The organism is Bradyrhizobium sp. LMTR 3, assembly GCF_001693485.1.
Lineage (GTDB): Bacteria > Pseudomonadota > Alphaproteobacteria > Rhizobiales > Xanthobacteraceae > Bradyrhizobium.
This window is the reverse complement of sequence record NZ_MAXC01000049.1, coordinates 337,796-395,466: the sequence shown is the minus strand read 5'-3', so window position 1 is coordinate 395,466 and position 57,671 is coordinate 337,796. Positions and strand designations below refer to the sequence as shown.

The following is a 57,671-nucleotide window of genomic DNA, read 5'->3' as shown; positions in this document are numbered from 1 at the left end:
TCGCCAAACTCAAACACCTGATGCGAGCCGCAGAGCCACGCGACGTTGAGGCAACATGGCGCAAGGTCGGCGAGCTCCTCGATCTCTTCTCCGAGCAAGAGTGCGCCAACTACTTCAAAAACTCAGGCTATGTTTCCGTATAAAAACGTCATGCTCTAACAGCGCATACGGAACGGACACGCCACGGTTTTGGACTTGGCGAGCGATGGCCCATGATCGACAACAACGCCACCGGGCGACTAGCGAAGGCAAATTGCCGTCGCGCCAGCGCGCCTTGGTCCCGGCGATTCGTTTTCGGTCGGCAGTCGCTGCCAGGGGAGGGCCATCATGCTGTTTCGCACAGCATATGGTTGCGGGGTAGCACTCGATTGCTTGATTGGTCCAAGGGCAATCTCACGGTTCGAGGGCCCTGCTCATCGGCCTAATGATTTGGCTACCGGCCTACGCGAAGGGATGGTGCTGGCTTCGCTCAATTCAGCATCCCCATCCCCATCATCGAGAGGCGCGCCCTCCTCGATCCAGACATTCATGGCCGAAATACTGCGGATCATCGCCCTTAGAAAAGCTTCTTAAAGGCTCCGATGGGATCCTTGACGATCTGTCCGGGGGTACTCCGCTCGAAGGACTCGACCGGCTTTTCTACCCATCCCTGTACTTTTTCCGGCGATGTCTCGTGCTGCAAGCGGTCAAGTTGACGCCCCGCCTCTCCCCGCTTGAATGAGTCTCCCGGGTTGTCGATCCATCCCTTGATCTTCTCAGGCGACACCTCACCGGGCAAACGCTTTGCCGCGTCCAAAGCAGCCTCGGGTAGCTTTCCAAGCACTACAAGCAGGCGCACGAGGTCGTTACTCTCGCCGAACTCGAGATCGCCCAAAAGGAGCGCGAATTCCGAAGATCCCGGGCAAGTTCCAGCTGCGACGACACCTTTCAGGGTCTTCGAGCTTGCAGCCGATATTTTGTCGGCCTGCTCACGCGTGCTTCGCTCGGCGGCAGAAAGCCGTTGGTCCTGATCCGAACCATCTCCTTGAAGCACGACAGGTGTCGTCTCGAGGCTGACGGCAAGTTCGAGACCTTCGGGGTTGCTACCGAACCGGCTCGGTCTCATGTTCATGACGAACGCCGGGTAACGCGGTGAGATCGACCAGTTTCCAATGGTTCGTGTTGGCGTCCGCACAAAAAATGGTCGCCGATCAAGTACGAGGACGGGCGGAAGTGGCCCGACCGGCGAAGAGATGCGGCCACCAACGGATGGCACTTTTGTCCAGCCAAAATCGGTCTTCAGGACGCCATCTGTACGTATATCTGCCCGCACAGTCGAACAGCTGTCGGTAAACTGGACGGCAGCGATACTCTGCTCGCCAGTGCCCAAAAGGACGGGCTTTGCTCCCGCCGTCAACGAACCATTTCCCTGACCGACCAACCCGACCGACGTACGCACCACCCCGCTGGCAATCACGTCTATATTCAGCTGCACTTTTGCTTCAGCGCTCATGGCCGCAGTAAGCGGGAGCTTTAAGCCGTTGTCGTCCCAGGATGCCTGGCCAAAGTTGAAGTCCACAGAGCCGGAACCGCTGTTGTTGTCGAGCAGACCCGCCTGCACTCCGATATTACCTAGCACGCCAAGGCTCTGGCGGCGCCCGGCCAGATGGCCGTTCTGGCCCGTAGTCACAAACGTGACGCGACGTTTCGACGGCTCAAGATTCCGGAGCTTTTCTGCCAACGATAAAAAACTGGACTTCCCGATGTAGAGCTCAGCGCCACCGCTCGGAAGCGACACTCGCTGGAGTTTTGTCGACACGGAAGTCTCAAGTTCGGCGATGGCCTTCGGTAGGTCTGTCGGAACGGCCGTCGCTTGCTTGGGTTCGGGCTCCAGCAGTTGCTTTTCGTCCATCCTCGCCAAGAGCCAAATGCCATCCTTCGTAAATACGAGGCCTGGATACGCCAGACGTTCCTCGACCGTCCCTCGTTCCATGCTTGCGGTGTACGACACACTGCCCTCACCTCCGTTCACCGGAACCGTTTGTTGCTTTTCGAAGCCCAAGGGAACACTGAGCTGGTCAGGCAACCGTAGACGGATCTCCAGCGAATGCGGATCCGCAAACAACACGAGAAGATCTGGTAGCAGCGTTGTCAGGAAGCTCCGCTCTGCATTGTCGGAGCGCGCGCTCGATGAGAACTCGATTGGCTCTATGCGCAACGACAGGACCGGTGACGCATTGGGTGCCGACTTTGCGACCCCCTGATACGTAACGTTAGCGGTCGCCTTGAGTGGTAGTGAGAAGCCTGAATGGGCGGCCACGAGATCGAGTTCCGCGCCCAGCGCGCCGTTTCTGGGCTTGAGACGAACGCTAGTCACCGTCACCGTGACGTTGGCCAGAACCCCTTGGCCACCATATCTTGCGGTCAGCCCGTTGACCTGATCGAGCACGGAGTTGAGCGTCTGAACATCAAGAAACAGACCTGCATTCCAAGCCGCCGGCACAGGTCCGGCCGAGAGCGTCTGAGACGTCAGGTCGAGTGACCGCCAGTAGGAAAGCATTCGCTCATGCTCGGCGATCCGGACAACGCCGGCCGAAGCGCCTTGCTCGGACCGGGTCATTAAGCCGGCGGCGCCAATGACCGCAGCTGCGAGCCCGACCACGAGAATTCGATGCTTCATGCTCGTGCGCCCTTCGCTTCGGACGGCTCGGTTGCCGTTCGGAGCAACCCGCCTATGATAGCAGGCGCAGACGATGATTGTTTGTGAGACAGTTCACAGTTCGAGGGAATTTCGCCTGGGGAAAACCCCGCAAGGACTTTCTTCTGGATGTTATAAACAGCATCTCGCATCAGGGAGTCCGACGTGCTTTCCTATCTTACGGCAGAGAGTAGCTTTATCCGATCCTTCGGCAACCGGAGCCTTCTCTTGCTGCTGCTTTGTGCCTTCACGCGAACTGGTGAAAGCGTCGCAAAGGCCTCGATCATCGGCGTATCCGTGGACATTAACCCCGCTGTGATCGCGGCATTCGGGCCGGTGTTGGCACTTCTTCTTGTGGCATCCCTAAAGCTGGAAGCCGACAGCCTTGTTGTCGCTCGGGAGGCCGTTCTGGAGGAAGTGAGCAAATCACGACGCGGCTTCAGGGCGAGCATTTGGCTGTACATCCTCATGCTGGTCCCTACCGGCTGCGCCGCATTTTTGGCTCTGCAGTTCGTTTTGAAGCTCGTCCCCGACGCGCCGGGATGTGACGGTTGGAATTGGTGGCGACAGCTCACCGACTTCACCTACGTGCACGGTACGCCCGGGGTGTACTGCATAGGCGATCTGAAGACGGGAGTGCCGTGGATCTATCCCCCGATAGAAGCCTATCTGTTGCTCGGATGCGTGTTCGGATGTGCGTATCTTACCTACGCCATCATCCTCAGTTGGCGGATGTACCGCGGCAGGTAAGGCGACAGCTTGGATCGTGCATTGCGGCAAACTCACCGTCACACGCGCCAACTGGCGCCTTGGCGCCCAAGCACTGTGGGCGATTCTGCGCCTCCGACAAAAGCCTGTAATGCGGTGTTCCGCGATTGGTGGCGTAGGCGTTTGCCGTCCGAAGGCGAAGGCCGCACGTTCGGATCGTGTCGGGCGCGCCATCGCTCTTGATGGCAATGCGCAAGGACCTTTTCTTCGAATCTTCGATGTGCGACGAAGGAATCATCGACGGCGTTTCGAGCAGGGTCGCCGAGCTCGGATTCGCACTCCGGGTGACGCATCATCCGGGCATTGCGCATGAGGTGGTACATACCGGCGAAATGATCTGCGTCCTGCCGCCGAACCACCCGCTGGCCGAACGGCCGGTCGTTTCCGCGCCCGACCTCATCGGACTGCCCTTCATCGGGCTGGAGCGCGGCACGCGGTTGGGCGAAGCCGTGCGCGAGAGCTTTGCGCAGGCCGGCGCGCCGTTCCAGCCGATCGTCGAGGTGCGATACTGCAATACGGCCTGCGTGCTTGCGGCCGCCGGCGTAGGCGCGGCAGTCGTCGATCCGTTTTCACCGCGCCAAAGCGGCGGCCAAGGCATTCGGCCTTTCACGCCCAAGACAGTGGCCGTGGCCTATATGCTGTGGTCTGAGGCGGAGCCGCTATCGCGCCTGGCCAAGGCGTTCCTGCATGAAGTCCGGCAGGCGAGCCGCTCCCTGGACCAGGATGTCTCTTGAGCGTTGCGCACGGCAATCGCCGACAAACGAGATCAGCTTCTTGGTCGCAGGTGGCTATTCCGCTCTTGTCAATTCGATCGTGTCGCGCCCCGACGTCCACGTCACGCCTTGAAGCGACTGCTCAGATTTGCCCTCGATGGATTTTCCTGGATCTCTCGGTGCACACGTCGTGCACACGCCGCCTACTAACGAATTGAAAAACCTGAACTCTCGCTCCAATCCATCATGGGTGCAATGCAAAATAGGTGCGATAACATATTGATGTTATTTCGCTTTATCATCTCAACCGGAATAGCTGATTTTTGGGCCGACAGAAATTCAAAGCTGACTATTGGGGCATTTTCCTTTCATTTCAAGTTCTTAAGTCGATCGCAGTTCGTCCCTCAATGACGCCGCGCCTTCTCGGTACAGCACTGCAGTACCGAATGAGCTCATGCAGTACCGCGCTAGTTCCGACCTCTTTACCAATCCCGTTGCAAAGTAACGTGGCTCGCTGGCTACGCCTAGGATCGAACACGTGCCATCGTAGTTTTGGCGGCGATAGAGCAAGGAAACCTGCGGGCGGCGATCCCGAGGTTGACGTTTGCTCGCAAATGCAGATCGGACGTCCGTCCACCGGCCTAAAGGACTTTCGCGAAGCTGGCGAAGAACTCGTCGGCCAATTTCTTGGCCGTGCCGTTGATCAGCCGCTGGCCGAGCTGCGCCAGTTTGCCGCCGATTTGCGCCTCGACCTGATAGCTCAGCAGCGTACCGCCTTCCTTTTCGGCCAGGTCGACTTTTGCCCCGCCCTTCGCGAAGCCCGCGACGCCGCCCTCGCCTTCCCCCGAGATCTTGTAGCCGTTGGGGGGATCGAGGTCGCTCAGCGTGACTTTGCCTTTGAACCGTGCCGACACCGGGCCGACCTTCATCTTGGCGATCGCACGAAAACCTTGGTCATCGGTCTTCTCGAGTTCCTCGCAACCAGGAATGCAGGCCTTGAGCACGGCCGGATCATTTAACTTGGCCCACACCGCCTCGCGGGGTGCAGCGAGTTGGATTTCGCCGGTCATCGTCATCGCCATAGGTGTCTCCGTAAGGTAGTTGGGGTGTGCCGCGATTCGAACGCAGCTGCTGATCTCGAACTCGCGGTCGCATCGGTGCGCGGGTCCGTCCTAGTGGTTTCGGACTGGTGCGAACACCCGCGCCATATAGGACGCAAGGTCGCCCGCGATCTCCTCGCGCGAGGCAGAATCGATGCCGGCGAGCGTCTTGGCCAATTCCTTCTTGAACTCGATCTGCATCGAGCGGGCGATCTGGATCCGCTGCGCTTGCGGCGACCCCGCTCCGTGCATGGACTCGGTCAGATATCCGACAGCGTTGCGTCCGAGCGTCATGTTCTCGACGAGGCGCAGAATGCGGATCCTGTGCTCCGTGGGGATTTCTGCTCGCCCTTTCAGGTATTTTTCGATCATTGGTCCGATCGTCTCGTGCCGCAGTTCGCGCTCCGACGGCAACGTCACCATCAGGCCGCCGGCAAGGTCCTGGGCCAGCCGTCCGATCTCATACGGCAATCGCGTGACATGGTGCTTGCACACATTGGCGAGCATCTCGTCGGGCAAGTAGGTGCCCGATTTCATCTCCATGCCTTGGTGGCTCGCGGCAATGCCTGTCCCGTAGATTGTTTCGTTGAGGTGGGTCATTTCGACGAGCTTGTCCCGCACATGGGAGGCACGCTCGACACCGTTGTAATCGGCAACGGTCGCCGCGGCGCCGATCAGGACGTCGCCGACGCCTGTTTTACACACGTAGCTGCGACGGTGGTAGCACGTGAAACGCTCGACCAAAGTGGATGCAAATTCCACCTCGCCGTCCATGAAGACGTGTTCGCTGGGAATGAATACGTTTTCAAATACGATCATCGCTTCCTGGCCTGCGAACCGTGCGTTGCCCGCATCGATCTCACCGCCTTCAGCGCTCCTGGTGTCGCACGATTGTCGGCCGTAGATGTAGGTAATGCCCTTGGCATCGACCGGCAGGACGCCGACGATGGCGTAGTCCTTGTCGGCGGCCTCCAGCCTCATAGTCGGCATCACGATGAGCCAGTGCGAATTCAGGCAGCCAGTCTGGTGAGCCTTCGCGCCGGTGATGTAGACCCCGTGCTGGGTGCGGCGCGTGACGCGCACGAAGAAGTCAGGGTCCGCCTGCTGGGAAGGAGACTTGCCGCGATCGCCCTTCACGTCGGTCATCGCGCCGCCGATCATCAGGTTCGCGCGCTGGATCCGGGCGAGGAAGTCCTTGAACCGGTCGTGGTAGTCGGTACCGTTCGTCCGATCCAGATCGAAAGTCACGGAATGGAGCGCATTCAGCGCATCCATGCCGACGCAGCGCTGGAAGCAAGTTCCCGTGAGCTGTCCGAGGCGGCGCTGCATCTTGTTCTGCATGACGAGATCGGCGGGGCTCGTCGCGATATGGAGGAAACGATTGATGCGCTCGCCGGTCAGGGGCGACATCGCGGAAGCAAGCTCAGGGTTGCTGTTCGCGAGATCGTATGTCTCTGCGACCGCGTTGATTGAAGGTCTGATGACCGGATGGTCGACCGGCTCGGCGACCAACTCGCCCATCAGGTAGACCTTCAGATTCCGGCCTCTCAAGCTCTCGATATATTCAGCCCCCGACCTGATCGGATGCGCCGACAGCGTGGCATTGCTGCTTGCAGCAAGTTCTTGATCCATCTTTGAATGCCTCCGCGCCCACCGTCCGGGGTGGGCGCAAATCACAGGGCTGCATGGCGAGGGCTCGGAGCCGCCCTCGAGGCCGATGTCAGTCCTTCTTGACCAACGGGCAGGCGCTGTCCTTGAGCGGACGGAACGCCTGGTCACCTGGGATTACCTCGCGAAGCTTGTAGTAATCCCATTCGCCCTTCGACTCCGACGGCTTCTTGACCTCGTAAACATACATGTCATGCACCATGCGGCCGTCTTCACGGATTCGGCCGTTCTTGGCAAAGAAGTCGTTGATCGGAAGCTCTCGCATCTTGCTCATGACGGCCTTAGCCTCGTCAGTTCCGGCTGCCTTGACGGCTGCGAGATAATGCATCGTCGAGGAATAATCGCCGGCATCTCCCATGTGCGGCACGCGTTTCATCCGCTCATAGAAACGCTTGGACCATGCGCGCGCCTCGTCGTCACGGTCCCAGTAGAATGCGTTCGTCAGCACCAATCCCTGCGCGAGATCAAGCCCCATACTCTTGATGTCGGTGATCCAGACCAGCAACCCCGCTAGTTCCTGCCCACCCTTCAGGATGCCGAACTCCTGAGCAGACTTCACCGCGTTCACCAGCACCGTTCCCGAGCCGGCAAGCGCGACGACCTTCGCTTTCGAGGCCTGGGCCTTCAGCAGAAACGACGACTGGTCGAAGGTTTCCGGCGGATAGCGCGTCGAACCGATGACCTCTCCGCCAAGCGACTTGACGACGGCGGTGGTATCGGCCTCGAGCGCATGTCCGAACGCGTAGTCGGCGGTGAGGAAGTACCAGCTCTTCAAGCCGGCCTTCAGCATCGCCGAGCCAGTTCCCTTGGCGAGGGCGTAAGTGTCATACGCGTAATGGATGCTGTTGGGGGTGCAGGCGTCGTTGGTCAAACGGGACGAGCCGGAGCCGTTGATGATGGCAATTCGGTTCTTTTCCTTTGCGAGCTGGGACACGCCAAGCGCGATCGAGGAATTGATCAGGTTCGCGATCATGTCGACCTTTTCGACATCATAAAACCTGCGCGCCAACGTCGAGGCCGTGTCCGGCTTGTTTTGGTGGTCTGCGACGACAACCTGGATCGGCTTGCCCAGCACCTTGCCGCCGAAATCCTCGACGGCCATCTTGATCGCCGTGACCGAACCTTCGCCGGACTCGTGAGAGAATTGCCCGGACATGTCGGTCAACACGCCGATCTTCACGACGTCGTCGGAGACAGCGGCGGTCTGTGCGCCCGCATGATTGACGAAGAGAGCCGCCGCAGCTGCGGCGATCAGAGTCTGATGTATTCCAGCTTTCATGGCTTCCCTCCCGGGAGGTTGGACGCGGTTCGATCCCGCCCTTGTTACATGCATAACTAGACTTTTGTTACATGCATAACTAGACTTATATTTTCTGGGAGTCAATTGCGATGATGTGTTAAACGAGCGCAACTTCGAAACGGCCTGCGACCAGGCCACGCAAAGAGACCGTCCGAGATGCCCGCCACCGCCAAGGTCCAGACAGCGAAGCCACCGGCCAGATCGGCTCCGAGGCCGGTCGTGACACAGTCGGGCGTGGTGCGACGCGAACGGAACTGCTCGGTCGCTCGGACGCTCGACATCGTTTCGGACGCGTGGGCATTCCTGATCATTCGCGAAGCGTTCTTCGGGACACAGACGTTCGAGGCCTTCCGTTCGGCGCTCGGCATTCCGCGGGCGACGCTTACGAATCGTCTGAAGAAGCTGACGCAGCTCGCCATCTTCCGTCAGGTCGCGACCGGCTCCTCGCAGCGCAAGGAATATCGACTGACCAAGATGGGGTTCGATCTCTACCCGAGCTTCATCGCCCTGATGCAGTTCGGCGACCGCTGGCTTGCCAGTGGGAAGCCGGCTCCCCTGACGCTGGTTCACATTCGTTGCGGCTGCGACAGCCACCCTTTCGTCGCGTGCTCCCACTGCGGTGAACGCGTCGGCGCCCGGGACGTGAAGTACCGGGACGGACCAGGTGCCGGTCGCCATTCCGCGAAGGCTGGCCGCAATACCCGACGGGCCTCCGACGGAAGCCGCTTCCTGTTGGGGCGTCCAAGTTCAGTCTCGCGCGCCCTGCAGATCATCGGTGACAAATGGAGTTTTATGGTCGTTCGCGAGGGCTTCTTCGGCAATCGGCGCTACGACAAGATCCTGACCGAGCTTGAGATTGCCCCGAACATCCTGACCGACCGGCTGTCCCGCCTCGTCGCGAACGGTGTGTTCAATCGGCGGCAATATCAGAGTTCACCTGACCGCTACGAATATCTCCTTACCGACATGGGACGTGATCTCTACGGTCCCTTCATCGCCATGCTGCGATGGGGTGATCGCTGGCTTTCCAAGGGAAAGCCCCCTCTCCTGCTCAAGCATCTCCCCTGCGGACACGATTTTCACGCGGAAGTCGTTTGCGACCGTTGCAAAGAGCCGATCGTCGCCGCCGACATGCGTTACAAGCTCGCCTACGATCCCAAGTCCTTCGGGGCCCTGGGCCCCCGCTCCGTCACCTAGGACGCTTGGTTCAACGCCTCGATCAGCTTGAAGCGCATGATCTTTCCCGACCCCGTGCGCGGGATTTCCGGAACGAAGTGGGTGGCCTCGGGAATCTTGTAAGACGACAGATTTGCCCTGCAGTGATCCATCAACGCGTTCAAGTCCAACTCGTCGCGCTTGGCCACGACGAAGAGGCACGGCACCTCGCCGAGCGTGGCGTGCCTGATGCCGACCACCGCGCAATCGCTCACGTGCGGGTGCCGGATGACGACTTCCTCGATCTCGGCGGGCGCGATGTTCTGGCCGCCGCGGATTATCAGCTCCTTGATGCGTCCGGTGATCGTCAGGTAGCCGGATGGGTCCGACTTCGCGAGATCGCCCGTGTGGTACCACCCCTTCCGCAGTGCCGCCGCGGTCTCCTGGGGCTTGTTGTGATAGCCCTTCATCAGGTTCGGCCCGCGCACGATCAGTTCCCCCTCTTCGCCGAAGGGAACGTCCTCCAGCGACGACGGATCGACGATACGCACGGCGAGGCCCGGCACCGGGAGACCACACGAACCGATCGGCCGCTCGCCGCGGAGCCAATTCATGGTGACCATCGTTGAGGTCTCGGTGATACCGTAACCGTCGAGCAGCGGCATCTTGAACCGCTCCTCGAACGCCCGATTCAAAGTCGCCGGCATGATCGCGCCGGCGGAGATGCATAGTCGGAGATTCCCGAGCCGCTCGATGCCGCTCTCCTGGGCCTTGTGCAGCAGGTAGTGGAACATGGTCGGCACGCCGGGGAAGACGGTGTACTTTCCGGACTGCAAGAGCTCCAGCGCCTGCTGCGGCGAGAACTTCTCCATGACGTGTTCGCTCGCACCGATGGCGAGAACGCTGAGTACCGAAAGGTTCAGGCCATAGGAGTGGAAGAGCGGCAGCGGCGAAAGAATGACATCCTTCGAACTCAACTCGCCGATCGGCGACCAGCAGGCTGCTGCGATCCACAACATACCGCGCAGCGACAGCAGGACGCCCTTGGCGCGACCGGTGGTTCCGGACGTGTAGATGATGAAAGAGGTGCTATCGATATCGTCCGGATCCAGCGGCGTGGCGCTGGCGCCGCTGGCTAGGTCGGCCATAGACAAGCCGTCATGCTGTGCTTCCCGGCCGGCATAGATCATCTCGGGCGAGATTCCGGCGCCGAGCGATATCTTTGCGATCAGATCCTTCCTGGCAGGCGTCGTGATCACGATCCCGCAGCATGCGTCAGTCAATCGGTAGCTGATCTCGCCGTCCGCCGCGTCGAAGCTGATGGGAACGATCACGGCGCCCGCCCGCAGGCCGGCGATGCACGCTTCGATCCAGTCCACTCCGTTCGGCAGATAGATGGCGATCCGGTCTCCCTCGCGGACGCCCGCCTTCGCCAGATTGGCGGCGATCGCGGCGGTATTCCCGGCGAGTTCGGCGTAGGTTATCGCGCGCGAGGCATCCCAATACGCAACTTGCTCCGGCCGTTCCTTCGCATGCCGATCAAGGAGCTTTCCGATCGGCGCAATCAAGTCTACGTGCAGCATCGCTGGCCTCCCGTCAGATCATGCTGAATCCGCCGCTGATGCTGATCGTCTGCCCGGTGATCCAGCTTCCAGCATCGGAGGCGAGCAGCGCCACCATCGGCGCGACGTCGGAGGGCTGGCCCAGACGCCGGATTGCGTAGGTCTTGACCAGCTTCTCGCGGTTGGTCTCGACCCAGGCCTTGTCGTGCGCGGTCTCGATCAGGCCGAGCGAAATCGAATTGGCTGTCACGCCCGAACGGCCCCATTCCCGCGCGAGCGACTTCATCAGCGCGATGGTGCCAGCGCGCGCCGCCGCGGCAAGCGCCAACCCGGATTCACCGACGCGCGAAGAGTCTCCCATGATCGAGATGATGCGGCCGCGGCCCGAGGCCTCCAGCAGTGGGCCGGCGCTGTGGCAGCAATTGAGGGCGCCGTACAGGCAGGTATCGATCTGCTTGCGCCAATCCTCCGTGCTGCTTTCGCTGAAGCGCTTCCGGAACACCAGGCCGGCGTTGTTGACGAGGATGTCGAGCCCGCCGAAGTCGCCCTGGACGTTCGCGACCAGTTGCTTGACGATTCCGGTATCCGAAATGTCGGCCTGATACGCTTTCGCCTTGCCTCCGGCCTTCTGGATCTCGGCGGCCACGGCTTCGGCCTCCGCCTTCGAGCCGTGATAGTTCACCGCCACCGTCGCGCCGGCGGCGGCGAGCGCTTTGGAGATAGCGGCGCCGACGTCCCGCCCACCACCCGTGACGAGGGCAACGCGTCCCTGAAGATCGATCATTCGGATTTTTCCTTTGCTTTGAGTTTGGCTTGCTCGATGAGCCTGAAGATGCGCTCCGGAGTCATCGGTAGAAGATTGACGTCGATGTCGAAGGGCGACAGCGCGTCCGCGATCGCGTTGGCGATCGCCGCCGGTGCGCCGATCGTGCCCCCCTCGCCCATGCCGCGGAAGCCACCAGCCACAGCGGATTCGCTCTCGATATGCACGACGTCCATGTCAGGGACTTCGGGAGCCGAGGGAATCACGTAGTCGACGAGACTTGCGCTCAGAAGCTGACCGTCCTCGTCGTAGACGAGTTCTTCGAAGAGCGCCGCGCCGATTCCCTGCGCCACGCCGCCATGGACCTGGCCATCGACGATCATGGGATTGATTATTTGGCCGCAGTCTTCGGCGACTACGTATTTTTGAATCTTCACGAAGCAGGTCGCCGGATCGACCTCCACTGCGGCGATGTGGGTAGCGGCAGCGGTGGTGCCGTTGATCGGGTCGTAGGTGTAGCTCGCGCTCAATTCCTCGCGGGCGTCGACCGGCAGCGTTTTCATGTCGGAATAGACCGCCTTCGCGACCTGCCTGAACGTAACGGCACGGTCCGTGCCGATGACGATCGCCTTCCCGCCGGAAACCTCGATGTCGTCGTGGCTCGCCTCCAAAAGGTGCGAGGCGACGCGCTTGATCTTGTCCCGCAGCAGCGCCGATGCGTGCTTCGCTGCGCCTCCGCCAAGCACCGCGCTGCGGCTCGCATAGGTACCGGTCGACATCGGTACCGCATCGCTGTCGCCCTGGATGACGCGGATGTCCGCGAAGTTTGCGCCGAGATCGTCGGCAATGATCTGGGCCAGCGTTGTTTCGAGCCCTTGGCCATGGGAGGCGACCCCGAAAGCCGCGGTGATGGCGCCGGTCGAGTCGATGAAGATTTTTGCCGTTTCCGAACCGGTATTGATCGGCATCCCCGGGGCGACTGCGATGCGCGACCCGATGCCGGTCAGTTCGGCGTAGCTCGCGATGCCGATCCCGAACAGCCGCCCGTCCGAGCGCGCTTCAGCCTGCCGGACGCGAAGCTGTTCGTAACCGCAGGCTGCGCCGGCCGTGTCGAGACACTCAACGAAGCCGGTCTTATCCCAGATGATCCCGGAGGCGATCCGATACGGGAATTCCTCTGCGCAAACGAGATTGCGACGGCGGATCTCCATGGGATCGAGACCGAGCGCCTTCGCTCCAAGATCCATCAATCGTTCCGCGACGAAAGTCGAGATCGGTCGGCCCACCCCGCGGTACGGCCCCGTGGGCGGCTTGCAGGTGGCGACGCCCCGCACGGCGCCGCGATAGGACCTGATCTTGTAGGGACCAGGAAGAAAGCTGACGACCTGGACCGGCTCGAGACCGCAGGTCCAGGGATAGATCGAATAGGCTCCAACATCTCCGAGGACGTCGGCCTGCAGGGCGACGGCGACGCCGTTCTCGTCGAATCCCATCTCGGCATCGACGATCTCGGCGAATGCCTGACTGCTGCTGCTGACGTCCTCCAGGCGGTCCGCGGTCCATTTGAGCGAGCGCCCGAGCTTGCGGGCCGCGATGCAGATCAGCAGTTCCTCTGGGTAGAGCGAGCCCTTCGATCCAAAACTGCCGCCCACGTCGGGCGCGACCACCCGCAAGCGGCTGCCGGGAAGGCCGAGGGACTCGGAAATCGCGTCGCGGACGATGCCGGGGATGTTCGAGGACGTGTATAGCGTGATGGCGCCACGTCTGACGTCGTACTCCGCGGTGTAGCTGCGGGGTTCCATCGCGAGCGGCGCCTTACGGGTCATCTCGAAGCGGCCGCTGACCCGGACAGCCGCGCTCTTCAGGTCCGCCTCGACGTCACCTTTCTTGAACTCGCGCGCAATCAGCACGTTTGTGCCCGCCTCTTCGTGCAGCAGCGGAGCGTCCTGCGCGACCGCCAGCTCGCTGCGCGACACAGTCCCGAGCGGCTCGAACTCGATCTCGATGAGCTCGAGCGCGTCTTCCGCGAGGTATCGCGAAGTGGCGACGACAGCGACGATGGCTTCGCCGACATAGCGAACCTTCCCGGAAGCCAGCGGCATGATCGGCGTCGCGTAATAATTGGCCATCCGCGAGAACGGAATCACCGGCTTAAAATCTTCGGCGATGTCCTCCGCCGTAAACACGGCGAAGACACCCGGCGCCGTCTGCGCCGCCGCCGTGTCGATGCGCGTCAGCCGCGCATGAGGCTGTTCGCTTCGGCGGAAGGCGATATGTAACGGCCGATCCGGCTTGCGGTCCGCGGCATATTCGCCGCTCCCGGTCAGAAGCCGCGGATCCTCCGTGCGCTTGATCGGGGCGCCGACGTGCCGAGGGCGCAGCACGTCCGCCGGCTGGGCGGAGCTATCCTTACTCATAGCCCTCGTTTCCCTTGCGCAGGCTCTGCCATTGCTGGTCGTCATGGCCGCAGATGATAGTCGCTCCGGACTTCTCTATCCGCCTCACCTCCTCGAACGACTTCAGCAGCGCGTCCACATTCCAGGTGTTGCGCGGCGCGATATCGGTATCGAGGCTTTGCCGGATGCTGATTGCGTCCGAAGCGAGCAGGAAGGGACCGTCGCGGTTAAGGCTGACCAGCGCGCCGAGCGAACCGGGTGTGTGACCCGGCAGCGGCACCAGGACGACGCTGGCATCGCCGAACAGGTCTTTCTCACCATGCACAGTTTCAATGGGCTGCCCGGTTTGCCAATCCGCGCGGAGGTAGCCAGCGGCTTCCGCGCCCGGAGCGTTCGCGGCCTCGACCTCCTTGGCGTGAGCCAGGATCGTCGCCTTCTTGAAGAACTGGTTGCAGCCGCAATGGTCTGGATGGAAATGGGAGTTCACGACGATATCGATGTCGTCGGGCCCAAGTCCCACGCAGGCCAGACTGGGCAGCAACGTCTCGTCCGCCCTCATGAGCGGCTTCATCACCTTCGCAAGCGGCCCCCAGCGCTCTTCGGCATGGTCGACGACCGAGGGGTGACAACCCGTATCGAACAGCACGTTGCCCTGCTTGTGCCTGATCAGGGCACTGCTCACCGGCAGGTCGATCGTCTCGCTGCGGTCCGCGCCCGGGATGTAGATGCTCTTCTTCATGCGAAGGCGCCCGCCGGCAAGGAAGTTGAGTTTCATCACACATTCTCCCGGAGGATGGCGGCGGCACTCCTGATCGCAGCCACGATGTTCTGATAGCCCGTGCAGCGGCAGAGATTTCCGGAGAGGCCTTCCCTGATCTCCTCGTCGGTCGCGAGCGGATACTTGCGGAGCAGATCCTCGCCCGTCATCAGCATGCCGGGCGTGCAAAACCCGCACTGGAGGCCGTGATGCTCGCGAAACTGAGTCTGAAGGGCGTTGAGCGCTTCCGGTGCTCCCAGTCCCTCGACCGTGGTGATCTCGCTGCCGTTGGCCTGGACGGCGAGCATGAGGCAGGACCGCACGCTGTGGCCATCCATCAGCACCGTGCACGCTCCGCAGACGCCATGTTCGCAGCCGACATGTGTCCCGGTCAGTCCGAGCGTCTCGCGCAGAAAATCGGACAACAGCAGACGCGGCTCGACGCCGGAAACGTCATGCCTCGTTCCATTCACCGTCACCGATACATTCACGGTCATCGGATCACCCTTTCGCTGCCAACGCTGTCCGCATGGCCCGCTTGGCCAGCTCGCCCAGCAGATGTTTCCTGTATTCGGCTGAGGCGTGCAGGTCGCTGTTGGGAGTGACGCTGGACGTCACCAGTTCGGAAAACCGATCAAGCATGCGGCTGTCGACCTCGATTTCACAGAGCTGTTTCTCGACGTTTTCGAGCCGCAGCGGCGTGTCGGCCACGCCCATGACCGCGACGCGCGCGTCCTCGATCCCGGATTTATCGCGTCGGATCGAAATGGCGATGCTCGCGAGCGCGAAATCGCCGAAGCGTCGCGCAACTTCTTCGAACGCCCACCCGTCGTGCTGCAGGATCGGAAATTCAATCTCCACGACGATATCCTCAGGCTCGAGGCAGTTCGTCAGAGCGTCGACGAAGAAGTCTTTCGCCATGAGCGTGCGCCGGCCTCCTGGTCCCTGCACCGTGAGACTGGCGCCGTAGAGCATGGCCATCATCGGTAGTTCGGCCGCCGGGTCGGCATGCGACAGGCTGCCGCCGATGGTCCCGCGGTTGCGAATCGCCAGATGCGCCACGTGGCGCATCGCCGCCGACATCACCGGCAGCCTGGACGCAATCAGCGGCGAGTGTTCGATCTCGCGATGCCGTGTCAGTGCGCCGATTGCCACGCTGTCGCCGCGCAATTCGATGAACGACAGGTCCTTGATGCCGTTCAGGTCGACCAGCACCGTGGGCCGCGCCATCCGGAAGTTCAGGAGCGGCAGCAGGCTTTGGCCTCCGGCGAGGACCTTTCCCTCGCCATTGGCCGCCGCGAGCGCTTCCACGGCGGCATCCAGCGTCGCCGGTGCGACATATTCAAATCTGGCAGGCTTCATCGATCTCGCCCTTCAAGGCCGTCTTCCTTCCCTGCTTGCCATTCTTATTTGCCACGAAATCGCGGCGGCCTTTTTTCCGCGAAGGCCTGTCGGCCTTCCCTGAAATCTTCGCTGTCCGAGGCTGCGTCGATCAGCCGCTGAGCAGTCGTCAGATCGAGCGCACCCGGCCCCATGGAGAGGCCGTTCAGCATGAACTTGGCGCCAGCTATCGAAAGCGGCGCATTGAGCGCCAGCCGCTCCACGAATTGCTCGGCCGCGAGTCTAGCGTCGTCGTGGATCTCGTCGATCAGGCCCATCGATTTCGCCTGCTCGGCGGAATAGCGGTCGCCCGAATACAGGATACGTTTGGCGTTGGCGATGCCGGCAAGCGCCGCCAACCGCTGGACGCTTCGAACGCCATAGACGATCGAAAGCTTGGCCGCCGGAATTCCGACGGTCGCTGCCCGATCGGCAAAACGGAAGTCGCATGCCAAAGCAAGATGGCAGCCTCCACCCAGACAATAGCCGGAAATCGCGGCAACGACCGGCTTTCCCAATTCGGCGATCGCCCCCGAGCAGGCATCGACGGCGACTTCGTATTCGGCACTCTGCTGCTTGTCGTTCCGGATCTCGTCGAATTCGGAGATGTCGGCGCCGACGCTGAAATCCTTTCCCTCGCCCGTCAGCACGACCGCACGCAGATCCCTGTCGGCGGCGAAGCGCGAGAAGACTTTCGCCAGTTCGCGCCACATCGCCAACGTGACCGCGTTCCTTACGGAGGGCCGGTTTAGGGCTACACGCGCGATGCCGTTCCGCCGCTTAATCTCGATCTCTTCCAAATGAATCCTCTCGCGCCCAACGCCCAATGGGCGAACGCTAGACATCCATCGACGCCGATGTCGGCGGGTTGCTTACCCGGCCGTTAGTCACTTGCATAAGTAGACTAATTTGACCAGGCCCGTCAAGTCGTCTCAGGATCGCGGAAGGCAGCAGGCCTAAGTCACGCTCTTCGGCCAGCCGCGCATCTCATTACGGAGCAAGCGGAAGAATCGCGAAGATCGCGAGGCGATTTGGCGAGATTATTCTCTGTTTAGGGGAAACCCGGTTTGTTCGCGGCTTCCATAACCGCTCCAATCCGCGAAACAAAACGGTAGGCCCATTCCGTGGCAATCTTGGGATCTGCAAGGTCTGGCTCCCGTTCGAAAAGTGCCAGAGGGCGAGTGGCCTACGACAGCACGGGTCAGATCGCCGAAGTTCAAGCTCCTCGGGCCAGCCGCGGTCACGGTCCCTGCGTATCGACTGGCGCAACCGTGAGCCCTTCGATGCCGCTGCGCGCGACGGAGTCCGCCAGCAAGCCGCTCGAGCGCATCTCGCCGAGTGCCGCGTTGACCAACTGAAGCCGGTCCTGGTGATCGAGTGGCACGGCCACGGCTTGCGGCACACCGTAAAAGTTGTCGTCGAGCATTCGCAGGCTAGGAACGCCGCGCGTCCCGCTGGAGAGCCGCTGTCGTCCACCCGCGAAGGCAATCACGTCCCCGTCCCGGAGCCACTGGACCGCATCTCGCAAGGTATAGTCGGGCGTCTCCCGCACCTTCGCTGCGGTCAGCCGCTGCTTCAGCCACACGCCGACGCTGTCATCGGTGTTCACCCCGATCACCTGACCGGGTCGGTCGAGCTCCTTCACGGACCGGAGCGGGGAATCGGCTCGCACAAGCGCACTCTGCTGCACCAGCATGTATGTCCGGGAGTAGAGCACGATGCCAGTGCGCTCCGGGTTCGGAGCGACAAATCCAATGTCGACCTGGCCGCTTCGGACCGCATCGAGCACGGCGGCGGCCGTCGGGAGGGGCGTGATGCTGACCGGCACATCAGCCCGGCGGCCCAACTCGCGCGCGATGTCGGCGATCGCACCCGAAATTATGCCGGTTGCCGAATCGAGGCGAGCCTGCGCGACGTTCGGACCGATATATGCAGCGCGCAGCGTGCCGCTCGGCGCCAACACTGGGTCGGCAGCCTTACCTGGACACGCGAGCAAGATCGCAATCAGCGAGAGCAAGGCGCAGCGCACGAGAAACCTCGAGCTCATCGTCGGGCACCGTGAGCGGTCTTCGTCCAGCCGCTGAGCTGCGCGAGTTCTGTGACCAGGGGCAAATTGATCATGAGTCCGGGATCTGTCTCGGGTCGGATCGATCTGCTGAAGCGACGTGATCCCAAACATTGCCATTCGAACTGCTGCTTCTAGTAGAAGCCAACATCGTCCGGTTGTGCCTTGGACATCACTTGACATTGTTCGCAATCCAATCAAGCACGAAGTCTGCCACCTGAAGGTTATTCCTGTCCTGCATCATCATGTGGGAGTTGCCCTTCATCCCCACATCAGGAAGCCGAACGAGTGTTGCCTTGTCTCCGCCCCGCTTCTTGATGCGCTCCACGACAGCCTTTCGTGCTTCGTAGCGCGGGCGACCGGTGAAGACGGGAGCGTCCAGGTGATCGCCGAACAGTTCGAGCACCGGGATGTCTCGGTAAGCTTCGATCTGAGGCTCGGTGGGGATAATTGCCTGCGCGCCTTCGATGTTGACCACAGCCTTGACCAGACGGGGCCGCATCTCGACGAGAGCATCGGCAAAGGGACCAGCGAGCGAATGCACGACGACCACGGCCGGACCGATCTTGTCGAGCAATGCTGCAAGGGCGCGCGGGGCGGTTGCCATCGCACCTCCCTCCAGCGTCGCTTCCCCGAACGGCACACCTTGCGAGCCGAAGGCGTTGAACGCCTCGGTCGAGAATTGAGTATCCGGAAACGCCGTTCCGGATGTCGGTCCGAAACGAAAGAGGGGCCACGCCAATTCGGCTGTTACCATCAGCATGTTGCCCGGCAGTGCAGCCACACTGGACTCGGCCTTTGCCTGGTTGATGGCCGTAGCGTTGAACCCCGCGCGTCCACGACCCGGCGTGTCCACGACGTAGACCGCATATCCCTTGCGCGTCAGATAGGTCGCCCAGCCCTCGCGGCCGTCCGGCGTGGTCTCGTAGCTCGCCCCCGTCAACCCGCCGCCGTGGACAAGCACGATCGGCATCGGACTGGTGAGCTGGGCCGGGATCCGATAGTGCACATACATCTGGTTGACCGTCACCGTACCGGGCCGCGAAGGACCCGCGGGAGAGGCACCCGGGTGATTGGACAGCAAGGACGTTCCGCTGACGAAGAACATGCCTTCGTCCGCCAGGTTGAGCGGGCCTCCCAGAGATTTCGCCGGCGCTCCCTGGCTCGCGGCGGAGACGGCCATGAGAACGACGCCAACCAAGAACAAAGCGCCCGATAGCTTATGCATGAACTGCCCTCCCCTTGTAATTTGATCGTCAGACGCGAGACAGCTCGATCACGCGGCCTCGCTCATCGCCGGCTCAGGCTTGGGCCTCGTGCGGAGCATCCCTCAGCAGATCCAGCGCCACGTCGATGATCATGTCCTCTTGTCCCCCGACCATCTTGCGCCTGCCCAGTTCGACCAGAATGTCGACGCTCTTCAGTCCGTATTTGTGCGCCGCAGCCTCCGCGTGCCGCAGGAAGCTCGAGTAAACGCCGGCGTAACCAAGGGCCAGAGTCTCTCGATCAACGCGCACCGGCCGGTCCTGCAGAGGCCGCACGAGCTCGTCCGCCGCATCCATCAGTGCGTAGAGGTCAGTGCCGTGATTCCAGCCCATGCGGTCAGCCACGGCGACAAATACCTCTAGCGGGGCGTTGCCCGCACCGGCGCCCATGCCGGCCAGGCTGGCATCGATGCGGTCGCAGCCTTCCTCCACGGCGACGATCGAGTTCGCGACGCCGAGACTAAGATTGTGATGGGCGTGCATGCCCGTCTGCGTCTCGGGTTTCAGCACGTCCTTGAAGGCCCGGAAGCGGTCCCGCACGTCGTTCATCTTGAGCGCTCCGCCCGAGTCGACGACGTAGACGCAATTTGCACCATAGCTCTCCATCAGCCTGGCCTGCTCGGCTAGCTTTCGAGGCGTCGCCATGTGGCTCATCATCAGGAAGCCAACCGGATCCATGCCCAGTTCGCGCGCGTATTCGAGATGCTGGCGCGAGACATCCGCTTCAGTGCAGTGCGTGGCCACGCGCACGACGCGAGCGCCCGCGCGATAGGCCTGGCGCAGATCGTGCGTGGTGCCGATGCCGGGCAGCAGCAGCGTGGCGACTTTCGCGCTCTTTACGGTCTCGGCGACGGCCGATATCCACTCCACGTCGGTGTGCGCACCGAATCCGTAGTTGAAGCTGGACCCTTCCAGACCGTCGCCATGCGCTACCTCGATGCTGTCGACGCCGGCTGCATCCAGCGCCGCCGAGATCGCCTTGACCTGGTCGATGCTGTACTGATGGCGAACCGCGTGGCTGCCATCGCGCAGCGTCACATCAGAGATGTATAGCTTTTTGCTCATGCCGATATTCCCTGATGGTTCGGAGAAAGTCACGCCGGCTGCTTCAGACCGCGCGCGATGCCCGCCTCGATACGCCGACGGGCCATCATGTCGCCGCAGGCCAGCGCCGCCGATGTCATGATGTCCAGGTTTCCGGCGTAGGAAGGCAGGTAGTGCGCCGCGCCCTCGACCTCGAGGAAGACCGAAGTCTTCAGGCCATGCCGGGGCCCAAGCTTCGGCACGTTGAGCGGCGCGGCCGGCGGAATGACGTCGAATTGCACCCGCTGCTTGAGCCGGTAGCCCGGCACATAAGCCTGCACACGCGCGACCATCTCCAAGATGCTGGCCTCGATCGCGGCTTGCTCTGCAAGTTCGGACAGCATGAACACGGTATCGCGCATGATGAGCGGCGGCTCGGCCGGGTTCAGCACGATGGCAGCCTTGCCCCGCTCAGCACCGCCGAGTTTTTCGATCGCCGCGCGCGTGGTCTCGGTGAATTCGTCGATGTTGGCCCGCGTGCCCGGCCCTGCCGACTTGCTCGAGATGGACGCCACGATCTCCGCGTAGTGAACTTTCGCGACACGAGATACGGCTGCGACGATGGGGATCGTCGCCTGCCCGCCGCACGTCACCATGTTCATGTTGGCGGCGTTCTCGGCCTCCAGGTTTATCGCCGGAATCACATAGGGACCGACAGCCGCGGGGGTGAGATCGATCATCTGGATGCCATCACGCTGCAGCACGTCGTTGTGATGTCGGTGAGCGCCCGCCGACGTGGCGTCGAAGACGACGTCGATCTCGGGGAATATTTCCAGCTTGAGCAGTCCGTCGATGCCTTCTGCGGTGGTCGCGACGTTGAGGCGCTTTGCCCGAGCGAGCCCGTCCGACTGGGGATCGACGCCTACCATCGCACCCATTTCGACGTGTCTGGCGTGGCGCATCACCTTGATCATGAGATCGGTGCCGATATTGCCGGAGCCCATGATCGCGGCCTTGACCTTGGGGATCGTTGTGTTGGGCATCGGTCAATTCTCCATGTGGAAACCGGCGCCGCCCAGCCGTTCCATCTCGATGGAGACATACTGGCCGGGCTTGACCCACTCGGCCGGCGTGGCGCCGCCTGCCATCACCACCCAGCCGGCCTGTAGCGGTTCGCCCGCCGCATCGGAAAGGCGCGCAGCGGCGACCAGCGACCGAAGCGGGTGACCGAGGATGGCGGCCGTCGATCCCACGTGCGCGACGCGGCCGTCGATGCTCATGGTGAGGCCGAGATTGCTGAAGTCTTCGCGCGGGTCGGTCCACGGCCCGACCACGATCCCGCTGGATGACGCGTTGTCGGCGATCACCTCGGGCAACGTGAACTTGAAGTCGCGATATCGGGAATCGATAACCTCGAGCGCAGGCGCGACCGCCTCCACGGCGGCGAGCGCTTCCGCGGCGGTGACATGGCCTGACAATGGCTTCTTCAGGAGAAATGCGATTTCCGGTTCTACACGCGGATGCACAAAGCGTACGAACGATGTGGCCATCCCTTCCTCGATCAGCATATCGCTGGTCAAACGCCCCCATATGACGTCGCTGAGGCCCATCTGAACCATCTTGGCGCGGCTCGTGAATCCCATCTTCACGCCTATTCGCCCAGCGCCACGGGACACGCGGCGCTCGATGGACGCACGCTGGATCGCGTACGCGTCCTGCAGTGACAAGTGCCCCTCAGGATCGATCTGCGTGACTTCGCGGGCGTCGCGCGCCGCGGCGTCGAGCTGCTCTGCCAATTCCTCGACACGGTTCATGTGAGTTGTCTTCCTGTCGGCTCAGTTTCGAATACGGCTTTGACGCTGCCCAAGCCGTTGATGCGAGTCTCGAAGATGTCGCCTGCGTTCACGGCAACCATCGGTCCAAGCGCGCCTGAAAGCACCAGGTGGCCGGCACGGAGCGGCTGCCCCACGGCGGCCATCGTGCGGGCAAGCCAGACCACCGCATTGAGCGGGTTGCCCAGGCACGCTGCACCGGCGCCGACGGAAACGGGTTCACCGCGCCGCGTCATCACCATGCCACAGAGCCGGAGGTCGACGTGGGACAATTTTTTCGGCGTGCTTCCAAGCACGTAAGCGCCGGAAGAGGCGTTGTCCGCAACTGTGTCGACGAAGCGGATGTTCCAGTCCGCGATGCGGCTGCCGACGATTTCGAGCGCGGGTAGCAAGTGATCGATCGCCTGGATGACGTCGGCATGCCCGGGCTTCTCCATGTCCAGGTCGCGCCCGAGAACGAAAGCCACCTCCGCCTCGATCTTCGGCTGCTGCAACCCTTCCATCGAAACCGGTTCGCCGTCGCCGAAACCCATGTCATCAAACAACATGCCAAAGTCGGGCTGATCGACACCGAGTTGCGCCTGCACCGCCTTCGCCGTCAGGCCGATCTTGCAGCCGACGATACGTCGGCCTTCCTCGCGCACCCGATGCTCTGTGTTTGTGCGCTGGATCGCGTAGGCGTCAGCCGCCGTTATCAGTGGGAACGTCTCACGCAGCGGAGCAATGAGATTTCCAGTGCGCGTGGCTTCGCGCAGTGAATGTGCCGCGCCGGCAATATCGATTGAGAATGTCGCCATGGTATTGACCTGCATGATCGTCACAAGGATTGGTCACCGAGACCCACCTTGGCGTAGATCTCGTTGACATGCTGCTTGACGCTCTCGGGAGTGGTGTCGTGCTCTGCGATATGGGCCCATCCCACCTTCGCACGCGCGTACCGGCCGATCTGTTCGTCCTGATCGCTGGTAGCGCCGCTGATCCCGTAAGCGCCGACCATCTCCGAGTCTTTGAAAACCGGCGCACAGCCGCCTGAGGCGGCGATCTGGCCATTGGTAAATACCGCGGCATTCATCAGCATCTGAGGATTGCGTTCCTTGAACCACTGCTGGATGACCAGCCCGTCCGGGAAGCGCGGACTCATCGATCGGAAGGCAGCAGCGGTGAATGCCTTGGCACGCGCCGTATCGGGCGTGATGAAGCCGGCATCGTCCATGCGCTCTAGCGCAATCAGATGTCCCTCGGGCCCGACGATCGCCACCGAGATGGGAACGCCCATCTCTGCAGCCTTTTCGGTGACGGCCTGGATGAACGCGCGGCACTCCGCGGCTCGAAGCTTGGCCATGTGCAATCTCCTTTATGTTGAACAGCTATTCGCGCTTGATGCCGGCGGACTGGATCACCTTGGCCCATTTGTCCGTTTCGCTGCGAATGAACTGAGCAAATTCGTCCGGGGTGGACTTGACCACCTCGATGCCTTGGGCACGAAACAGCTTCTGAATATCCGGCTGGTCAACCGCCGCATGCGTCGCCGCCTGTAGCTTCGCGACGACACTGGACGGTGTGCCTACGGGCATGAGGAATCCGAACCACACCGAGCTTTCGAAGTCCTTGAAGCCGAGCTCCTGGATCGTCGGCAGGTCAGGTGCCAGCTCAGTTCGCTTCGCGCCGGTCGTCGCCAGCGCCTTCAACGTGCCGGCCGCGATATGCGGCAACACGGTGGAGGCCGGCGAGAACATGACCCCTACTTGACCGCCGAGCAGGTCCGTCACAGCCGGCGTGCTGCCGCGGTACGGCACGTGCAGCATCTTGATGCCAGCCATCGCGGAGAAGAGTTCGCCGGACAAATGCGGCGACGTGCCGTAGCCGGAGGAAGCATAAGCGATCTGGCCCGGCTTCGCTTTCGCCGCATTGATCAGTTGGTCGACCGACGTAATCCCGAGCGATGGATTCACCACCAGTATGTTCGGCACGCTGCCAATCATCGTGACCGCGGAGAAATCCTTCGCCGGGTCGGGAGAGTTCGCGTCCGCGAATGCGACGTTGATCGTGTTCGCGACCGTTCCGACGAAGATCGTGTAACCGTCGGGAGGCGAGGTCGCCACCGCCTTGGCCGCGATGCTGCTCGCAGCGCCGGGCCGGTTGTCGACGATGAAAGGCTGACCCAGCCGTTTGGCCAACGCTTCCGCCACGGCGCGGGCTGCAACATCGGTGGCGCTTCCGGCCGGAAATCCGACGACGACCTTCACCACCCGGGAGGGATAGCTGTCTTGCGCCCAAGCTGCGGGCGGGATGGCTGCGGCCGCTGCAAGCAACATCGCCGCAAGGCACTGACGTCGATCCATGTCGTTCCCTCGTTCTGATTGTTGCGCTTGTTGTGCTCACTAGAGACGTGCGCCACGCATGATTCAAACGAATATTTTCAATCATTTAATTAGCTGAACTCATGAATGAGGCGCTAACCGGAGCGTTGACGCCGAATTTCGGGCGCCCCAGACCTGCCAGCATGCTTGTGGGCGGTAGCTTAGCTAGGGGGCTGTTCGCAACGTAGTTGCTGATGTCCGGGCGTCTCTCAAGAGTGGAGGGTTTTGGCATTGTGAGCGGCGGAGACTAGATCTATGATGAATTCGATCCCGTTAGCCAGATTTATGAATTTTACCAATGAATGTGACCGTCCGGCAGTTGCGCGCCTTCGTCTTCGTCGCTCAGCTCAAGAGCTTCACGAAGGCGGCAGAGCGCCTGTACCTGACGCAGTCCGCCTTAAGCCTGCTAATCCGTCAGCTGGAAGACAACCTGCAAGTCCAATTGATAGAGCGATCCACTCGCAAGATCGAATTGACTGCCGCCGGGCACGAGCTCATGGGCAGCGCCGAACGACTGTTGGATGATCTCGATGCAACGCTTGCCAACGTCGCGGAACTGGGCGCAAAACAGCGCGGCAAGGTCGTCGTCGCCGCTCCCTATATTCTCGCCACCACCTTCCTCGTCGAAGTAATCGCCGAATTCAGGGCTCGCTACCCCACGATTTCGGTGCATCTGAAGGATTCGTTGCCCGAACAGGTCCTGATGCTTGTCCGCAGCGGCGGAGCCGATCTCGGCATTGGCAGTTTCCGCGAGTGGGAGTCGGGACTGCAATGGACGCCGTTGTTTCAGGAGCCGCTTGTGGCGGTCTATCCGCGCGGCCACCCGATCGGAAAGTTACCGCAGCTCAACTGGAGTGACCTTGCTGGCCTGCCGGTGATCTCGCTTAACCGCGACAGCATCTTCCGCGATTTGGCCGATGATGGTTTTTCCCAGGCAGGCCTGACCTTGGCACCGGCCTATGAGGTCGCCTATGCAGGCACCGCTTTGGGCCTGGTCCGGGCTGGCCTTGGCATAGCCATCTTGCCTCAATGCGTTGGCATCCTGACCGACCCGACAATTCTCCTACGGGCGCTCGAAAACCCGCAGATTTTACGCTCCGTTGCAGTGATCACACGAAACGGCCGATCGCTCTCCCCTGCGGCCGAGGCGTTCGTCGACATGTTGCGCAAATCCGCGAGAGTATCGGCCAGTCTGGCGGCGCCGCAGCCGCAGCCACGCCTTTCTCGCCGCGCAGCGCGAGGCCGACGTTCCCTCGACGCGATTTCTGAAGAATCGTGAGGAGCTGCGGCCAGGTCGCTCTTCACATAGAGCCGCAGGAGCAGTGCCGATCCAACAGCACGATGGCGGAAGCCGTCATTGAGGCATGTAAGCATGCAGCCGTGCTTCATAGCTCAAGAGTTCTGACTGGCCGTCAGGCAGCCGTTGGCGCCAAGCCTGGCGCGCATTTTCGATAGAGCACAGCGCAGAACCTCCCGTTCTTTCAGGTTCAAGTCCTGCAGCATGTCCGCGCCGGCCTGTGCACGATGGCGAAGCAACAGCTTGGACGCTTGCTTTCCTTCGAGCGTCACGCTGAGGCTCTGTGCGCGCCAATCGCGCCGATGAGCCTGACGCGTGATGAGCCCCCTCGTCTCAAGCTCCTTTATCGCGCGTGCTACCTGCGCTTTGTCCCGCCCAGTCGACGTCGAAAGCGCCTGCTGCGAGCAGCCGGGGTAGCGGGCAATCAGGGACAGCGTTCGCGCCTGGAATGGGGCAAGGCCCAGCTCGTCAAGCACGGTGAGTCCCTGCAATCGCGCATGAAGGCCGTTCGCCACGGCACCGAAGAGATCAAGTAGCTCATCATCCATGCCGCGTCTTAGGTTGATAATATCAACTGACAAGTAGCGCTCCGAAGCCGCCATGCCACACACCTATCGCATCACTGTCCAGGAGCTGGGGACCTCTGCCTCCCCCAGCGCCGGTGCGCTGACGTTTGACGCCACCAATCACGACAATGTGCTGCAGGTCCTATCCCGCGTGCGTGAGCGGCGCGCTGTGCCGGATGAAGAAACAGCCGAGTTCACCATCGGTCTCAAGCTCTTTGCTGACGTCCTCCTGCGGCATCGCCGCGAGCCGCTGTTCGCAGAGCTGTTCCCGCACTTCAATGTCTTCATGAAAAAACTGAAGAAACTCGACGCTGCCCAAGACTGAGCCGAGGCATGCACTCCGGACATCATGCCGTGAACGTCAGACTCTGGGTGGCGTCCTCGTGGCCGCCCTGAACGCCGAGTTCAACGAACTCGTCATGGCATCGACCTGGTCGATGTGTGCGGGCGTTCGGCATCAGCCGTGACCCCGGGGCTAGGCGCGTTCAGCCCTCCAAAGTCAACGCACCAGTTTCGCACCAGAATCGAACGCGACAGAACGCAAGGAACGCGACCGAAATCAAGCAAAACTGCAGGAAAATCAACGAAGCTGATCGATATGCTGCCGCTCATAACGGTCTGGTTGCAGGTTCGAGTCCTGCCGGGCCCACCAACAAATCAATCACTTATCAGATTTTCAGTTCGTCGCCTTTGGGATACCGCACCAGGAATGCCCTGTTTTGGCACTGATTGCTCTGCTTCTGCGGTACCACAACTACCATTGCCCACTCGATTTGCCGAATGTCCTCCTTCTCAATCGTAGATTTGACGGCGTTGTCGCACAAACCGGCCAAATACCGCCTAGCCCTTCTTTCATCGAACGGCCCAGTAACGGTCGAAGCACCCCGGCAGGTCCAAGAGCGAACATCCACTGCGGTGCGCCGAAATGCTCTGACCTCCTACAATCGGGCTCGAGCCAAATCTCAAAAAGGAGCACGAGCGGCTCCGCAATAGCTTAACCCTGCCAAGGCAGCGAATACGTCCGCACGTTGGTGAACCCTTTCATGGCTTCCACAACCCCCTCCTTGTAGCCCTGCCCAGAGTCTTTGATGCCGCCAAACGGCGACATCTCGGTGCGATAGCCCGGCACCTCCCAAATGTTCACGGTGCCGACCTCGAGCTCGTTGACGAAGCGCGTAATGTAATCGAAGCGGTTTGTGCAAAGGCCGGAAGAAAGCCCATAGGCGGTCGAATTGGAAATGCGGATCACCTCTGCGATGTCGTTTGGACAGCGAATGATCGGGATCACCGGTCCGAACGTCTCCTCACGCACGAGTTCGCAATCGTACGGCACGCGGTCGACGACGGTTGGTGCATAGAGCGCGCCTTGGCGATCGTTGCCGTGCAACAGCTCGGCGCCCTTTGTCACCGCATCGTTGACTCGGCTTTCGAACAGCGCTGCGGATCGTTCATTGATGACCGTGCCGACGTCGGTTTCCGGGTCGGCAGGGTTCCCACATTTCAGCTTCTTGGCCTTTTCGAGCACATGCTTCGAGAATTCGTCGGCGACCTTCTCGACTACGAGAATGCGCTTTACCGCCGTGCAGCGCTGCCCTGAATTCTTCGTCGCACCCTGCACGGCGAGTTCGGCCGCTTTGTCGAGGTCGGCGTCCTCCATAACGATCAGTGGATCATTGCCGCCGAGTTCGAGCACTATCCGCTTATAACCGGCGGTGTGGGCTATGTGCTTGCCGACGCGCACAGACCCCGTGAAGGTAACTAGGTCCGCGTCTGGATCCGTGATCATCGCGTCGCCCATCGTGGAGGGATTACCCGTGACCACAGAGAGCATCTCAGGCGGCAGCCCCGCTTCATAGAGTACATCCGCAAGGGCGAGCGCGGTCAGCGGGGTCAGCTCAGTCGGTTTAAGGACAACGCGATTGTTTGTTGCGATCGCAGGCGCGAGCTTGTGGCTCACCATGTTTAGCGGATGGTTGAATGGCGTGATCGCCGAGATCGCGCCCAACAACGGCGTCCGCAGCGTGTGAATACGGCGCGGCTTGCCGTTCGGCGAGATGTCGCAGGCATATGATTCGCCATCATCCTTGACGGCAAGTTGCGCGGCGAACGACCAGACATCGTAGGCGCGCGTCGACTCGTAAATCGCATCCTTCCAGCAGAGACCGGACTCTGCAGAGATAATGCGCGCGAACGATGCGCGCCGCCCCCGCAGCAATTCAGCGGTCTTCTGCAAGATTTGCTGACGCTCGAAACGTGACAGTTTGGACTTGAACGCTTTCGCCCTGGCAAACGCGTCTCGTACGTGTTCGGGGCGCGCTGCCGGCACGGTACCGACCAGCGATCCGTCGTAGGGATTACGGACCTCGATCACGTCATCGGTCGTGATGTGTTTGCCGGCAATGCGCATGGCCTCTCGCTTTGCCGCGTAACTGAAAGGCACGTTCATGGGCTGGATCCTTAGGCGACGAGATTAAGCGCGACGTCGAAAACGTCGAAATTGCGCAGAGTGCGCCCCGGCGGAACCTCGATCTTACGATTCGCGATCATCGGCACGGTCTGCTCCGTGAGGCCGCCGTGCGAACGCAACGGTTCAGTGAGGCCCGAGAGATCGTGCTTGGCGGCGGCGGTGCCCAACACCTTGTGCCTGGAGGAGAGCACGACGACGTCTCCGATACGATCCGCCGGGAGCTCGAACCGCTCGCAAGCCTCTTCGGCCGATATCGCCACCTCGACGCCCGATATGGTCTTGATGAAATCAATCACGGGCTGCCGCTTGTCGCCGTCGACGTAGACAGTCGCAAAGGAGCCGAGCGCCCCGTGATGCGCGACGTACGGATCGGTGATCGGCAGGATGACGCGGGTCGACCCCGCGCCGAACTTCTTGTCCAAAATTTCCTGAAGATAGATCACGTCGGGTTGGCCGTCCGGCAGGTGCTTGTCATTCATGCCGTGGTCGGCGGTCATCACCAGCACGCAGCCCAGCGCATCGAGTTCGCCGACATAACGGTCGAACATCTTGTAGAAGCTGTCGGCAGCTTTCGAACCCGGTGCTGCCTTGTGCTGCACGTAGTCGGTGGTTGAGAGGTACATCACGTCCGGCCGGAACGTCTTCAACAGCTTCACACCGGCTGCGAACACGAATTCCGACAGATCCGCCGAATAGACCTCAGGCAGCTTCATGCCGACAAATTCGAGCACGTTCTCGATGCCGTTCTCGGCCATCGTCGCCTTGTCGGCTTTCTCCGAAGAGAAAGCTATAGCGGTGCCGGCGGTAAAGTCGAGACCCTTGCCAAGCAGCGTACGCAGCTTGTCCTTCGCCGTCACCATCGCAACCTTGCCGCCAGCTTTCTGAAACTCGGCCAAGATCGTCGGCGCGCGCAGGAAGCGCGCATCGTTCATCATCACCTCTTGTTTGGCCTCGCGGTCGTAGAAGAAGTTACCCGCTATGCCATGAACCGCTGGCGGCCGTCCGGTGATGATCGAAAGATTATTTGGGTTGGTGAAGCTCGGAATGACCGACAAGGCTGTGGTGTTCGATCCGGTCTGCATGATTCGATCGAGATTCGGACAAAGCCCCTTCTCAATTGCCGCCTCGATGTAGCCAGGCTCCGAGCCGTCGATGCAGATGACGACGGTCGGTGCATTTGGCAGGCGGTAGGTGCGGCCATTGGCGGTCACCGAAGCAGGGGTACGTGTAAGCATGGTTCTTCCTTTCCTGAATCCGCCGCACACTGGCGCTCCGAGGGGTGTCTCTTTTCTCGACAATGCCGAGAAGTTGATAGTGGCCGAACGTTCGGCCGCCGGCCAAGTCGCGTCAGCGGATCATCGAGCGGACGCGGGAGGAAAGGAGATCGGTGACCAACACCATCGCAAGAATGACCAAGATACAGGTCGCCGTGTCTTGATACTGGAACAGCTTCATTGAGGACACGAGTTCAAAGCCGATGCCGCCGGCGCCGACCATGCCGAGCACGGTGGATTGACGAACATTGGTCTCGAGACGGTAGAAGATGGTGCCGAGCCAGGCCGGTAGCACTTGCGGCAGCACACCGAAGAAAAAAGTCTTGAACGGGCCGGCGCCGGCCGAGCGGAATGCTTCGAGCGGTCCTTCGTCGATGTCTTCCATGGCTTCGGCAAAGAACTTGCCGAGCATGCCGGCGCCGTGGATGGCCAGGGCGAGCACGCCGGCGAACGGGCCGAGGCCGATGGCAGCGACGAAGATCAGCGCTAGGATGATTTCGTTGATGCCGCGCATGCAGTTCAGCACCTGGCGGGTGAAGTGATAGATCGCCGGATGCGGTGACAGGTTGCGGGCCGCGAAAAAGCTGATCGGCAGCGAGATTGCGACGCCGAGCAGCGTTCCCCAGATCGCGACCTGCAAGCTTTCCAGCGCGGGCCGCCAGAGCTTCTCAATGAAATTTGGATTCGGCGGCATCATGCGGACCAAAAAGTCCCACATATATGGTATACCGTTCCACAGATTGGTCGCGTTGATTTGCGATCCAACCGCAGCCCAATAGAGGAATCCTGCGATCATCAGACCGAAGACGCCGGTGCCCCACCAGCCGAAGCGGCCCTGAGGCGGACGAAGTACGAGTTGGTAGCTGGACATGGTCAGTCTCCTACCTCAGGCGGATGCCGCAAGGGCGACGGGATCGAGCGAATTCGACACCAGGCGTGGACCGGCGTTCGGTCGCAATACGCGGGCGACACCCGGGTCTTCCAGGCCCGGATAGATCTGGTGGACGACGTCGACCGTCAGGTGATCCGGCGTATCGTCGAAAACAACTTTGCCGCCCGAGAGACCAACGATGCGCTCGCCAAATTCGACGGCATAGTCGACCTGGTGCAGGTTGCAGATGACAGCGATGCCTTCTTCCTTACAGATCGCCTTGAGATAGCCGAGCACGACACGCGAGGTTTTCGGGTCGAGGCTCGCGACCGGCTCATCGCACAAGATGACAGCGGGGCGTTGTGCCAGCGCACGGGCAATGCCGATGCGCTGCTGCTCGCCGCCGGAGAGCTGGTCGGCGCGCGACATCGCCTTGTGCGTCAGCTCGACGCGCTGAAGGCAATTCATCGCGATCTCGACGTCCCTCGTCGGGAATATTTGAAGCGCGGAGAGAATCGACGACATCCCGGCCATGCGACCGACCAGGATGTTCTTGAGCACAGTGAGTCGCTTTACCAGATTGTGGTGCTGGAAGATCATCGCGACCGGGCGCAACCGCCCGCCCGCCGCCCGTTTGGAATCGAATACCGTGCCGTCGATGACGATCTGGCCGGCGTCCGGCGGCGTGAGGCCGTTAATGCAACGGAGCATGGTCGATTTTCCAGCGCCGCTCGGACCCAGGACGACGAGGAATTCGCCCGACTTCACCTCGAGGTCGATGCCCTGGAGCACCGGCTTCCCGCCGTAAGATTTCTTCAATCCTGCGATCTTGATCATCTGAGCAGTCCTATGCCGGAGGGTTGGTTACGGCGTGTTAGTGCTTTGGGCTCATTTCATCCTTTTCAGATCGAGATTGAGCGCTTTTGCAGTATCCCGGATTACATCGTACGCCGCGTCGTTGGTTTCGACGAAGCGATTGAGCTTGCCTTGGTCGGCCCAGGTGATGTCCTTGATGTTCAGGAACGCGGTCTTGATCTTCGCCTTGAGTTCCGGCGTCAGATTCTTGCGCCACACCGTCGGCGATTCCGGGATCGGGTCGGAGCTCCACACGACGTGGATGTCCTCGCGCTTGACGAGATTCTTCTGCACGGCGGCATCGAAGATGCGGTCGGCGATGGTGGCCGCGTCAACACGCTTGTTGGCAACCGCCAGCGCGTTGGCATCATGCGAACCGGTGAAGAGAACGCGACCGAAGAATTTCTCCGGGTCGATACCGAGTTTGATCAGGCCAGCCTTCGGGAAGAGGTGGCCGGAAGTCGAAGACGGATCGACGAACGCGAAGGTTTTACCCTTCAGATCGTTGACGTCCTTGATGCCGCTGTCTTTTCGCGTGATGATCTGGCTGTGATAGAAGGTGCGGCCGGACTTTGAGGTTTCGGCAGTCGCGAAAGCTTCGATGTCCGCGACGCTGGTGCCGAGCACGTAGGAGAACGGCCCCAGGTAAGCGACTTCGACGTGGTTCGAGCGCATCGCCTCGATGACGCCGTTGTAGTCGGCGGCGACAAACCCCTTCACTTTCATGCCGAGATTCTTTTCGAGCGCGTCGAGCAGTTGCTGGCTCGACGCCAGCATCGCGCGAGAATCTTCTGACGGAATGAGACCGACGCGGATCACACCTTCTGCACGTAACACGTTCGGCATGGCGATCAAAGCGCCTGCAGCCGCAACCGACCCAACGAGCATTTTTCGACGCGTGATTTGCATGTTTTCCTCCCTGGATTCCGTTGGTCTTTGTGACCGTTGCCGGTGATTTAGATTGGGCGAGTTCGCCTTAATGTCTGCTTCACTAAGCTGCCTTGACGATCGGCCTCCCAATAAAATTCCTGCCGCGCTCGCCCTCCAGCGCCTTCTCGACCAGACGTGTCCAATCGGCAGGCGAAACCCCGTAGGCGGCTGGATCAGTCTTGACGCCGATCCCCTCGAGGAAGGACCGCAGCTTGCGGATACCCTCGCTGAGGTCCGGGCCAAAGATGCGGCGCAGCGCGGCGTCGCAGTCAGCGCTGTTGCCTATTGCCCACCCCATCACGAGCGGCAGTGAGAACGAACAGGCGATGCCGTGGATCAGTCCAGTCTTCAGTGTGATGTCATATGAGATGTTGTGCGCCAAGGCCGTCTTGGTCTGCGAAAACGCGAAGCCAGCGAGCAGACTGCCGCGCGCCTGGCGGGTGCGCAGATCGAGATCGCCGAGATTATCGAGCAGGCGCGGCAGCGTTTCGATGATCTCGCGCGCAGCCTCGACCGCGAAGCTGGCCGAAACCGGGTTGGCGTTGACGTTCCAGATGCTCTCGAGCGCATGTGACAGAGAGTCGAGACCGGTCGCCAGGGTTAGCCCGCGCGGCGCCCCGAGGATGAGTTGTGGATCCAGCACGGCAGCTTCCGGGTATAGCAATGGATCCGCGAGAGAATATTTGCTGCCGTTCGCCGAATCCCACACGGTTGCCCAATGCGTGACTTCGCTGCCTGTTCCGGAGGTAGTTGGCACCGCGATGATCGGCACGATCGCCGACGTGTCGAGCGGCTCTTTATCAGTAAGATGGCGGCGGACATTCTCGAAGTCGCCTTGGCTTGCGGCCAGCACCTTGGCGGCATCCATCATCGAGCCGCCCCCGAGGGCAACGATGACTTCGGGCGCTTGCGTAGCGGCGCCGTAGACGCGGCAGGAATTCACCAGATCGGCGCAATCCGGGTTGGTCTCGATATTGTCGATGACAGCGACCGGCTCGCCCGCGACCTTCGTGAGGCGCGCGGCCAAGTCGTTGAAAATAGGCTGATTATAGGTAACGAGAGCGTAGCGTCGCTTGCCGATCAAGCTGGCGACTTCATCGAACGTTCCAGCGCCGAAGCGAAGCTTTACGGGATTCCAGTTGTTCCACCGCATGACTTCCACCCTTGATCGCGCATGGAGCGCTGCCACTTCCGCGCTTCTCTTGAGCGCTCGCTAGGATTGGACCATCACTGAAAGCCGATACATCGACAAATTGATTATTTCAGAGAAATAGATAGATTTATTCTATGCGATATACCCAGCTTCGCTCCTTCCATGCAGTTGCAACAGCAGGCGGCTTCAACGCCGCGTCGGATGCCGTCCATATCACGCAGCCGACGCTGACTGCGCAGGTCGGCGCCCTAGAGGAGGAGTACGGTGTCGACCTCTTCATCAAGAGAGGGCGTCGGCGCGAATTGACCGATACGGGACGGCAACTCTTGGCAATCACGTCACGCCTGTTTGCCGAGGAAGAAGAGGCGGTTGCATTCCTTGAGCAGTCGCGAGAGCTCAAGACCGGTCGGCTCTCGATCGGCGCGGTCGGCCCGTATCACGTGACCGAGATGCTTGCGGCCTTCAATCGCGCCTATCCGGGGATCGAGCTTGCCGTGAAGCTCGGCAACTCGCACGACGTGCTCGCCGATCTCTTGGACTACAAAAGCGACATCGCAGTGCTCGCGCACATAGACGAGGATGATCGTCTTCTCACCGTTCCATATCGGCGCCATCCAGTTGGCGTCTTTGTCCGGACAGATCATCCTCTCGCGAAGCGGAAGAACATAAAAATCGCCTCACTCGAGGGTGAGCCGCTGATCATCCGTGAAACCGGTTCTACGACGCGACGCGCGTTCGAACAGGCGCTCACCAAGGCTAAGATCAGACCGCGCATCGTCATGGAAATCGGAAGCCGCGAGGCGATCCGCGAAGCCGTCATTCGAGGGCTGGGAATAAGCTATGTCTCTGAAGCCGAGTTCGTTCCGGATCCTTCGCTTCGTCTCATTCCAATCGGCGATGCGGAAATCTTCACTTACGCACATGTTGTAATCCTACAAAAGCGCGAAACCAGCCGGATCATCCGCGCATTTCTCGAAGTCGTGCGAAAAACAAAGCTCTCCAATGCAAAGTAACGTCATTTGACGTAATTGGGTTGAGCGGAAGTGATTGCCTCGAGAGCAATATTGGCCCGGCAATGAACGCTTAGGGTCAGAAAAGGCTGAGCTTGAGCAGACGACTTGCGTCTGTGGTGCGATAGCGAAGGTTCCAACACTACGCATTGTTCGCCCACCCAAGATCCACAAACCCGAAGCGCACGGACCGCACCAGTTTCGCACCAGAAACGACCTCATCAAAGCGCAACGAACGTGATCGAAATCAAATGAAACCACAACAAAATCAACGAAGCTAATCGATATCCCGTCGCTCATAACGGTCTGGTTGCAGGTTCGAAGTCAAGACGGAGGGAGCAATCATCGAGTGGTCTCAGATCACCGCACCAGAAACGTCCCTGTTTGAGGATGCATCCTACCGCACGAGCCAAGCCTCCCTTTACTACGCTAGGGACGCCAAATTCCGCCTACGACGGAGAAGATCTCACAAGGTGGAAAGTCTTCAAGTTAGATACGGCTACCGAGCGGATGAGACCGACGCTCACATCGATTGCCGGCCCAAGGGACGTGGTGACTATTAAGCGCCGCTTGGCTAGGTCGAATTTGAAAGTGGCCCAATGAACACCGCGTTCCTTTTGATGGCGCAGTATGGGGGTAAGGCCATCGTCCCGATTGAGGACGTGTGTCGGGATTACTTTTCGCACCTGAATCCGACCAAGCTAGTGCAGAAGATCAACGCAGGCGAAATAGCGATCCCTCTGGTGCGAATGGAAGCAAGCCAGAAGTGCGCAAAAGGCATTCATATTCTGGATCTGGCCAAATATCTCGATGCGCGAGTTGAGGCCGCCAGAAAAGAGATGACGGCTCTCACGAGCTAACCGCGACTCCAGCTCCCCTCCCTCATCGCGTGCAGACAGAGTTGCCAGAAACATGCTACGCGCTCTGGTCGAGGTGCACACTATAGCTCCGAGCAACATTGCTTCAGCTCTAAGCTGCGTGCCGATAGAGGCGTGACTTCATGTCAATCTCGGCTCGGATGTATTCTTGCTGGCGGTGTGCACGCATCGCGTCAACGCATTGTGGGCCAAGTCTTCCACCAGCAACGAGCTACGTGTGACCGCCGTTTACCTTGTTTAGAGCGCGCAGTATCAATTTTGTGATTGTGGTGTACTATATATTTGTGCACGTCGAGGTCAACTTGCATTCAACCAACTTTGGGATCGTGGAGGGCACCATGGCTAAGAAAGCGAAGAAGGCAAAGAAGGCAAAGAAGGTCGGCAAGAAGAAAAAGAAGTAGCCTTCGCCGCCACAGTACCTTCGCTGAGACACATCAAGGTGCGTGCGCGCGTTTTGGCATCGCGATCCAATATGCCGCGACTTGATGTGGTTCAGTGGCTGCAAATCTAAGCCGGACCACGATGCACATATGTGCTGACCGGTCCGGCTTTTTCGTTCAGCGAGCGGCTGACTGTCATCGCTCGAAAGATCGGCCTCGAACTGCGGACGCCTTCCCCGATTCCTGAGCATTCAGCCTCGGTCGTCAGAGCACCTGTGTCACTGTCGTTAGCGGTGCGGCGGTGGCGGTCTGCGGCAATCGAGAAGACGCGGTGCGTGAAAGCAAGCCAAGCAGACACGAAAACTGAAAATGACTTGCTTGCAGCGACAAGAGCCAGCAGCAGCTGCCACTTTGGATACTACGTTGCGTTACGCTGCCGCCGCCCGATAAACGCAGAAGCGCGAAATCGTTTGCTCGTCGAGCTCCGAACCAGCGGCAGTACTACATTTGGTACGACATGACCGATCGAGCTGAGGCTTAAGTGCTGGCTTCGCTTCACTTTTCGAGAAGTCCCGGTCCAATCCATCATGGGTGCCACGGAGAAACGATAGTCTTGCGATTTCAATGATTTACCCTGCACTCTCAATGGGATGAAAGAAGAACGTGTCCGTTATACTATTTCTGCGAGAATAGTATAACCGCTTGAAATCAAGGGCGAACTGAAGGGCAGCACGTCCACCCATCCTCGACCCCAACCAAATGTGCCCTGGGGATCGAGACGCCACGTCCCCCACGCAAGTCGCGTCACGCCTCAGCGACGGTCAGGAGCGCATTATGCAGGGAGAAGCGCTGCGAGGAGGATGTCGATTGCCCCGGAGTCGAATTTCGACACCCGCAACAAACAGAGGCAATGTTCCTGCTGGGCTTGGCAAGCTCGCCCCAAATACTCTCAGTCTGGTCGAACCAGGGTGTGACCCGCCCTACTCCACGTCCGCTCTACCCCCGATACCGGAGGTAGTCCGCCCCAGCATCGACGTCCGTTAAGGGCGGCAGCCATTAACGGACATCCCGGATATTCTGGAAGCAAACCTGAGGCAATGCCCTACAGTGCGCCGCGGGATATGGGACCCAAGCAGGTGCGATGGTGAACCGGGAGATATTCTTCGGACCGTTCCGCTTTGACGCGGCTACCCATACGCTATGGGACGGAAGCGTCCCGGTTAGGCTTGGCGCTCGCGCGTTAGCGATCCTGCAAGTCCTCCTTGAAGCACCTGGCGTAACCGTCAGTCGGAGCACCCTGATCAAAAGCGCATGGCCAAGCTTGCACGTTGATCAAAGCAATTTGCGGGTGCAAATCTCAGGACTGAGAAAGGCTCTGCGTGACTACGGCGGCGCAATTCAAGCGGATCCGTCTCAGGGCTACCGTTTCGACGCCGATGTGGTTGTGAAAAAGCCGGCCCCTCCTCGCTCTGAAAACCAGCCTCGATTCGGCATCCCTGGAATTGTTGTGAAGCCGATCGGCCGCGAGGCGGCAGCGGACGGGATTCATGAGCTTTTCAATAGCCGACGACTCGTGACGATCCTCGGGTCGGGTGGCATCGGGAAGACAACGATTGCATTGCAGGTCGCAAATGACCGGGCGGCAAACTACCCCGATGGCGTCTGCTTTGTCGATCTTGGTAGAATATCCTCGATTGACCTCGTCTACACCGCATTGGCGAATGCGATCGGATTGAGAGTAACAGACTGGCCCGGCATCGAACAAATCGTGCTGGGCCTCCACGACAGGCGGATGCTTCTGATCCTGGACTGTTGCGAGCATGTGCTTGATCCAGTGGCGAGACTGGTTGACGCCTTGCTCGTCAACACGGCGTCCGTAGATGTTCTCGTTACGACGCGAGAGCCGCTGCAGCTTGATGACGAGGCCATCTGGCGACTCGCCCCCCTCACAGTTCCTCCAAAGGCTACCGAAACGCACGCGGACGACATCAAGACCTACTCGTCGGTCCAGTTATTCCTGAAGTGTCTCCATCAGCGGGCGGCGAAACTGCATTTCGATAATCGCAGCGCTGCTGCCGTCGCAGAGATTTGCCGGCGGCTCGACGGCATCCCGCTGGCAATTGAAATTGCCGCCTCGATTGCCGCGGTGCTTGGCTTCGAGGAAGCACTACGCAGCCTCAACGAAAAATCGTCGGTGATCAATATCGATCGAAGAAGCGTCGTTCCCCGTCAACGGTCGCTGTTCTCAACGATCGACTGGAGCTATAATCTGCTGTCCCAAGCAGAACAGTTCGCCCTTCGCCAAATCGCTTGCTTTGCCGGAACCTTCTCGCTTGACGCCGGCACCGCTGTGGCAAGCGGCGATCAGCTCAGCGCATCCGCTGCGCGCGACGCCATTACTGGCCTGTCGCGCCGCTCCCTTCTCTCCTTTGACCCGGAATCGACATATGCGGAGTATCGCCTGCTGGATACGACAAGAGCATATATAGCTCAGCTAGACTTTTCCGAAGGCGACATAGCGCATAGGCGTCACGCGGAATACTTCCTCCAGATGCTCGACGGCATCGACTGGGACCTTTATGACGACACAACCGAGAACGCGAAAATGCGGGGTTACCTGGACGAGGTTCGGGTGGCTCTGGATTGGACGTTTTCCTCAGATCCTCAACTCGGCGTAAAACTTGTAATCGCCGCGGAACGGCTTTGGCTCGCGCTCACCTCATTGGTTCAAGGGGTCCCTTATCTAACCAAGGCATTTCAGCTCGTCGACGGTAGTTCCGCATTTGATGCAGTCGTGCGGCCTCGCTTGCTGGTATCACTCGCCTCCGCCCAGGTATACCTTCCGGGGTTCGAGGGAGCGAGCTTGTATGAGCGCGCCTGGCAGGCGGCGCAGGCTGCAGAAGATGACTTCCTGGAGCTACGAGCCCTCTACGGAATTATTCAGAGTACGCTTCTAACCCGCCGCCAGGCGACACACTATCTCGAGGCCTTCGCCAAGGCAGCAGAGCAATCCAACAATCCTGATGTGCACTATCTTCTGCAACGGATATCCGCATTCAACGACTTCGAAACCTCTGCCATACGATCAGCCCATCAGCGGTTCGAGACGTTCCTGCAGGACTGCCCGTCGATTTCCAGAAGCGCATACTTGTATTTCGGAGGAATCGACTCGTTCATCTCCTGCAAGATCGGGTTGGCACTTGCCAAACACTACATGGGGTATTGTGAGCAGGCATTGTCGCTTTCGAACACGGCGATAGACGAAGCCGAGGCAAAAGGACATCTGACAACCACCTATTTTGTTCTTGCCCAAGGTGCCACATGGGTGAACATATCGTCGGGGGAATTTCAGCGTGCACGCAGATGCCTGCAAAAATTGGAGGAAGTGTCGCGACACTACCGGCCCTGGCATGCGGTTGCCGAGGCATTTCGAGCGCTTCTCCTCAGATATGCGGATGGAGACGCTCGATCCTCAGAGCGTATCCTGACTTCCTGCTTGGCCGATGAGTTCATAATCAAAACCGGCTCTCTTCATCCAATTTTGTGGGTCGAACTCGCGGACGCACGTCGAATCATTGGCGACCTGGACGGCGCGCAATCTGCGCTCACGAAGGCGATGAGCCAGTGCCTGGGCCCATCCGATGTTCGTCTCATCGGTAAGCACCACCCAATCCTCGCCAAGGTACTCATTGCTCGTAACCGACCTGGCGACGTCGATACGGCACGCGAGCTATTCAGCCAAGCAATCGAACTTAGCAAGCAGCACGATTTCTATCTCTATGAGTGCGAAGCTGCTGTCGGCCTCGCCGAGTTCGAGCTCGAGGTAGGGCGACCGCAGGCCGCTCGCAATGCACTTATCGATCTTCTATCCAATTTGCAGGACAGATCACGTGTACCGTTTCTTGTCCGCGCTCAAACGATCCTCGCCGGGATCGACGCACGTTGACGCTCATGAACTGTGAGCACCCGGGGGGCGGGTTCTCACGAGTCAGCAACTCTAGCACCCATCGAGTCGCTCCGTGGCATGTTCCCCTTCCCCACCGAGGCTCGCCGCGTACGCTCGCATGGTCTCGAAAAGGCGGTATTCTGGAGGGCTGATCTGATGATTTACGATCAGGAAGGATTTATTGGCGAGCGCGACGACCGCCTCGCGAACGACAGACGCATCCGTAATGTCATCAGCCGCAACCGCGACCGCAGCATCGAGGGTGAAAGCACCAGTGAGGAGCGCCAAGCGGCGCAGCACCACTCGCTCGTTGAACGGAAGAAGATCGCAGCGCCAGCGAAGGGTCGAGAAAAGAGAATCGTGCAGAGGGTTGGCGCCCTGGCGATCGAACTCCAATAAGGGCAAGCCCTGATCCAGGCGGCGGCGAAGCTCGCCAATGTCGAGGGTGGCGACCATGGAAGCCGCCATTTCGATCGCCCGGGGAATTCCGTCCAGACGCCGACAGACCTCGACGATGGTCGGCGCGATGTCGTCGTCCAACGTAAAGTCGTCCGAAACTTCGGCCGCCGTCCTCAGGAAGAGCTGAACCGCAGAGTATCGCGCAGTATTCGCCGCGTTACCAATCAGAGAGGGCGGCGGCACTTCGAGCGGCTCGAGCTGCCAGACGAATTCAGCTCCAACCCTCAAAGACTCTCGGGACGTTACCAGTATCCAGACTTCATTCGAGAAGCTTAGAACCTGCTCGACCAGTAACGCGATCGCATCGGCAACGTGTTCGCAGGAGTCGATCACCAGAAGAAGTCGTCTCGCGTGCAGCGCGGCCTGTATCTGCTCAAGAGCTGGCGACGCCTCCCCGACAGGAGAGCCCAGTGCGCGCGCAACCGCTTCACTGATCTGATCGTCGCGCGCAATCCTGCTGAGATCGACGAAGCAGGTTTCATCCGCAAAGGTATGGGCCAGTCGATGTGCAATCGCGAGCGCGACCGTTGTCTTCCCGATACCGCCGGGACCAAGGACGGTCACCAGCCGGCTTTCTTTGAGAAGGCCGACGATGTCCGCAACCACACCGTCGCGCCCGATAGGCTCGGTGAGAAGCTGCGGCACCAGGGAGCATCGCCGCCGTGCATCGGGATACGGATCTCCAGGTACCGCTTCTCCGAGAAAGCGATAGCCCAGGGAAGATTCCGCCCTGATCAATCCCTCACAGCCGCGAAGTGCCTTTCGCAAGGCGGAAATTTGTACCTTGAGATTTGCGTCGTCGACGCGGCCATCAGGCCATGCCCGCTCCAGCAGTTCGCGCTTCGCGACAAGACGCCCGGGCACTTCGGTGAGCGCGCTCAGAATTGCCAGCGCGCGAGTCCCAACCTGCAACAAGACGTCCCCTTCCCACAACATTCGCCGATCTCGATCGAACCGATATGGCCCGAACGAAATCTCCGCATCGGCCCGATGCGCAGGAGACTCGGTGTCCTTACCACTCGCTGATCTCGTTGAGACGATCGATTGAGACGCGACTTTCACCGGCATAACCCGGTCTGCGTCAGAGGCGAACCGCCAGAGGGTACGCTCGGCAGGTTCGCTTTATCAGCCAGCCCCTCTGAATGAGGACAATTCATCGTTCGGCCAACCGCGTGAGTCAAAATCGGGAAAAGCTATTCGAACAAGCTCATGACCCGAAATCTACACGCAGAATGGCTAAGGCGCATGGGAAAGCCGACTGCGGCGGGCATTTCGCCGCAGGAGCCCCGGACCGGTGAAATCTCCAAGCACGGCGGAAGCCGCAGATTGCTTCCTGACTATTCCGCTTATTTTTTGGGCATGGTGAGGATCGCCATCCGCATCACCTCGACGCCACCCTCGGCAAGCTCTGGAAGCTTGGCGAACCACTCCTGCACATAAGGCATGGCGTTATGTGCGTCGAAATCCGCCTGGCTGGCAAAAATCTTGTAAAAGATGAAATGTCCCGGCTTGGCGCGGTCTTCCTGGAGAAAGTAGACCAGGTTTTTGGGATCGGCGCGAACCAGCTCAATGAGAGGCAAGGTCGCGGCCCGCAGGGCGTCTTCCTTTCCAGGCTTGGCTCGCACCTGGGCAACGACTGAGTAGGCGCCTTCTCGAATGTCCTGGTAGCGCACATGCGCCGCCTGCTCGGCGAATGCCGCCGGCGCCACCAGGAACGGCGAAAAGGCCAACAGCGCCGTGGCGCGCGAACTGCGAAGGATCGTTTGCATCATGGGTCCCTTCAGAAGGAAGTCATAAACACCTGGCAAGAGCGAGCAGGCGACCGTTCGGTCGCCGGCCAAGCGGATCAGCGCGTGACGGTCTGCTGCCGCTTCGCGAGGGCTTCGCTGAAACGTTGCTTGACGGGTCCCAGTGCTTTGACGAACTCGAGCTGCTCGCCTTCCGGGCCCTTGCAGTAGATCAGTTCCCAGCCATCCGACGGGGCCTGGGTCACCCGGTTGGTGTTGGAGCTGCGGGGAGCGGCCTTGCGGTCCGCCTCGGTCATGACGCGGACCGTGCGGTTCGCCCTCACCTGCGTCATGCCACGGCGCGCCGATTCTGCCTCGAGGTCGGCGATGAACTTGTTGAAGTCGACATCGTCGCGAACATAGAAGCAGATGTGCATCATGCGCGGAAAGGCGGGGCTCATGTGCTGCACCGGCTCGGCGAAACTCTTCGAGCTCCCCATGGGCTGATCCGCATCGCGGTACTGAAGCAACTCGATCACGACATTGTCGAACTGGATGAAGCGAACATCGAGCCGCTGCGCCCCACCGCGCAGGTCGGGAACACCGATCGTCCGAGGATTGACCCCACGTGCGTTCGCCTCGATTTCCTGGTCGGCCAGCAGCGTGTTCTGCACCCCATCGCCCTGGAAATCACCGTGGCGGAAAACCTCGGTGCCGCCCAGCACCGCGGTATAGAATTCATAGGCCCGCTCCATATTCTGGACCGTGAGCCCGAAATGCTGGACGCCCTGGAGCCGTGCACCGAGCGGCGCCTCATTACGTTTGGCCGCCGACATGCCGTCGGCGTCCTGAGCAGCAGCCAATGCGACTGTCGGTGTGCCGACCGCCAGGGTTGTGATCACAGCCGCGCCGGCTGTTTGAAGCATCGCCCGGCGCCCCATGTCGGACGTGTTGTGTTTTTCGTCAGTCATTTCCATCTCCTTGGCAGTTGATTTGATTTCGTGTCGCCCGCCGATGAAGTTCAGTTCGCAGGGTTGAACTTGCCCCTCCCCCAAACCGATCAACCGGACGCGGGAAGAGGAGCGACGGGATTGACGAGACCCGCCGAACGAAGTTCGCGCCAGAAGTCGGCGGGTATGGCTTCTTCGAGGGCAGCGCGATCCTCAGCGATCCGGCCCGGACGGCTCGCTCCCGGAATCACGGCAGCAACCACCGGATTCGCGAGCGCGAACTGCAATCCCGCGCCCTTCATGCTGACACAGTAGCGGTCGGCGATCGCCTTGATCCGCGCCACCTTCTCGAGGATTTCCCGAGGCGCCGGCGCATATTCGAAGTTCGGGCCGCCGACGAGCGCGCCCGAGCTGTAGGGGCCGCCGACAATGATGGCGAGTTCATGCTCCGCAACCATCGGCATCACCCGTTCGAGCGCCCGGGCATGATCGAGAAGCGTGTAGCGGCCTGCGAGCAGGAAGCCGTCAGGGCGCGGACCTTCCAGCGCAAGCAGCAGTTCGATCGGCTCCACCCGGTTGACGCCGAGCCCCCAAGCCTTGATCACGCCCTCGTCGCGTAGCTGGTCAAGCGTCTTGAACGCGCCCTTGCGCGCACTCTCGAAGACCGTCAGCCACTCGTCGCCATAAAAATCCTGTGCCACATCATGCACGAAGGCGACATCGATATGGTCTGTACCCAGCCGCCTCAGGCTGTCCTCGATTGAGCGCAACGTCGCATCTTTCGAATAATCGTTTACGATCCTGTTCGGCCGCCCATACTTGAAGACATCGCTCTTCTCGCCGAGGTCGCGGGCGCTTACATCCTCGATCTCGTCCAGGATCAAGCGGCCGACCTTTGTACTGATGACATAATCGGGCCGCGGCCTGCCAGCGAGCGCAGCACCCATACGGATCTCCGCGAGCCCTGCGCCATAGAAGGGTGCATTGTCGAAGTAACGGATGCCGTCGTCCCACGCCGCATTCACCGTGGCGATCGCTTCTTTCTCCGGGATGTCGCGGAACATGTTGCCGAGCGGAGCCGCACCGAAACCCAGCTTACCGGGCAGAATATCCTTGAGCGCCATACCTCATCTCCTTCGTTATGGCAGGCGAAGCCATCGTGCGCGGGAAGCAATCGCAAGATCGTCGGCCTTGGCGTTTGATGCTCTGCCGCGATCTACGTCAGTCCGCAGCGGATGTGTCTGCGCTCTTGATGAACGCCGCGACCTCGTGAGGATGCGACAGCATCACTGCGTGGCTGCTCTTCAACTCCACCACTTTCGCGCCGGACCGTTGTGCCATCATGCGCTGCGCCGTCGGGGGGATCATACGATCCTCACTCGTCACCATGTAGTATGTCGGTTTCGTCTTCCAGGCCACACGATCGACCTTCGTCTGCACCGCTTGCAGTCCCCAGGGGAGTTGCGCGGCAGCCATGAATCCCGTCGTGGCGACGTCGACATCGGCCGCGAACGACGAGGGAAACTTGTCGCGGTCGACGAGGAGATACTTTCCTTCAGCGACAAGCGGAGCCTTTTGCTCGCCCGCCGGCGCAGGCGCTTCTGCGAGCATGCTCACCGACTCCCCGGCCTCGGGCGCAAATGCCGCGAGATAGACCAGGCTGCGAACCTTCGGATTGTCCCCCGCTTCCGTGATGACCATTCCACCGTAGGAATGCCCAACGAGAACCACCGGATGTCGCGCCTTCGCGATGACCCGCTCGGTCTCTGCGACATCATCACGAAGCGTGATCGTTGGCTGCTGGACGACGAGCACCTCATAACCGGCATTCGAAAGCATGTCGTACGTGGCTTTCCATCCCGCCCCATCGACGAAGGCACCATGGACGAGGACGATGGAAATGGTCTTCTCGGCCGAAGCCGCTGGAAGGGCTTGAGCAGTTGCGATCGATATTGCGGCAAGCGCTGTGATAATCGGCTTCATGACAAGCTCCAATCGTCGCGATGACGGGCATAGCCGTTCAATACGCCATCACTAGATCACGCGCGCGTCCTGGTATTTCCCATTCCTGCGCGATGAGAGACGAATCCTGCTCATCCCATGTTGGATAACCACTGCTTGCAAGGCTGGATCGGGCGAATAGCCAACCCATTGCTCCGTTTGCATTTTACCTCTTTTAACGGGCCCGGCTCTGGACTCTACCGCGGGTTCACCCAACAACTTCACACAGACCGGTAGATCGTTGTTTCCATCAGGGTACAGCGACCGCGAATCCGACTGCGCAACGGACGGGACCAACGTTCGCTCGCGATGCGGGGCCGTGTCCGCGCAATTCGAGGAGAGGTCACGATGACGCTCGCCACGCATGGAGATCAAAAATATCAGAACAGCGAGAAACTCGCGGAGGCCGCCGACTGGCCGGCATTGAGCATCGAGCATCGAAGGTTCGAGGCAGGGCGGCAGGCAACGCCCGTCCCGATTTGCACGGAGATCGTTATGCTGCTGTCCGGCGGCGGAATGGTCTGCCGAGCCGGCAACGGCGAAGTCCAGAAGAGCGTCGCCAGGCCGGGAATGAGCTATCTTGTGCCCGTGGGAACGCAGGAGAGCCATCTCGAACTTTCGGACCGGATGGAATGCCTTCACCTCTATCTCCCGCCGGCACTGCTGGACCACAGCGCCCTCGCCGACTTTGATGTCGATCCCGCCAAGGTGCAGATCGCCTATGCCGACGGCCTGGCGGACCAGGTGCTCTTCCACCTTTGCTCACCGCTTCGGGACTTGCTGCACCGTCCTCGCCAACCGACGGATGCGCTGTTCGTCGAGGGGATCCAGGTCGCGCTCGCCGCGCACCTCCTGGGGCACTATTCGATTGACCGCTGGCGCCCTCCCGAAAAGTCCCCGTCGCTCGACCCGCGAAGGCTCCAGCGCGTGTTGGACTATATCGAGGCTTCTCTCAAAGCTGACATCCGGCTCGAGGAACTGGCGGCCCAGGCCTGCCTCAGCCCGTTTCATTTTTCCCGGCTCTTTCGTGAGGCGACCGGACTGTCACCGCACCGCTACGTGATCGATCGCCGCGTGCAGGCGGCGCGGCACGAACTGGCACGCGCCAATTTGTCCCTCGTCGAAATTGCCTTCGAATTCGGCTTCGGCTCTCAAGCCAATTTCACACGTGTGTTTCGAAAAGCCACGAGTCTCACTCCGGGGCAATACCGCGAACTGTGCTGCGGCCGGGTCGATATCAGCCCGGTCTACCGCGATGCTGAATTCAGCAGGGATTGCACATGATCCCGCAGGATTCGCGAATACCGCCTGGCGCTGATCAGCCAGTGTCGTCGCGGCAGCGTACCCGATATCTCGGCCCGCATCAGCCGCTTGAAGGCTGGCTTGAACGACGGAGCACGTCGCTCCGATGATGACAGCAATGATCCGCGAAGGGACATCGATATGATCGAGCTCACGGTGAATGGCACCAAGCGCCAGGTTGACGTCGTTCCCGAGATGCCCTTGCTCTGGGTGTTGCGGGACGAGCTTGGCATCACAAGTCCCAAATACGGCTGCGGAGTAGCGCAATGCGGCGCCTGCACCGTTCAGATTGACGGAAAGGCCGTTCGTTCCTGTCAGTCGCATATCGGCGAGGTCGCCGGCAAGTCGGTCGTCACGATGGAAGGGCTGGGCAATAAGGACCAGCACCCGGTTGTGCAGGCGTGGATCGAACACCAGGTGCCACAGTGCGGCTACTGCCAGACCGGCCAGATCATCCAGGCCATTTCGCTTCTAGAGCTGATCCCGAAGCCGACGGACGACGATATCAATGTGGTGATGTCCGGAAACCTATGCCGCTGCGGAACCTATCCACGCATTCGCGCGGCGATCCATGCGGCCGCCGCAAAGATAGCGGGGAAGTGAGATGCGAGACGCACAAGACCTTTCCCGTCGCGCCTTCATCGTCGGTACCGCCGCCGTAGCGGGCGGCATCGCGTTCGGTTCCTACGGCTACGCTGAACAGGCTGCCAAGCCGGCCAGCAATCCATTGGCCGCCGGCCTCGGGCCCGACTCCGTGACGTTCAATCCCTGGATCGAGATAAGCCCGGAAAGAATAACGCTCATTGCACAGCATGCCGACATCGGTCAGGGCGTCGGTTCGGTGCAGCCGATCATGATTGCCGAAGAGATGGACCTCGATCCCGGCCAGTTCGAGATCCGGTTTGCAGGGCCCAGTCCCGCCTACTTCAACACCGGCTTCGCAGATGAACTTGCGCCGTTCATGGCGGCCGACCAAAGCCCGGCGGCCGAAGAAGCGCGCGCTGCCGTGCTCGAAAACCTCAGACAGTCCGGCCTGCAAATGACGGGCGGCTCAAGCACGGTTCCGGACACCTACGAAAAGTTGCGCGCCGCGGGCGCAGCCGCGCGCGAGACACTGAAGGCTGCGGCAGCAAAACGCTCGGGCGTCCCCGTGGCTGACATTCGCACCCAATCGGGCCACGTGATCCTGCCCGACGGAACCAGGATTCCCTATGTCCAGCTCTCGGCGGAAGCCGCGAAGATTCCGCCAGTTCTGGACGTCAAGCTGCGCGATCCCTCGAAGTGGCGGATGCTCGGCAAGCCGATGACGCGCCTCGATGTTCGATCGAAGGCCATGGGTGAGTTGAAGTTCGGCATCGATATGAAAATGGACGGCATGTTGTTCGCCGCCGTCAAGCTGAACCCTGCCAAGGGTCAACCGCTGAAATCGTACAACGCAACCAAGGCGCAGTCGATGCCGGGGGTCAAGAAGATCCTTGAAATCAACAATGGCGTGGCTGTCATCGCGACGAACAGCTGGTACGCGATGAAGGCGGTCGAAGCGATCGATTGCCAATGGGCGCCCTCGGCCTATCCCGCCGAGCAGGCCGACCACTGGAAGGTCCTGGGAGCGTCGTTCAAGCCTGAATTCCTCGGCAAGGAGTGGCGGAAGATCGGCAATGTCGATGCGGCGTTGAAGGGTGGCAAGCTGGTTCAGGCCGAGTATCGCGCGCCCTATGTGGCACATCAGCCCCTGGAGCCCCTGAACGGGATCGCCATCGTCTCCGACGCAGGCATGGAAATCTGGGTTAGCCATCAGAGTCCGCAAGCAGTGCAGCAGGTCGCCGCGACGGCGATCGGCCTCAAGCCGGAACAGGTGACCTTTCACAATCAATGGGCTGGTGGAAGCTTTGGGCATCGTCTCGAATTCGAGAACGTCCGCGTCCTCGCCGAGATCGCCAATCAGATGCGCGGAACGCCGATCAAGCTGGTGTTCTCGCGAGAGGAGGACTTTCTCCAGGACATTCCGCGACAGATTTCGATAGGCAGGTACAAAGGGAGCGTCGACAAGGGAAAGATTGTCGCGGCCGACCTGAAATTGGCGGCAACGGCGCCGTTGAAGGGACTGCTTGAGCGCATGGGCTCCCCCTCGAAGGATCCGGATGCCCAACTCGCTGCCGGCCTGTGGAATGTCTATTACGACATCCCGAATTTCCGGGCCACCAGCTATGAGGCGCAGGGACTATCGCCATGCACGACGTGGCGGTCGGTCGGAGCCTCCACGGCAGGCTTCTTCACCGAAAGCTTCATCGACGAGTTGATCCATGCCGCGGGCCTTGATCCCATGAAAGCCCGCATTGCGATGTGCGCCGTTCCAACCTATCGCAAGGTGCTGGAGACGGTCGCGGAGATGTCGAACTGGAAGGGACCGCTGGGTAAGGGCAGAGGTCGCGGCGTGGCATTCGTCGAGTCCTTCGGGACGCCAACGGCCGAAGTCGTCGAGGTGACCGCGACGGACATAGGCATCAGGATCGACAAGGTTTGGGTTGCGGTCGATGTCGGAAAGGTCGTCGACCCCGTCAACTTCGAAAATCAGGTGCAAGGCGGGGTCATCTGGGGGCTCGGCCACGCCATCAACTGCGAACTCACTTACGCAAAGGGCGCGGTGCAGCAAACCAACTTCAACCACCACGAAGCCATGCGGATCTACCAATGCCCCGTCATCGAAGTTCGCGGGCTCGAGAACGATCCCAAGGTGCGAGGTGTTGGCGAACCGCCCGTTCCTCCCGCCGCCCCCGCGCTCGCCAACGCGATATTTGCGGCGACCGGAAAGCGCATTCGCGAAATGCCCTTCAACAAGTTCATCGATTTCGTGTGAGGTGAGCCATGAAGAGAGTTCTCATCGCGCTCACGTTGGCCGCTACATCGATTGCGGCTGTCACGGGGATCGTCGTGGCCAAGGATCAGGTCAAGGATGCGCTGCCGCTCGGCAGCGTCAGCCGTGCCAAGGGACTGGAGGCCTGGACAAGGATTGAGGCCGTGGTGACACATCCCCGTTGTGCCAACTGTCATGTCGACGCCAGAGCCATTCCGATGTGGACGCCAGCGGGCGAAAGCAAGCCCCGGGTGCATGGCATGAATATCCACGGCGGAAAAAGCCGTATCGGGGCCGAGACGATCCGCTGCTCGACCTGCCATATGACCTCGACCCAGCCGAATGAGCCTGCACCGGCGCCGTTGCGCGCCGGCATCGACTGGCAGCTTGCCCCGGTCGAATTCATCTGGTTCGGCAAGAGCGGCGCCGAGATCTGTGCGCAACTGAAAGACCCCAAACGCAATGGCGGCCGCGACGCCATCGCACTGCTCGCGCATTTGCGGCACGATGCATCGCTCAACGGCTTCATCCCCCGGGCGTGGGAGCCCGGAGCAGGACGCACGACGCCACCGGGCAGCTTCGAGGATCACGTCAAGGACATGGCCCTGTGGGGAGCCGCCGGACAACCTTGCCCGAAATGATGGATCTCGTTGTTGCCGGAGGCAACCTTGGGTCGAAGATTCGTCTGATCTGGTTGGAGCCAATGTACCGATTACACGCTTGTTGTGCTTGCCGACTTAATGCGCAGACACCTGAACCGCTCATTCCGCGAATAGACCCGCGTGCAAGTCACTCGCGTCTACAGCCTGCGAATTTCAACTACACCTCATGCTCAAGCGGCAAGCGACACACGCTCGGCCGGCGCGTGCGCATGCTAGCCGTATTGAGATCTTCTTTGATCTCCCGGTGCACACGCAGCCTTCTAACTAATTGAAAAATATGAACTCTCGCTCCAATCCGTCATGGGGGCGACGGAAAATCGATGCGATAACATATTGAAGTTATTTCGCTTTATTGTCTCGTCTGGATAGCTGATTTTTGGGCCGACATAAATTCAAAGCTGACTGTTAAGGCATTTTCCTTTCACTTCGAGTGCTTACTCAGAGGACTTCTCAGTCCTCTAGAACACTGCATCTCTGCCCGGTACGACGTCGCAGTACCTGAAGAGCTCGCGCAGTACCGCTCTGGTTCGTGCCACCTCACCAATCCCGCTTGCTTCGGCCACAAAGTAATGTGCCGGTCCGGCCGCGCCTAGGATAGACCGAGTGCCATCGTAGTTTTGGCGGAGATAGCGAAAAAACCGGCGGGTTGCGGTCAGCAAGGTGGCCCTTGCGCTGTTGGAAGCGCTGCTGGCGAAGGCTGCGGCTTAAATTCAGCTCAAGGGCTGTTGCCTTCCGAAGGCAAAGGTCACGCGTTCGAATCGTGTCGGGTGCGCCAGATTCTCTTGGTTCGGAGAACGATGCACACCTCCAGACCGAAACCGCTGCTCCAGCGTCATTCGCGCGAGTAAGCAAATGAATGAAAATTGCGGCGAGCGCGGATAGCACGGCAGTGAACCGCGCTCCTGGCTGAAAGCCGATCGTCGTCAGAAACGGCAGTGTGGGGTTTGTCCTCGCAGACCGGCGCTCACGCAGACGAGTTGACCCGCAGGTTCGGCGCTGCACTTTGCTTTGCGCCATAGACCGTCGTTCGGCTGGCGCCAGGCTCGCAGCAGGCTCGTTCAGCAACAGGCCCGCAAAAGCCAGCACGAGTTGTGCTGAAGCCCGGGGCAACTGTTAGCGGGGACCGCCACATCTCGAAACCCACTATCTTTGGCGGACCGTTTTCGTACCGTCGGGCGGCCTGAGGCCCGGAATTTGAACCAACTGGAGTACGAAGCCGCGTCTGGTGGTCACTCAAACTTCATGTCAAGACATTTCGAGACATTGGATCCGAGTTCCGAGGAGATGGTGATGCAGCCTCGCACCTTTCGTCGCGTGGTATCGGCCACCCAGACTGAATGCCCGCCGCGGCCAAAGAAAGAGTTCATGTTTGTCGGCGCGGTCTCCGTAGCGGCGAAGTCGTAACTGGATTCGGCGGAAAAGACGCGTTGCTGCTTCGCGCAACCGCCGTCGGTCAATACAACGAGCACTTCCCTCTTGTCCCGCGTTACGGCCAGTGACATCTGACAACGGAAGTATTCGGATGTCCTGGTGTTGAAGAGGTACGTGAAGGTTGTGCAGGTCGCGGTCCTGAGCTTCCCGCGCGAAAGGTTGCGACTGCATGAGATGTTCTGGCTGTCGCTAAGCTTGAACAGTCTTTCCGGCTGTGCCATCGCAGCCGCCGGAAGAAACAGCAAAACTCCCGCGAGAATGCTTATGGCACCCTTCATCCGGAATCTTCCTGTAGCAGCCCCCTGATCCCCTCGCCTTCGACCTGCAAGGCCAAGCACCGGAATTTCCGGCAGCATTCCAGGAACGTTGTTCAATTGCTTTCAATTTGTCCAATTTGTCCGAACTCTGCGCGTACCTCGTTCGAGGCCTAGACGCGTGCCCCTTGAGCACATGAGCTGAACTCCGCGCCCCGGGGAGTGCTGAAAGTCCTTCCCTATTCTATCCAAGGGCCGCCTCTCGCTTTACTCAACTTGCTTGATACCCGACAGCGGGTCCGCCTGTTCCACGCAACCATCGCAATCCGTCACTTCTCCATCTAGCCACGCCTGCTCCAGCGCCAGCGCATTCCATGCCTCGGCCATTCTCCGGTAGCGTCTTCGAGCCGGGAGATCATCTGTCGTTTCTGACAACAGCTCACAATTTTCCGCGTTCTTGCGGAATTGGTCCGATCTATTCATCCCCATTGGATAAGAAGAAGCGACGGGGTTCGCAACCCGGAACGGTACGCTACCGCTCCCATTTCCGAAGGCGATTTCTCCGCCTGCTGGTCGCGGGCAAAATAGACATGGCCGCGGTCAATACAGCCGAGCGACCTCGGCCATCGGCGCTTTTTTCATCCGGATTTGGGTTCGGGTTGGGAGTGGCTGCTGAATCGGGCTGTCTTGGCCTGGCTTGGCAGGCTTTCGTCCTCCGCCACTGCTCGTGCGGTTCGACATAAGAAACCTCCGGTTCTTGATGCGTGTGCGACCGAAGTGCGGCATAAGACAAAGCCGCCGTGCTAGGATTTTGTGTCGGAGAAAGCCCGCATCTTCACCGCCATGCCCGCTTGATTCGCTTGTTCTGCGGTGATGTATGGCAGGCCGTAGTAACTCATCGACGGACTCCAGTTTTCCATTTTGTCCGGATAGGGAAACGCGATCGTGCCGCCGCCGGCTTGCTTGTCTCGCGCCACCAGAACAGCCATCATTTTTCCGGTCGGGGAGAAGACCAGATCGGTCACATATCCGAATCCTTGTCCGGTCTGCAGGCGCGCATAGTCACCGATGAGCCTGTTCATCTGGAAGCCATCGGTTTCGTTCTTGCTTGCTTTCGGATCCAGGAAGAGGCCGTACTCCCGCGCTCCGGTATCCGACAGATCGGCAATCAGAGCACCGGTATGCACAGGAAGCCCTAGGCGATTCCAAGGGACGCGAAAGACGAACTCGGGGACCATGAGCGGCCCGCCGCCTTCCACGACGAGATGCTCGATCTGCCCATCCCGGGAAATGATCGCGTTGCGTACCCGGCCCAGATACTCGCCTCTCTTCGAGAACACGCTGCTCTCCAGCAAGCTCGTGCCTCTCAAGCCGTCGTATAGATCTTCGGACAGCTTACTGGCATTCGTCGTCTTCACGGCAGCCAAAGGCCCAGCCGCATCCGACGTACCCAGCAGCCATGTCATCGCCAGCGCGACCGCGATCGCGGTGCCGGCAACTAATCTTGTTCCCTTTAGCATTGATTTTCTCCAATCAAGGCCCTCAAGCAGGCTAAGCCGGTATCGAATAAATCGTTCATGAGAAATGCGGACGATTCAGTACGCCAGCGCACCGGATCGGATCGTGACACTCGCCTCCCGGTCGGCCGACCTCCGCAGCCGACACCGTTGTCATGAAACGTCCAATGCACCTCAGCACCATTGGTGTTTCTGCCTGGGTCGGTTCTTCATTCAATCGAGATTCAATCGAGCGACGCCGGGTGGAGGAGCTAGTGCACAACGGGCTGCATCCTTCGCGCGCTTGGACCGTACGGTATCGGACCGGATTTTTCTCTGGTGTTCGCGGCCAGTCCCTCGCCAGGCGCAACCACCCGCTCGAAGTCGAGTTAATCTCACTGCTATAGCCGGGTACACGGGGACATTCCTCGGGCGGAGTCCACGTGCCGGCAGCGTCGACCAGGCAGATCCTGGAATAGAGCACTACGTTTGCATGTAACCGGGATCGAAATGATCATCGCGGTTTGACGCGGAACGGCGTTGCGCTCACCAGACTATCCTCAGCGCAAGAAAAGGATGGAGGAACGCCTGTGAAAAACTGGCTTCGCGAGAACTGGGCGATCTACCTTCCGGTGGGCGGCGTTTTGTTGTTCGCCGCCGGCATTGTCATCATGATTGTTCTACAATCGCGTTATCCTGACATTGAGGTGGCGGATCAAGAACTCGTCGGCGGCAAGGTGACCATCGATATGGCCTTTCTAAAATCAGATGGGTTTGTAGCGATTCACCCGAGCAGTCCCGATGGCCAGCTTGTGGGCTCCTCCTCAATCGGGCACGTTTCGCTCAAGTCCGGGCAGAGCTTTCTTGTCGAAATCAGGCTGAAGCAACGGGTGAAAAGCGGCACCAAGCTGTTCGCTGTGGTTCACCACGATACGGGCGCAGACCAGCGCTACGACTTCAGGCAAGGCGAAATCGAGAAAGACCCGATCGTCTTCCTCGGCGGCGAACCGGTCGCCGTTGCTTTCCTTGTAAACTCTGAAGAACGGGGGATCGAAGCCCGGGGCGCATTCAGAGTCTCGGACGAGCGCCCCGAGAAATGATCGGTAGCTCTGCGAGAAGTGGCTCGAGGGACATGTTCGGCAAACGAGTACAACGACCAGCATTCGCATGCATTCAGTTCTTTGCATTCGCAGCTACCGCAGGGCGGGCACTTTGGACACTGTCGCCCCTTGCGTGTCAATCGGCGTTCAATTTTCCATGCCAAATGACAGGCAGCGCGGCGCGATGGCGTCGCCGGGCCGCAGCCGCCGTGATATTTCGTCAATCCCCGCTGTCTCGCCTCGCCTTTGCCAGGTAAAGCAGCCCGGTCGGCCTGCCATTGAGATATCCGGGTAGCGCTTTGTTGGTCCGCTGGCGTACTGACGGTGCGTGACCATGAGTTTGGATTGCAATAACGTGAAGAGGTGACGCCCGCGGAGAAAGCAGCTTGGAATCGGAGAGCAACGAGTTCAGCGGATGGCTGCCTTATTCGAGACTGAGGCGTCGCTGGAGGTGGTCAGCCAACGGGCATCGCAATCTTCCTAGAGATCGCGGCCGATGGCTTGCTGCGGATGCACGGTGGTACGGAGAATGGACCACTTGGCTGGCGCCCCGCCGAATATGGTGCAAGTCCTGAGCTGGCGATCAAGCGTGGCTAACTTACGATGCGCGACTTCATGCAGACGTAGACGACAAGATCGCTGCGGCGGCGTCATGTGAACAGGGCGACGCGACATCGTGGAGCAGCGAAGTAAAACGCATGGCCGAAGGCGTAGCCAATCTTTGTGCAGTACAGTTTCTTAGCACCTTTAAGCAGTCGCTGTCGATATTTGAGGCCGATCTGCAGCGCCCTCTGCGAAGCGCGACCGCGCGCGAGCAGTTTTCTCGAGCTCGAGAAGCGCTCGTGATCTGAGCCAATGTCTAGGCGCTCGCGCAATAATTCTGCCACCTGCAAAACTGTGTGGAGGAGCGTAACATGCACCCTGTTCGTGATCCTGAGTTCTGGCGCAAGCGCGCCGCACAGACCCGCGCCAAGATGGGCAGCCGCTATGATCGCGATTCGAGGGTGGACCTTCTCAGGATCGCTGAGGAGTATGATCGGATAGCGGAGAACGCCGAACGCTGGCAAAAGACGGAAGACGAAGGCAGGGAAGCTTTGCTTCCACACGGGCACGATCACAAGAGCACGTAGGCCTATTAGTGGCTGCGCGCGATGACAGTATGGGAGCTTTCCAGCTTCATGGGCGCCTCCCGCCAGGCTTGCTTCTGCAACTGATCGAGCGCTGACCATGCCGCGCGCCGAGCAGATGAAACGAATGAAGCTGATGCGGGCACATATCAAAACTGATCGACGCGGCGAGGTGTCGAAAGCGCCACCGGCTCATTCGCGAAATCGACCACTGCGACGCTAGGCCCAGCCAACGGCGGTTGTCATCCGCACTTCAAAATTCATGCCGCCGTTGGCACGGAACGGTTGCCATTTGGCTGTGACTTCCCGTTCGAAAGCGGTTCGCGTTGCTTCGTCGACCTTCATTACCCCGCCGATCATCGGCGTCGAATTGATGTACTGCCATAGAAAGTCCCGCGGCTCAGGTACATGGAGCCGGGCCGTGGCGGCTTCCACTTCTACTCTGCCGAAGCCGGCCTCCTCAAGCAGCTTGCGCATCTCAGCCTCGTCGTGAAGCGAAAAGACGGTGCGCTCGAACGCAGCCAATTCCGGACCGATTCGCCGACTGAGCGCGTCTCCCATAATGTAAAAAGGATCGGGCTCAGGTCCCGGTACAGTAACAAGCGCTCGTCCGCCGGGCGTCAGAACACGATGCATTTCGGTAACGGCTGCCGGCTTGTTAGCCATGAACTGCAGTCCCATTTGGCATAGCACGACATCGAATGAGCGGTCCGGCAGTGGCATCGATTCGGCACTTGCCTCGTACCAATCGATTGAATTGCCGGACGGGACCTGTTTGCGGGCCGTCGCTAGCATTCCTGGATTGATGTCCAGGCCGGCAACGGTGCCGGTTGGCCCGACAACGTCGACTGCGGCGCGAGCGACGACGCCGGTGCCGCAGGCGACGTCGAGGACGCGCTCCCCCGGCTTGAGTCGAGCGGCCGCTAGGAGACCCTTCGACGCTGGTCCGCCGATAGTGGGTACGAAGTAGCGTTCGTAATTGTCCGGAACGGACGTGTCCATCGCCTGGTACAAGCTTCTCTTATTCATCGTTTAGCTCCTTTGGTTTGGAAAGGGTCAACCGTAGGAGCGAAGTTAGGGCCGTGCATCGCCCAAATTAACCATGGGCGCGACATGCTTCACCTAACCAGTTTTGACTAGAGAAGATTGTAAGCGTGAGCATACGCAACAGCTTGGGTCCGTGAATTTACGCCAAGCTTGTCGAATATGTTGCTCACGTGGCGAGCAACCGTATGCTCGCTGATATCGAGACGGACGGCAATCTGACGGTTCGATGCTCCGCCGGCAACGAGGGCTAGTACCTCGTGCTCCCTTTCGGTCAGCCCAAGGCCTGCTCTGCCACCGAAGCTGGTCACGCGGGCCAATTCGGCCAGGTCGGGAGTTGCGCCGAGCCTGGTAAATACCCCACGAGCCGCGTCAAAGTGCATCTGAGTGGACTGGTGATCACCGGCCTCCGCGCAGATCCGACCGAGAAGAACGCGTACGCGGGCAGACTCATACGGCATTTCCAGTTGCTGCCAAGTCGTCCAAGCTTCTCGGAGCTGATCCAGCGCCTCATCAGTTCTGCCTTCGGCAAAAGCGACAGCGCCGGCGGCCTGAGCCGCCGACGCTCGCAGGAAGGGTGCCTCGCTTTCCCCAGCCAGGAGGGCCAGTTCGTTGGCCGCTGATCGTGCGCCCTCGAGATCACCACCGGCGAGCAAGATTTCGACCACAGGTCCGAGTAATCCGGGGTGCGTTGGGCTTGCTGGTGGTTTCTGCCTATCACTGGAACGGCCAGCGACACTCCGGATTGAGGCGGCGGCATTGCCCTTGCCGGTCGCCAGCATCAGCAAAGCGAGACCCGGCTGCAGCTCGCAACCATGACGGCTTGCCTTGCGGAACATCCGGTCGGCTTCGT

49 protein-coding genes and 1 pseudogene (2 of these 50 running past the window's edge) are annotated in these 57,671 nt (G+C 60.3%); 15 read left to right on the top strand and 35 right to left on the bottom strand.

Annotated elements, in window-relative coordinates; genetic code table 11:
• The gene (locus tag LMTR3_RS30160; protein WP_141686870.1) for an IS630 family transposase occupies window positions 1–143 on the top strand (it extends 792 nt beyond the left edge of the window). Within the gene, window positions 1–143 belong to an annotated coding region that runs on past the window's edge; the region does not span the whole gene.
• A gap of 413 nt (window positions 144–556) precedes the next feature.
• Here LMTR3_RS30160 and LMTR3_RS30155 read toward each other — a convergent pair.
• Window positions 557–2,659 carry a hypothetical protein gene (locus tag LMTR3_RS30155; protein WP_065748568.1) on the bottom strand — a complete coding sequence of 701 codons (2,103 nt, stop codon included), beginning with the start codon at window positions 2,657–2,659 and terminating at the stop codon, window positions 557–559.
• A gap of 183 nt (window positions 2,660–2,842) precedes the next feature.
• Here LMTR3_RS30155 and LMTR3_RS30150 point away from each other — a divergent pair, with 183 nt between their 5' ends.
• Both LMTR3_RS30150 and LMTR3_RS30145 read left to right on the top strand, forming a co-directional pair.
• Entirely contained in the window at window positions 2,843–3,427 is a 585-nt protein-coding gene (locus tag LMTR3_RS30150; protein WP_065748567.1) for a hypothetical protein, read from the top strand.
• Window positions 3,428–3,672: 245 nt separating this feature from the next.
• Window positions 3,673–4,179 (top strand): annotated as a pseudogene (locus tag LMTR3_RS30145) (LysR substrate-binding domain-containing protein); the annotation flags it as partial.
• Window positions 4,180–4,799: 620 nt separating this feature from the next.
• On the opposite strand, the gene LMTR3_RS30140 reads toward LMTR3_RS30145, so the two are convergent.
• The 3 genes from LMTR3_RS30140 to LMTR3_RS30130 all read right to left on the bottom strand — a co-directional run bounded on the left by LMTR3_RS30140 (window position 4,800) and on the right by LMTR3_RS30130 (window position 8,205).
• On the bottom strand, window positions 4,800–5,240 hold the full coding sequence (locus LMTR3_RS30140; RefSeq protein ID WP_065748566.1) for an SRPBCC family protein: 441 nt from the start codon (window positions 5,238–5,240) through the stop codon (window positions 4,800–4,802).
• A 90-nt stretch (window positions 5,241–5,330) separates the two neighbouring features.
• Window positions 5,331–6,779 (bottom strand): 4-hydroxyphenylacetate 3-hydroxylase family protein, encoded by a 1,449-nt coding sequence (locus LMTR3_RS30135; RefSeq protein WP_283809333.1) that lies wholly within the window; start codon window positions 6,777–6,779, stop codon window positions 5,331–5,333.
• 199 nt (window positions 6,780–6,978) lie between these two features.
• A complete protein-coding gene (locus tag LMTR3_RS30130; RefSeq protein ID WP_065748564.1) occupies window positions 6,979–8,205 on the bottom strand; it encodes an ABC transporter substrate-binding protein in 1,227 nt (408 codons plus the stop codon).
• 177 nt (window positions 8,206–8,382) lie between these two features.
• Here LMTR3_RS30130 and LMTR3_RS30125 point away from each other — a divergent pair, with 177 nt between their 5' ends.
• Window positions 8,383–9,423 carry a winged helix-turn-helix transcriptional regulator gene (locus LMTR3_RS30125; RefSeq protein WP_084029894.1) on the top strand — a complete coding sequence of 347 codons (1,041 nt, stop codon included), beginning with the start codon at window positions 8,383–8,385 and terminating at the stop codon, window positions 9,421–9,423.
• Here LMTR3_RS30125 and LMTR3_RS30120 read toward each other — a convergent pair.
• From LMTR3_RS30120 to LMTR3_RS30050, 15 genes are all read right to left on the bottom strand, one after another.
• Window positions 9,420–10,964, bottom strand: coding sequence for a class I adenylate-forming enzyme family protein (locus LMTR3_RS30120; protein WP_065748563.1), 1,545 nt, complete (start codon window positions 10,962–10,964; stop codon window positions 9,420–9,422). The two genes, LMTR3_RS30125 and LMTR3_RS30120, sit on opposite strands and share 4 nt — an antisense overlap.
• 13 nt (window positions 10,965–10,977) lie before the next feature.
• Window positions 10,978–11,727 (bottom strand): SDR family NAD(P)-dependent oxidoreductase, encoded by a 750-nt coding sequence (locus tag LMTR3_RS30115; RefSeq protein WP_065748562.1) that lies wholly within the window; start codon window positions 11,725–11,727, stop codon window positions 10,978–10,980.
• On the bottom strand, window positions 11,724–14,123 hold the full coding sequence (locus LMTR3_RS30110) for a xanthine dehydrogenase family protein molybdopterin-binding subunit (protein ID WP_065748561.1): 2,400 nt from the start codon (window positions 14,121–14,123) through the stop codon (window positions 11,724–11,726). Before LMTR3_RS30110 ends, LMTR3_RS30115 begins: the two co-directional genes overlap by 4 nt.
• Window positions 14,116–14,877, bottom strand: coding sequence for an N-acyl homoserine lactonase family protein (locus tag LMTR3_RS30105; RefSeq protein WP_065748560.1), 762 nt, complete (start codon window positions 14,875–14,877; stop codon window positions 14,116–14,118). The genes LMTR3_RS30110 and LMTR3_RS30105 overlap by 8 nt, the downstream gene beginning before the upstream one ends.
• Entirely contained in the window at window positions 14,877–15,356 is a 480-nt protein-coding gene (locus LMTR3_RS30100; protein ID WP_065748559.1) for a (2Fe-2S)-binding protein, read from the bottom strand. Before LMTR3_RS30100 ends, LMTR3_RS30105 begins: the two co-directional genes overlap by 1 nt.
• A 4-nt stretch (window positions 15,357–15,360) precedes the next feature.
• Window positions 15,361–16,170 carry an FAD binding domain-containing protein gene (locus LMTR3_RS30095; RefSeq protein WP_141686869.1) on the bottom strand — a complete coding sequence of 270 codons (810 nt, stop codon included), beginning with the start codon at window positions 16,168–16,170 and terminating at the stop codon, window positions 15,361–15,363.
• Between the two features lie 95 nt (window positions 16,171–16,265).
• Window positions 16,266–17,084 carry an enoyl-CoA hydratase-related protein gene (locus LMTR3_RS30090; RefSeq protein ID WP_349643828.1) on the bottom strand — a complete coding sequence of 273 codons (819 nt, stop codon included), beginning with the start codon at window positions 17,082–17,084 and terminating at the stop codon, window positions 16,266–16,268.
• Between the two features lie 395 nt (window positions 17,085–17,479).
• Window positions 17,480–18,286 (bottom strand): transporter substrate-binding domain-containing protein, encoded by an 807-nt coding sequence (locus LMTR3_RS30085; protein ID WP_065748556.1) that lies wholly within the window; start codon window positions 18,284–18,286, stop codon window positions 17,480–17,482.
• A gap of 190 nt (window positions 18,287–18,476) precedes the next feature.
• Window positions 18,477–19,487 (bottom strand): alpha/beta hydrolase family protein, encoded by a 1,011-nt coding sequence (locus LMTR3_RS30080; protein ID WP_210184737.1) that lies wholly within the window; start codon window positions 19,485–19,487, stop codon window positions 18,477–18,479.
• A gap of 118 nt (window positions 19,488–19,605) precedes the next feature.
• Window positions 19,606–20,634: a 4-hydroxy-2-oxovalerate aldolase gene (gene dmpG, locus LMTR3_RS30075; protein WP_065748554.1), complete on the bottom strand. Its 1,029-nt coding sequence runs from the start codon at window positions 20,632–20,634 to the stop codon at window positions 19,606–19,608.
• Between the two features lie 29 nt (window positions 20,635–20,663).
• The gene (locus LMTR3_RS30070) at window positions 20,664–21,635 is read right to left on the bottom strand and encodes an acetaldehyde dehydrogenase (acetylating) (RefSeq protein ID WP_065748553.1); all 972 of its coding nucleotides are present in this window, start codon (window positions 21,633–21,635) and stop codon (window positions 20,664–20,666) included.
• Between the two features lie 3 nt (window positions 21,636–21,638).
• Window positions 21,639–22,406: a 2-keto-4-pentenoate hydratase gene (locus tag LMTR3_RS30065; RefSeq protein WP_065748552.1), complete on the bottom strand. Its 768-nt coding sequence runs from the start codon at window positions 22,404–22,406 to the stop codon at window positions 21,639–21,641.
• Window positions 22,403–23,221 carry a 2-keto-4-pentenoate hydratase gene (gene mhpD, locus LMTR3_RS30060; RefSeq protein WP_065748651.1) on the bottom strand — a complete coding sequence of 273 codons (819 nt, stop codon included), beginning with the start codon at window positions 23,219–23,221 and terminating at the stop codon, window positions 22,403–22,405. The genes LMTR3_RS30065 and mhpD overlap by 4 nt, the downstream gene beginning before the upstream one ends.
• Before the next feature lie 20 nt (window positions 23,222–23,241).
• On the bottom strand, window positions 23,242–23,766 hold the full coding sequence (locus tag LMTR3_RS30055) for a GlcG/HbpS family heme-binding protein (RefSeq protein WP_065748551.1): 525 nt from the start codon (window positions 23,764–23,766) through the stop codon (window positions 23,242–23,244).
• A gap of 25 nt (window positions 23,767–23,791) precedes the next feature.
• Window positions 23,792–24,766 carry a tripartite tricarboxylate transporter substrate binding protein gene (locus tag LMTR3_RS30050; RefSeq protein ID WP_065748550.1) on the bottom strand — a complete coding sequence of 325 codons (975 nt, stop codon included), beginning with the start codon at window positions 24,764–24,766 and terminating at the stop codon, window positions 23,792–23,794.
• Between the two features lie 316 nt (window positions 24,767–25,082).
• Between LMTR3_RS30050 and LMTR3_RS30045 the strand changes: the two genes are divergently transcribed.
• Complete coding sequence (locus LMTR3_RS30045) at window positions 25,083–26,063, top strand: LysR family transcriptional regulator (RefSeq protein ID WP_065748549.1); 981 nt, start codon at window positions 25,083–25,085, stop codon at window positions 26,061–26,063.
• 113 nt (window positions 26,064–26,176) lie between these two features.
• On the opposite strand, the gene LMTR3_RS30040 is transcribed toward LMTR3_RS30045, so the two are convergent.
• Window positions 26,177–26,683 (bottom strand): MarR family winged helix-turn-helix transcriptional regulator, encoded by a 507-nt coding sequence (locus LMTR3_RS30040; protein WP_065748548.1) that lies wholly within the window; start codon window positions 26,681–26,683, stop codon window positions 26,177–26,179.
• Here LMTR3_RS30040 and LMTR3_RS30035 point away from each other — a divergent pair.
• Complete coding sequence (locus LMTR3_RS30035; RefSeq protein ID WP_065748547.1) at window positions 26,682–26,972, top strand: DUF3861 domain-containing protein; 291 nt, start codon at window positions 26,682–26,684, stop codon at window positions 26,970–26,972. The genes LMTR3_RS30040 and LMTR3_RS30035 overlap by 2 nt on opposite strands.
• 669 nt (window positions 26,973–27,641) lie before the next feature.
• On the opposite strand, the gene phnY is transcribed toward LMTR3_RS30035, so the two are convergent.
• The 6 genes from phnY to psrA form a co-directional block, all read right to left on the bottom strand.
• Window positions 27,642–29,054, bottom strand: coding sequence for a phosphonoacetaldehyde dehydrogenase (phnY, locus tag LMTR3_RS30030; protein WP_502686677.1), 1,413 nt, complete (start codon window positions 29,052–29,054; stop codon window positions 27,642–27,644).
• 50 nt (window positions 29,055–29,104) lie between these two features.
• Window positions 29,105–30,349: a phosphonoacetate hydrolase gene (phnA, locus tag LMTR3_RS30025; protein ID WP_065748545.1), complete on the bottom strand. Its 1,245-nt coding sequence runs from the start codon at window positions 30,347–30,349 to the stop codon at window positions 29,105–29,107.
• Between the two features lie 112 nt (window positions 30,350–30,461).
• Window positions 30,462–31,259, bottom strand: coding sequence for a phosphonate ABC transporter, permease protein PhnE (phnE, locus tag LMTR3_RS30020; RefSeq protein ID WP_065748544.1), 798 nt, complete (start codon window positions 31,257–31,259; stop codon window positions 30,462–30,464).
• Between the two features lie 15 nt (window positions 31,260–31,274).
• Entirely contained in the window at window positions 31,275–32,096 is an 822-nt protein-coding gene (gene phnC / locus LMTR3_RS30015; RefSeq protein WP_065748543.1) for a phosphonate ABC transporter ATP-binding protein, read from the bottom strand.
• Between the two features lie 51 nt (window positions 32,097–32,147).
• Entirely contained in the window at window positions 32,148–33,023 is an 876-nt protein-coding gene (gene phnD / locus LMTR3_RS30010; RefSeq protein WP_084029892.1) for a phosphonate ABC transporter substrate-binding protein, read from the bottom strand.
• An 82-nt stretch (window positions 33,024–33,105) separates the two neighbouring features.
• The gene (gene psrA / locus LMTR3_RS30005) at window positions 33,106–34,197 is read right to left on the bottom strand and encodes an iron-containing alcohol dehydrogenase PsrA (RefSeq protein ID WP_065748542.1); all 1,092 of its coding nucleotides are present in this window, start codon (window positions 34,195–34,197) and stop codon (window positions 33,106–33,108) included.
• A gap of 134 nt (window positions 34,198–34,331) precedes the next feature.
• On the opposite strand from psrA, the gene LMTR3_RS30000 reads away from it, so the two are divergent.
• The 3 genes from LMTR3_RS30000 to LMTR3_RS29990 all read left to right on the top strand — a co-directional run bounded on the left by LMTR3_RS30000 (window position 34,332) and on the right by LMTR3_RS29990 (window position 40,411).
• Window positions 34,332–35,210 carry a LysR substrate-binding domain-containing protein gene (locus LMTR3_RS30000; protein WP_065748541.1) on the top strand — a complete coding sequence of 293 codons (879 nt, stop codon included), beginning with the start codon at window positions 34,332–34,334 and terminating at the stop codon, window positions 35,208–35,210.
• 596 nt (window positions 35,211–35,806) lie between these two features.
• Window positions 35,807–36,067: a pyocin activator PrtN family protein gene (locus LMTR3_RS29995; protein ID WP_065748540.1), complete on the top strand. Its 261-nt coding sequence runs from the start codon at window positions 35,807–35,809 to the stop codon at window positions 36,065–36,067.
• A gap of 1,539 nt (window positions 36,068–37,606) precedes the next feature.
• Window positions 37,607–40,411 carry a winged helix-turn-helix domain-containing protein gene (locus LMTR3_RS29990; RefSeq protein WP_065748539.1) on the top strand — a complete coding sequence of 935 codons (2,805 nt, stop codon included), beginning with the start codon at window positions 37,607–37,609 and terminating at the stop codon, window positions 40,409–40,411.
• A gap of 51 nt (window positions 40,412–40,462) precedes the next feature.
• Here LMTR3_RS29990 and LMTR3_RS29985 read toward each other — a convergent pair whose 3' ends face one another.
• From LMTR3_RS29985 to LMTR3_RS29965, 5 genes are all read right to left on the bottom strand, one after another.
• The gene (locus LMTR3_RS29985; RefSeq protein ID WP_176722024.1) at window positions 40,463–41,785 is read right to left on the bottom strand and encodes an ATP-binding protein; all 1,323 of its coding nucleotides are present in this window, start codon (window positions 41,783–41,785) and stop codon (window positions 40,463–40,465) included.
• A 431-nt stretch (window positions 41,786–42,216) separates the two neighbouring features.
• Window positions 42,217–42,711: a putative quinol monooxygenase gene (locus LMTR3_RS29980; RefSeq protein ID WP_245320046.1), complete on the bottom strand. Its 495-nt coding sequence runs from the start codon at window positions 42,709–42,711 to the stop codon at window positions 42,217–42,219.
• 5 nt (window positions 42,712–42,716) lie between these two features.
• Window positions 42,717–43,568, bottom strand: coding sequence for a VOC family protein (locus LMTR3_RS29975; RefSeq protein WP_065748648.1), 852 nt, complete (start codon window positions 43,566–43,568; stop codon window positions 42,717–42,719).
• Window positions 43,569–43,657: 89 nt separating this feature from the next.
• On the bottom strand, window positions 43,658–44,671 hold the full coding sequence (locus LMTR3_RS29970; RefSeq protein ID WP_065748537.1) for an aldo/keto reductase: 1,014 nt from the start codon (window positions 44,669–44,671) through the stop codon (window positions 43,658–43,660).
• Window positions 44,672–44,768: 97 nt separating this feature from the next.
• Entirely contained in the window at window positions 44,769–45,530 is a 762-nt protein-coding gene (locus LMTR3_RS29965) for an alpha/beta hydrolase (RefSeq protein WP_065748536.1), read from the bottom strand.
• 366 nt (window positions 45,531–45,896) lie between these two features.
• Here LMTR3_RS29965 and LMTR3_RS29960 point away from each other — a divergent pair, with 366 nt between their 5' ends.
• The 4 genes from LMTR3_RS29960 to LMTR3_RS29945 all read left to right on the top strand — a co-directional run bounded on the left by LMTR3_RS29960 (window position 45,897) and on the right by LMTR3_RS29945 (window position 50,345).
• Complete coding sequence (locus LMTR3_RS29960) at window positions 45,897–46,832, top strand: helix-turn-helix domain-containing protein (protein ID WP_065728403.1); 936 nt, start codon at window positions 45,897–45,899, stop codon at window positions 46,830–46,832.
• 159 nt (window positions 46,833–46,991) lie between these two features.
• Window positions 46,992–47,453, top strand: a complete 462-nt coding sequence (locus LMTR3_RS29955) for a (2Fe-2S)-binding protein (RefSeq protein ID WP_176722023.1) — start codon at window positions 46,992–46,994, stop codon at window positions 47,451–47,453.
• 1 nt (window position 47,454) lies between these two features.
• Complete coding sequence (locus LMTR3_RS29950; protein ID WP_065748535.1) at window positions 47,455–49,707, top strand: xanthine dehydrogenase family protein molybdopterin-binding subunit; 2,253 nt, start codon at window positions 47,455–47,457, stop codon at window positions 49,705–49,707.
• 8 nt (window positions 49,708–49,715) lie between these two features.
• Window positions 49,716–50,345, top strand: coding sequence for a hypothetical protein (locus LMTR3_RS29945; protein WP_065748534.1), 630 nt, complete (start codon window positions 49,716–49,718; stop codon window positions 50,343–50,345).
• A 1,250-nt stretch (window positions 50,346–51,595) separates the two neighbouring features.
• On the opposite strand, the gene LMTR3_RS29940 is transcribed toward LMTR3_RS29945, so the two are convergent.
• Window positions 51,596–52,018, bottom strand: coding sequence for a hypothetical protein (locus LMTR3_RS29940; RefSeq protein WP_245320053.1), 423 nt, complete (start codon window positions 52,016–52,018; stop codon window positions 51,596–51,598).
• Between the two features lie 836 nt (window positions 52,019–52,854).
• Window positions 52,855–53,571, bottom strand: a complete 717-nt coding sequence (locus tag LMTR3_RS29930) for a PRC-barrel domain-containing protein (RefSeq protein ID WP_065748532.1) — start codon at window positions 53,569–53,571, stop codon at window positions 52,855–52,857.
• Between the two features lie 566 nt (window positions 53,572–54,137).
• On the opposite strand from LMTR3_RS29930, the gene LMTR3_RS29925 reads away from it, so the two are divergent.
• Entirely contained in the window at window positions 54,138–54,647 is a 510-nt protein-coding gene (locus tag LMTR3_RS29925) for a DUF7282 domain-containing protein (RefSeq protein ID WP_065748531.1), read from the top strand.
• 914 nt (window positions 54,648–55,561) lie between these two features.
• The gene (locus tag LMTR3_RS38060; RefSeq protein ID WP_141686868.1) at window positions 55,562–55,777 is read left to right on the top strand and encodes a hypothetical protein; all 216 of its coding nucleotides are present in this window, start codon (window positions 55,562–55,564) and stop codon (window positions 55,775–55,777) included.
• Window positions 55,778–55,993: 216 nt separating this feature from the next.
• On the opposite strand, the gene LMTR3_RS29915 is transcribed toward LMTR3_RS38060, so the two are convergent.
• Together LMTR3_RS29915 and LMTR3_RS39900 are read right to left on the bottom strand one after the other, a co-directional pair.
• The gene (locus LMTR3_RS29915; protein ID WP_084029890.1) at window positions 55,994–56,803 is read right to left on the bottom strand and encodes a class I SAM-dependent methyltransferase; all 810 of its coding nucleotides are present in this window, start codon (window positions 56,801–56,803) and stop codon (window positions 55,994–55,996) included.
• Window positions 56,804–56,910: 107 nt separating this feature from the next.
• Window positions 56,911–57,671, bottom strand: partial view of a helix-turn-helix transcriptional regulator gene (locus LMTR3_RS39900; RefSeq protein ID WP_065748528.1) — the 3' end only. 886 nt of this gene lie beyond the right edge of the window; 761 of the gene's 1,647 nt are visible here — the last part of the coding sequence; its start codon lies off the right edge, out of view; the stop codon is at window positions 56,911–56,913.

Coding starts and splice junctions, on each gene's coding strand:
- LMTR3_RS30080 (WP_210184737.1), bottom strand. CDS start 19,487: ATGGCCGTCTCCGCCGCGAGCCAGGGAGCGCCGGCGAAATCTCTGGGA.
- LMTR3_RS29990 (WP_065748539.1), top strand. CDS start 37,607: ATGGTGAACCGGGAGATATTCTTCGGACCGTTCCGCTTTGACGCGGCT.
- LMTR3_RS30045 (WP_065748549.1), top strand. CDS start 25,083: ATGAATGTGACCGTCCGGCAGTTGCGCGCCTTCGTCTTCGTCGCTCAG.
- LMTR3_RS29915 (WP_084029890.1), bottom strand. CDS start 56,803: ATGAATAAGAGAAGCTTGTACCAGGCGATGGACACGTCCGTTCCGGAC.
- psrA (WP_065748542.1), bottom strand. CDS start 34,197: ATGCGGTGGAACAACTGGAATCCCGTAAAGCTTCGCTTCGGCGCTGGA.
- LMTR3_RS30050 (WP_065748550.1), bottom strand. CDS start 24,766: ATGGATCGACGTCAGTGCCTTGCGGCGATGTTGCTTGCAGCGGCCGCA.
- LMTR3_RS30085 (WP_065748556.1), bottom strand. CDS start 18,286: ATGAGCTCGAGGTTTCTCGTGCGCTGCGCCTTGCTCTCGCTGATTGCG.
- LMTR3_RS29945 (WP_065748534.1), top strand. CDS start 49,716: ATGAAGAGAGTTCTCATCGCGCTCACGTTGGCCGCTACATCGATTGCG.
- LMTR3_RS30135 (WP_283809333.1), bottom strand. CDS start 6,779: ATGGGCGAGTTGGTCGCCGAGCCGGTCGACCATCCGGTCATCAGACCT.
- LMTR3_RS29965 (WP_065748536.1), bottom strand. CDS start 45,530: ATGAAGCCGATTATCACAGCGCTTGCCGCAATATCGATCGCAACTGCT.
- LMTR3_RS29970 (WP_065748537.1), bottom strand. CDS start 44,671: ATGGCGCTCAAGGATATTCTGCCCGGTAAGCTGGGTTTCGGTGCGGCT.
- LMTR3_RS29960 (WP_065728403.1), top strand. CDS start 45,897: ATGACGCTCGCCACGCATGGAGATCAAAAATATCAGAACAGCGAGAAA.
- LMTR3_RS30125 (WP_084029894.1), top strand. CDS start 8,383: ATGCCCGCCACCGCCAAGGTCCAGACAGCGAAGCCACCGGCCAGATCG.
- LMTR3_RS30090 (WP_349643828.1), bottom strand. CDS start 17,084: ATGTCTAGCGTTCGCCCATTGGGCGTTGGGCGCGAGAGGATTCATTTG.
- LMTR3_RS29955 (WP_176722023.1), top strand. CDS start 46,992: ATGATCGAGCTCACGGTGAATGGCACCAAGCGCCAGGTTGACGTCGTT.
- LMTR3_RS29995 (WP_065748540.1), top strand. CDS start 35,807: ATGAACACCGCGTTCCTTTTGATGGCGCAGTATGGGGGTAAGGCCATC.
- LMTR3_RS30115 (WP_065748562.1), bottom strand. CDS start 11,727: ATGATCGATCTTCAGGGACGCGTTGCCCTCGTCACGGGTGGTGGGCGG.
- LMTR3_RS30040 (WP_065748548.1), bottom strand. CDS start 26,683: ATGGCGGCTTCGGAGCGCTACTTGTCAGTTGATATTATCAACCTAAGA.
- LMTR3_RS30000 (WP_065748541.1), top strand. CDS start 34,332: ATGCGATATACCCAGCTTCGCTCCTTCCATGCAGTTGCAACAGCAGGC.
- LMTR3_RS30035 (WP_065748547.1), top strand. CDS start 26,682: ATGCCACACACCTATCGCATCACTGTCCAGGAGCTGGGGACCTCTGCC.
- LMTR3_RS38060 (WP_141686868.1), top strand. CDS start 55,562: ATGCACCCTGTTCGTGATCCTGAGTTCTGGCGCAAGCGCGCCGCACAG.
- LMTR3_RS29950 (WP_065748535.1), top strand. CDS start 47,455: ATGCGAGACGCACAAGACCTTTCCCGTCGCGCCTTCATCGTCGGTACC.
- LMTR3_RS30110 (WP_065748561.1), bottom strand. CDS start 14,123: ATGAGTAAGGATAGCTCCGCCCAGCCGGCGGACGTGCTGCGCCCTCGG.
- LMTR3_RS29940 (WP_245320053.1), bottom strand. CDS start 52,018: ATGGCACAGCCGGAAAGACTGTTCAAGCTTAGCGACAGCCAGAACATC.
- LMTR3_RS29930 (WP_065748532.1), bottom strand. CDS start 53,571: ATGCTAAAGGGAACAAGATTAGTTGCCGGCACCGCGATCGCGGTCGCG.
- dmpG (WP_065748554.1), bottom strand. CDS start 20,634: ATGAGCAAAAAGCTATACATCTCTGATGTGACGCTGCGCGATGGCAGC.
- LMTR3_RS30055 (WP_065748551.1), bottom strand. CDS start 23,766: ATGGCCAAGCTTCGAGCCGCGGAGTGCCGCGCGTTCATCCAGGCCGTC.
- phnE (WP_065748544.1), bottom strand. CDS start 31,259: ATGTCCAGCTACCAACTCGTACTTCGTCCGCCTCAGGGCCGCTTCGGC.
- mhpD (WP_065748651.1), bottom strand. CDS start 23,221: ATGGCGACATTCTCAATCGATATTGCCGGCGCGGCACATTCACTGCGC.
- phnC (WP_065748543.1), bottom strand. CDS start 32,096: ATGATCAAGATCGCAGGATTGAAGAAATCTTACGGCGGGAAGCCGGTG.
- LMTR3_RS30070 (WP_065748553.1), bottom strand. CDS start 21,635: ATGCCCAACACAACGATCCCCAAGGTCAAGGCCGCGATCATGGGCTCC.
- phnD (WP_084029892.1), bottom strand. CDS start 33,023: ATGCAAATCACGCGTCGAAAAATGCTCGTTGGGTCGGTTGCGGCTGCA.
- LMTR3_RS30065 (WP_065748552.1), bottom strand. CDS start 22,406: ATGAACCGTGTCGAGGAATTGGCAGAGCAGCTCGACGCCGCGGCGCGC.
- LMTR3_RS30140 (WP_065748566.1), bottom strand. CDS start 5,240: ATGGCGATGACGATGACCGGCGAAATCCAACTCGCTGCACCCCGCGAG.
- phnA (WP_065748545.1), bottom strand. CDS start 30,349: ATGCTTACACGTACCCCTGCTTCGGTGACCGCCAATGGCCGCACCTAC.
- LMTR3_RS30105 (WP_065748560.1), bottom strand. CDS start 14,877: ATGAAACTCAACTTCCTTGCCGGCGGGCGCCTTCGCATGAAGAAGAGC.
- LMTR3_RS29975 (WP_065748648.1), bottom strand. CDS start 43,568: ATGACTGACGAAAAACACAACACGTCCGACATGGGGCGCCGGGCGATG.
- LMTR3_RS30130 (WP_065748564.1), bottom strand. CDS start 8,205: ATGAAAGCTGGAATACATCAGACTCTGATCGCCGCAGCTGCGGCGGCT.
- LMTR3_RS30100 (WP_065748559.1), bottom strand. CDS start 15,356: ATGACCGTGAATGTATCGGTGACGGTGAATGGAACGAGGCATGACGTT.
- LMTR3_RS30155 (WP_065748568.1), bottom strand. CDS start 2,659: ATGAAGCATCGAATTCTCGTGGTCGGGCTCGCAGCTGCGGTCATTGGC.
- LMTR3_RS30120 (WP_065748563.1), bottom strand. CDS start 10,964: ATGCTGCACGTAGACTTGATTGCGCCGATCGGAAAGCTCCTTGATCGG.
- phnY (WP_502686677.1), bottom strand. CDS start 29,054: ATGCGCATTGCCGGCAAACACATCACGACCGATGACGTGATCGAGGTC.